This is a genomic window from Tenacibaculum sp. DPLXC6, from assembly GCF_056815515.1.
Genome location: NZ_CP141806.1, coordinates 230,687 through 288,357, shown reverse-complemented (window position 1 = coordinate 288,357; position 57,671 = coordinate 230,687). Strand labels below are relative to the sequence as shown.

At 32.2% G+C, this 57,671-nt stretch carries 30 protein-coding genes (2 of these 30 running past the window's edge); 8 read left to right on the top strand and 22 right to left on the bottom strand.

Going from position 1 to position 57,671, the window contains the following annotated elements; all coding sequences use genetic code 11:
* From VCM48_RS01230 to VCM48_RS01200, 7 genes are all read right to left on the bottom strand, one after another.
* On the bottom strand, nt 1–538 hold the 5' end (the start) of the coding sequence (locus VCM48_RS01230; RefSeq protein ID WP_482271316.1) for a cation:proton antiporter. 1,286 nt of this gene lie to the left of the window's left edge; the window shows 538 of its 1,824 coding nt (coding positions 1–538); it begins with the start codon at nt 536–538; its stop codon lies off the left edge, out of view.
* A 58-nt stretch (nt 539–596) separates the two neighbouring features.
* Entirely contained in the window at nt 597–2,936 is a 2,340-nt protein-coding gene (gene pbpC, locus VCM48_RS01225) for a penicillin-binding protein 1C (RefSeq protein ID WP_482271315.1), read from the bottom strand.
* 102 nt (nt 2,937–3,038) lie between these two features.
* Nucleotides 3,039–4,163, bottom strand: coding sequence for an efflux RND transporter periplasmic adaptor subunit (locus tag VCM48_RS01220; protein ID WP_482271314.1), 1,125 nt, complete (start codon nt 4,161–4,163; stop codon nt 3,039–3,041).
* A gap of 10 nt (nt 4,164–4,173) precedes the next feature.
* Nucleotides 4,174–8,496, bottom strand: coding sequence for a CusA/CzcA family heavy metal efflux RND transporter (locus VCM48_RS01215; RefSeq protein WP_482271313.1), 4,323 nt, complete (start codon nt 8,494–8,496; stop codon nt 4,174–4,176).
* An 83-nt stretch (nt 8,497–8,579) separates the two neighbouring features.
* Nucleotides 8,580–8,975, bottom strand: coding sequence for a hypothetical protein (locus tag VCM48_RS01210; RefSeq protein WP_274641390.1), 396 nt, complete (start codon nt 8,973–8,975; stop codon nt 8,580–8,582).
* A 134-nt stretch (nt 8,976–9,109) separates the two neighbouring features.
* Nucleotides 9,110–9,292: a hypothetical protein gene (locus VCM48_RS01205; protein WP_274641389.1), complete on the bottom strand. Its 183-nt coding sequence runs from the start codon at nt 9,290–9,292 to the stop codon at nt 9,110–9,112.
* Nucleotides 9,293–9,392: 100 nt separating this feature from the next.
* The gene (locus VCM48_RS01200; RefSeq protein WP_482271312.1) at nt 9,393–14,888 is read right to left on the bottom strand and encodes an alpha-2-macroglobulin family protein; all 5,496 of its coding nucleotides are present in this window, start codon (nt 14,886–14,888) and stop codon (nt 9,393–9,395) included.
* 253 nt (nt 14,889–15,141) lie between these two features.
* Between VCM48_RS01200 and VCM48_RS01195 the strand changes: the two genes are divergently transcribed.
* From VCM48_RS01195 to VCM48_RS01185, 3 genes are all read left to right on the top strand, one after another.
* On the top strand, nt 15,142–15,723 hold the full coding sequence (locus VCM48_RS01195) for a MiaE family protein (RefSeq protein WP_482271311.1): 582 nt from the start codon (nt 15,142–15,144) through the stop codon (nt 15,721–15,723).
* Complete coding sequence (locus VCM48_RS01190; RefSeq protein WP_482271310.1) at nt 15,723–16,160, top strand: DUF4268 domain-containing protein; 438 nt, start codon at nt 15,723–15,725, stop codon at nt 16,158–16,160. The genes VCM48_RS01195 and VCM48_RS01190 overlap by 1 nt, the downstream gene beginning before the upstream one ends.
* A 210-nt stretch (nt 16,161–16,370) precedes the next feature.
* Complete coding sequence (locus VCM48_RS01185) at nt 16,371–16,763, top strand: CAP domain-containing protein (protein WP_440121380.1); 393 nt, start codon at nt 16,371–16,373, stop codon at nt 16,761–16,763.
* Between the two features lie 86 nt (nt 16,764–16,849).
* Here the strand turns inward: VCM48_RS01185 and VCM48_RS01180 are convergent, their stop codons facing one another.
* From VCM48_RS01180 to VCM48_RS01170, 3 genes are read right to left on the bottom strand one after another with little or no spacing between them, the layout of a single operon-like run.
* Entirely contained in the window at nt 16,850–18,733 is a 1,884-nt protein-coding gene (locus tag VCM48_RS01180; RefSeq protein ID WP_482271309.1) for an OmpA family protein, read from the bottom strand.
* Between the two features lie 11 nt (nt 18,734–18,744).
* Nucleotides 18,745–19,686 (bottom strand): PorP/SprF family type IX secretion system membrane protein, encoded by a 942-nt coding sequence (locus tag VCM48_RS01175; protein WP_482271308.1) that lies wholly within the window; start codon nt 19,684–19,686, stop codon nt 18,745–18,747.
* A 10-nt stretch (nt 19,687–19,696) separates the two neighbouring features.
* The gene (locus VCM48_RS01170) at nt 19,697–28,750 is read right to left on the bottom strand and encodes an HYR-like domain-containing protein (protein ID WP_482271307.1); all 9,054 of its coding nucleotides are present in this window, start codon (nt 28,748–28,750) and stop codon (nt 19,697–19,699) included.
* A gap of 505 nt (nt 28,751–29,255) precedes the next feature.
* Here VCM48_RS01170 and mnmE point away from each other — a divergent pair.
* From mnmE to VCM48_RS01145, 5 genes are all read left to right on the top strand, one after another.
* Nucleotides 29,256–30,650, top strand: coding sequence for a tRNA uridine-5-carboxymethylaminomethyl(34) synthesis GTPase MnmE (gene mnmE, locus VCM48_RS01165; RefSeq protein ID WP_274640702.1), 1,395 nt, complete (start codon nt 29,256–29,258; stop codon nt 30,648–30,650).
* 102 nt (nt 30,651–30,752) lie between these two features.
* Nucleotides 30,753–31,385, top strand: coding sequence for a hypothetical protein (locus VCM48_RS01160; RefSeq protein WP_482271306.1), 633 nt, complete (start codon nt 30,753–30,755; stop codon nt 31,383–31,385).
* Between the two features lie 33 nt (nt 31,386–31,418).
* On the top strand, nt 31,419–32,216 hold the full coding sequence (locus VCM48_RS01155) for a hypothetical protein (RefSeq protein ID WP_482271305.1): 798 nt from the start codon (nt 31,419–31,421) through the stop codon (nt 32,214–32,216).
* Nucleotides 32,217–32,240: 24 nt separating this feature from the next.
* A complete protein-coding gene (locus tag VCM48_RS01150) occupies nt 32,241–33,236 on the top strand; it encodes a metal-dependent hydrolase (RefSeq protein ID WP_482271304.1) in 996 nt (331 codons plus the stop codon).
* Between the two features lie 186 nt (nt 33,237–33,422).
* Complete coding sequence (locus VCM48_RS01145) at nt 33,423–34,319, top strand: leucine-rich repeat domain-containing protein (protein ID WP_482271303.1); 897 nt, start codon at nt 33,423–33,425, stop codon at nt 34,317–34,319.
* 211 nt (nt 34,320–34,530) lie between these two features.
* Here the strand turns inward: VCM48_RS01145 and VCM48_RS01140 are convergent, their stop codons facing one another.
* The 12 genes from VCM48_RS01140 to VCM48_RS01085 form a co-directional block, all read right to left on the bottom strand.
* The gene (locus VCM48_RS01140; protein WP_482271302.1) at nt 34,531–36,909 is read right to left on the bottom strand and encodes a TonB-dependent receptor; all 2,379 of its coding nucleotides are present in this window, start codon (nt 36,907–36,909) and stop codon (nt 34,531–34,533) included.
* Nucleotides 36,910–36,928: 19 nt separating this feature from the next.
* Complete coding sequence (locus tag VCM48_RS01135; protein ID WP_482271301.1) at nt 36,929–38,317, bottom strand: hypothetical protein; 1,389 nt, start codon at nt 38,315–38,317, stop codon at nt 36,929–36,931.
* 55 nt (nt 38,318–38,372) lie between these two features.
* Nucleotides 38,373–39,041 carry a deoxyribonuclease V gene (gene nfi, locus VCM48_RS01130; protein WP_482271300.1) on the bottom strand — a complete coding sequence of 223 codons (669 nt, stop codon included), beginning with the start codon at nt 39,039–39,041 and terminating at the stop codon, nt 38,373–38,375.
* Between the two features lie 4 nt (nt 39,042–39,045).
* Nucleotides 39,046–40,173 carry an endonuclease V gene (locus VCM48_RS01125; protein WP_482271299.1) on the bottom strand — a complete coding sequence of 376 codons (1,128 nt, stop codon included), beginning with the start codon at nt 40,171–40,173 and terminating at the stop codon, nt 39,046–39,048.
* A gap of 7 nt (nt 40,174–40,180) precedes the next feature.
* Entirely contained in the window at nt 40,181–41,305 is a 1,125-nt protein-coding gene (locus tag VCM48_RS01120) for a hypothetical protein (protein ID WP_482271298.1), read from the bottom strand.
* The gene (locus tag VCM48_RS01115) at nt 41,302–41,859 is read right to left on the bottom strand and encodes a hypothetical protein (protein WP_482271297.1); all 558 of its coding nucleotides are present in this window, start codon (nt 41,857–41,859) and stop codon (nt 41,302–41,304) included. The genes VCM48_RS01120 and VCM48_RS01115 overlap by 4 nt, the downstream gene beginning before the upstream one ends.
* Entirely contained in the window at nt 41,859–47,471 is a 5,613-nt protein-coding gene (locus tag VCM48_RS01110; protein WP_482271296.1) for a fibronectin type III domain-containing protein, read from the bottom strand. Before VCM48_RS01110 ends, VCM48_RS01115 begins: the two co-directional genes overlap by 1 nt.
* Nucleotides 47,472–47,481: 10 nt before the next feature.
* Nucleotides 47,482–48,834: a PKD domain-containing protein gene (locus tag VCM48_RS01105; protein WP_482271295.1), complete on the bottom strand. Its 1,353-nt coding sequence runs from the start codon at nt 48,832–48,834 to the stop codon at nt 47,482–47,484.
* Complete coding sequence (locus VCM48_RS01100) at nt 48,834–53,759, bottom strand: hypothetical protein (RefSeq protein ID WP_482271294.1); 4,926 nt, start codon at nt 53,757–53,759, stop codon at nt 48,834–48,836. Before VCM48_RS01100 ends, VCM48_RS01105 begins: the two co-directional genes overlap by 1 nt.
* Nucleotides 53,760–53,765: 6 nt before the next feature.
* On the bottom strand, nt 53,766–55,064 hold the full coding sequence (locus VCM48_RS01095; RefSeq protein WP_482271293.1) for a hypothetical protein: 1,299 nt from the start codon (nt 55,062–55,064) through the stop codon (nt 53,766–53,768).
* Nucleotides 55,049–56,179 carry a hypothetical protein gene (locus VCM48_RS01090; RefSeq protein WP_482271292.1) on the bottom strand — a complete coding sequence of 377 codons (1,131 nt, stop codon included), beginning with the start codon at nt 56,177–56,179 and terminating at the stop codon, nt 55,049–55,051. Before VCM48_RS01090 ends, VCM48_RS01095 begins: the two co-directional genes overlap by 16 nt.
* A gap of 158 nt (nt 56,180–56,337) precedes the next feature.
* Nucleotides 56,338–57,671, bottom strand: the 3' portion of a protein-coding gene (locus VCM48_RS01085) for a hypothetical protein (protein WP_482271291.1). The gene runs 16 nt beyond the window's last position; 1,334 of the gene's 1,350 nt are visible here — the last part of the coding sequence; its start codon lies beyond the right edge, outside the window; its stop codon occupies nt 56,338–56,340.

Below are 57,671 nucleotides of genomic sequence, written 5' to 3'. Positions count from 1 at the left end.
AAACAAGTACAGCTACTAATGCTCCTATAGGGTCTATTAAAATTCCTTCCCATTTTAAAACTGCTGAGACGTCTTTTTTAAGTGGTATATTTCTAAGAATTGGTGTTATTACTGTAGGTCCTGTAACGATTATTAATCCAGAAAACAAAAATGACAATTCCCAACCTAATCCAAACACATAATGAGCAATTATAGCTCCTCCAAAAAAGGTTACTGCTGATCCTAAAGTTATTAATTTGGTAATAACAGGACCTATATTTTTTATTTCTCCGCGTCGTAAGGTTAATCCTCCTTCAAAAAGGATAATACTAATAGATAATGAGACAAAATAATACAAACCATCACCAGGAAATAGCCCTTTTTCACCGTCCCAAACGGGTTCTATCCATTTACTTCCATCATCATTAAAAAATTCTGCTGCAATAGGCCCTACAAGTAATCCAATTAAGATTAAAGGTAAAATTGCTGGTATTTTAAACCTCCAAGCTACCCATTGCGCCAAAATTCCAAGTATAATTATCCCTGCTAGTTCTAACATAGTTTATTTTTAAAAAGACTAAAAATACAGCTTTTAATTAAACCGTATTTATATTTATTTAATTTTTTACTTCAATAACTCTCTTCAGTTCATTACCATAATTATCTATTGCTGTTATTGTATGAATTCCACTTTTTGGCTTAATAGCTTGCTCATGATATTGCTCTGTTATCCCTATAAATTCTTTGTTTAAATACCAGTATACTTTTGCTTCTGCATTAGCATGTGTAAGCTTTAAAATTATAGGGTTTAACTTATTATTTTCTCCTCTTGTTAAAGATATTTTTGATGTGTATTTAGCAGGAAAAACAAAATCCATTGTATTACTTTCCAACTGGTTACAATCTGACCTATACTCAGGAAGCAACCTATAATCTGCATTATTCTGTTGATAATAGTATGCCATTAGTGGAGGTAACACAAACCATGATTTTGTTACCATATTTGAAATAGATTCACAGTTTGAATTCACTCTGAATTTTTCAGATACATCTACAGTTATTTCTTGATGGTATGAACATGATTTAGCCTTCATTGCACTTTTTTGAACTCTTTTTGTTACAGACGGACAAATTGACTTCGCTAAAAAACCACTTTTCTCACAAATAGCTGCTTCTATTAAATCTTCATAAGGTTCTAAAAACCAATTAGATTTTGGTAACACGTCAAAAACATTAAACATTAATGGAGCTGCACTACCAACTCCTGTAAGGTCTGGACGTCCTTCTCCATCTGAGTTTCCTATCCATACTCCTACTACATATTTTGGGGTTACGCCAACTGCCCAAGCATCTTTATTTCCAAAACTTGTTCCTGTTTTCCACGCTATTTTTTGAGAAGAATCGTAATATTTCCAAGCTTGATCTGTATAAGGTCTGTTTACCTCTATTAAAGTATTTAATGTTAAAAATGTAGATCCAGCATCTAAAGTTGTATAGTCTTTTTGAACTTTACCAAAATCTGGAGTTCCTTCAAACAAAAAACTTGGTTCTAAAAATTCATTTTGATAATAATTATGTTTTAATTCTTCATAGTGATTTACAATACCTGCATATCCTGCAAAGGTTTTACATAAATCCCATAAGCTAGCTTCCGCTCCTCCTAAAATTAATGAAAGCCCATAATAATCTGCTGATTTATTAATATCGTTGATATGGTATGCTTTTATATCTTCTCTAAATTTTTCCAATCCATATCGCTGTAACATACGTACTGAAGGTATGTTTAACGAACGTGTTAATGCTTCATTTGCTGGAACTGCCCCATCAAAAGTTAAGTTAAAGTTTTTAGGAGAATACCCTGCTATTTCTGTTGGTACATCTGCTACTAACTGACTGGGTAATAAGTCTCCCGACTGAAGCATTTGTGCATATAAAAATGGTTTTAAAGTACTTCCTGTACTTCTTGGAGCAATAATATTGTTTACATCTTTTTGATGTGCCTTATCTGTTGGAGAATTCCCTACATAAGATACTACCTTTCTTGTTTTAACATCTAACACCAACACAGCCATATTATATACTTCATTTTGTTTTTGACGGAAATAATGCTGCTTAACTAAATTATTTACTTGTTTTTGTAGATGAATATCTATAGAGCTTTTTACTCGTTGTCCTCTATACTGTTGAGTTACTTCTTGTACAAAATGAGGTGCTACTGTGGGTAACGGATATGGTTTTTGTGGTAATTCTTCTTCAATTGCTAAATCATACGTAATTTGATCAATAATTCCTTCCTCATGTAATTTTTGTAATAACCTGTTTCTTTTGATTTTTAATTTTTGTTGATTTTTTCCTGGATAAATCAATGATGGAGCATTTGGTAACACTGCTAAAGTAGCTGTTTCTGCCCATGATAATTGATATGGTTTTAAACCAAAATAACGCCACGATGCCATTTCCAATCCAACAACATTACCTCCATATGGTGCGTGCGAAGCATACAATTTTAAAATTTCTTTTTTGGAATGACGAAATTCTAATCGAGTAGCTAATACTAACTCTTGCAACTTTTCAAAATACGAACGCTCTTTATTTTTTCTTGATAATCGAATTACTTGCTGTGTTAGCGTACTTCCTCCTCTTACAACTCTTTTTGCTTTGATATTTTCTACCATTGCTTTTCCTATGGAAACAGGATTAAAACCAAAGTGCTTACAAAAATAAGCATCTTCAAATTGTAAAATACAATGTTCAAACTTTTTAGGAACGGAATCTAACTCAGGAAATCGCCACTGACCATCACTAGCAATAACAGCTCCTAACAATTCATTATTTTTTGCTGTTACGACTGTTGATGTTGGGTTATCGAATAGGTTTTTAGGTAGACAGAAATAGTAGAAAATGACTCCTATAAAAGTCAAGATTAATAATATTTTCTTTTTCTTAGTCTTAATCATCTTCCTTCTTTTAACAAAAAGCAAAGAAATATATATTTTGATACATTTCTTCGCTTTTTTATTATAAAAAAAATATAAAAATTATGATTTAGCTCATTTTTCCTATTCTATTAATAAATTAAAGACTCCTTTTTCTAAAAATTTTGTTTCTTTTTTAAGTTCTGAGTTTTTTAATTCTACATTCTTCTCAAACGTATTTCCAACCTCAACTTTTTTCTTTTTAAAATAATAGCCTTCATTTGATTTTTCATCTAAAATTAATCCAAACATTTCTCCTTCTATCTCAGCTACTGAAGTCTCTGGTAATGAATTAACTTTATTGCTATTCGTTTCTATTACAGCTTCTACAAACATACCTGACAAGAAATTTCTTTTTTGCTCTTCCTCAATATGTGCATGTACATCTACCGTTCTGTTTTCGTTAATACTTTTTCCTATTAAATGAACTTCTGCTTTGTATTTTTCTGATGATAGTTCTGGAACCCTAAAACTGATTTCTTGACCAACTTTTAATTTTAAAGCATCTTTTTCAAAAACAGAAAGCTCTAAATGCAAATGCTTATTATCTATAATTTCTAAAATTTCATCAGCAGGTGATATATACGAACCAGTAACTGTTTTGATTTTAGTAACATTTCCTGAAATAGGAGCATAAATACCCGTTACAGAAGTTATTGAACTACTATTTAATTTACTTGCAGATATATTAATCATTTGTAACTGTTTTTGTAAACTAACCAACGTAGTTTGTGCTACTTCAAAATCTCTCTTTGCCTTTAAATAATTTCTTTCTGATGTTATTTTTTCATCAAACAAAGTCTTTTGACGTTCGTATTCAGACTTTAAAAAAGTTATTTCTTGTTTTGTTTCTAAATACTGTTGTTGCATAGCTACAAATTCTTGATTTTCTATCGCTATCAAACGTTGTCCTTTTTTAACTTTATCACCAACTAATAAAGGAATGTTTTTTATAAATCCGCCCATTTTAGCAGTTACTACAACCTTATTTTTAGGCGGTACATCTATTTTTCCTACTACCTTAATTGTTGTTGGAAAATCTTGTTCTTCAACAGTAACTAATTTCATACTGTTTTTTTCCCATTGTTCATTCGTTATAAAAACTCTATCATCAGTAATTACTACTGAATCTTCAGTAGTACTTTCTGCTTCTTTTGATTTACATCCTATTAGAGTTACAAATAGAATACTATAAATTATATATTTCATCTTTATTTTTTTAATACGTTAAGTAGTTAATATCTATAACAATATTGTTGTACGATTCTATACTGTTTACATAAGCTAACTTTAGTTGATATGCATTTTCAACACTTTGTATGTATTGAAAAAAATCTATTTCACCATGTTTAAAACTCATGTTGGCTGTTTTCAGGATTTCATTCGCCAAAGGCATCCCTTCTTCTTGATAATAAGCTAATGATACTGTTTGTTCTTGTAACTTATTTTTAAGGTTTGTATAGTAGGTTTCTAACTGTTTTTGATAATTTAAAGTTTCATTTTCAGCAATTTCTTTTGCTATTTTTGATTGCTTTATTTTAGAAGATTCTCCACTAAATAATAATGGAATTTTAATTCCTACTTGATATCCATAAAAGTCTTTAGCTATATATTTATTACTTCCTCTAAAGACTTCTAAAGATAAGTCTGGTAACAATTGTTGTTTTTGTTGTGACAATTGTCTTTTTGCTAACTGCTCTCTTTCATAATAACCCTGAAGTTCAATAATTTTATTTAGATTAATGCTTTGTACTTGCATTGGTTGAATAATAGTTTCTTTTTCTACTACCAAACTATCTTTCACCTGAACTAGCGCTTTAATTTTTTGATAAGCTATGCGGGAAGCAACTACTGTGTTTCGATAATCGTTTTTTACTTGTTTCTGTTTTGCTTTTGCAGTTATTTTTTCTAAATAATTAGTTTCTCCTAATTCAAAACGTCGTTTTGCTGCGTATGAAAACTTATTATACAAACTATCTAAACTCTTATAAATGTTCTCTTGTGCTTTTGTGTATTGATACATATAATACGCATTTACAACCGATTTCATCAATTTCTTTTTGGCTGTTTCATATTGATTATGTTCTATATTATAAGCGGACTTTTGTACTCTTTTATTTGCTCCGTAAACAGTTGGAAATGCAAAGGTTTGTTGAACACCAAAAATGTCTAAAGGATGATCTGCTACTGTATTGTTTTCATCTCGACTATAATAAACTTCTGTTTTATCAAAAGTATAAGCTGAAGTAATAGCTGCTTTAGCTTTTTCTACCTTTAATTGTTGAGCTTGCAAGCCTTTATTATTTTCAACAGCTAAGTTTATTAAGTTTTGTAAATTTTGAGAAGGTTCTTGTCCTTGAACAGTACACACTCCCATAAAAAGTATGACTCCTAAACTCGCTACCTTTTTATTAATTTTTAATTTCTTCGGGTTATCAAAAATTGTATACAATACAGGCAACACTACCAATGTTAAAATTGTAGAAGTTACTAAACCTCCTATAACTACTGTTGCTAAAGGACGTTGTACCTCAGCCCCTGCATTCGTTGATATCGCCATAGGTAAAAAACCTAATGCTGCTGCCGATGCTGTTAGCAATACTGCTCTTAACCTATCTGCTGCTCCTTGTTTTACCAATTCTTCAATAGTAGAAAACCCTTTGCTTTTTAATTCTTTAAAGTGCTCTATTAATACAATTCCGTTGAGTACTGCAATTCCAAAAAGAGCAATAAAACCAACTCCTGCCGATATACTAAAAGGTAAATCACGCATCCATAATAATAATACTCCTCCAATAGCTGCAAACGGTATCGCTGAATAAATAATCAACGCTTCTTTTACTGACTTAAAAGCAAAATATAACATAATGAATATTAATATTAACGCTACAGGAACAGCTATCATTAAGCGTTTAGAAGCACTTTGTAAGTTCTCAAACTGTCCTCCGTATGTAATTGTATATCCTGTTGGTAGTTTTACATTTTTGTTTATCAATTGTTGAACATCATCTACTACAGATTGTAAATCTCTGTTACGAACGTTGATTCCTACTACTAATCTACGTTTAGTATCATCTCTAGAGATTTTTGCAGCCCCTTTTTGATAGGTAATGGTTGCTAATTCATCTAACGGTACTTTTCCACCATTAGGTAAATCTATATACAACTCTTTTAAATCACTAATATCTGTACGGTTAGTTTTATCTAACCTCACCACTAAATCGAAGCGTTTTTCACCTTCAAAAACATTTCCTGCAGCTTTTCCAGCAAATGCCATAGATACCATTTCATTAACTTCTTTTATGTTAAGACCGTATCTGGCAATTTTAGCTCTGTTGTAAGCAACATTCATTTGAGGTAAACCTTCAATTTTTTCAACAATAATATCTGAGGCTCCCTCCACATTTTCTACTAGCTTTTTTATTTCATTTCCTTTTTGAGCTAAAACTGATAGGTCTTCTCCAAAAATCTTGATTGCAATATCGGCTCTAACCCCAGTAATCAACTCATTGAAACGCATTTCAATTGGTTGTGTAAACTCTACTTCCATTCCTGGAATTACCGCTAGCGCTTCTTTAAACTTATCTGCCAATTCATCTTTACTTTCAGCAGAAGTCCATTCACCTTTAGGTCGTAATGTAATCATTACATCACTTTCTTCCATACTCATAGGATCTGTTGGTACTTCAGCAGCACCAATACGAGATACTACTTGTTTCACTTCAGGAAAGTTATCTTTTAAAATCTTTTCAATTTTTGTAGTTGTCTCAATTGTATTACTTAGCGTTGTTCCTGTTTTTAAAACGGGTTGAATTACAAAATCTCCTTCATCTAATGTAGGAACAAACTCTCCTCCCATTCTAGTATAAATAATAACAGTGAGTAATAACATAGATGATGCGATTCCTAATACCACCTTTTTACGATGCAATACCCAATTGATTAATGGTGCATACCATTCGTTCAGTTTTTTAATAAGCCTTACTGAAATATTTTTATCTGTAATGTTTGAAGGTTTTAAAAATATAGATGCCATCACAGGAACATAGGTTAAACACAGTAAAATAGCCCCTATTAGTGCAAAACTGAATACCAAAGCCATAGGCTTAAACATTTTCCCTTCAACACCACTTAAAGATAAAATTGGTATAAAAACAATGAGAATTATTAATTGTCCAAATACTGCTGAACTCATCATTTTTGAAGCTCCTTCATTACTTACGGAGTCTTTAACTTGTTGTTGATCTTTTTTGTTTAATGTAACGAAGGTGTCTTTTTGCTGGGTGATTTTAAAAGTAATATATTCAACAATAATTACAGCTCCATCTATTATAATTCCGAAATCTATAGCTCCTAAGCTCATCAAGTTTGCATCAATCCCAAAAATGTACATTAACGATAAGGCAAATAAGAGACATAAAGGAATTACAGATGCTACTACCAACCCCGAGCGAATGTTTCCTAATAAAAGAACTACTACAAAAATTACAATTAAACATCCTAGTACTAGGTTTTCGGTAATTGTAAATGTGGTTTTTCCTATAAGTTCACTTCGTTCTAAAAATGCATTAATGAATACTCCTTCAGGTAATGATTTTTCAATGCTTGCTACTCTTTCTTTTACCGATTCAATTACATCTTTTGAACTAGCGTCTTTCAACATCATTACTTGTCCTAGCACTTTTTCTCCTTCCCCATTTGCGGTTATGGCTCCGAATCGTGTAGCACTTCCATAGCCTACTGTTGCAACATCTTTAACATAAATAGGCATTCCTTCTTTATTTGTTACAACAATATCTTTTATGTCTTCAAGCGTTTTAGCTAATCCTTCTCCTCTTATAAAGTAAGATTGATTTACTTTTTCTATATATCCTCCTCCTGCAACACTATTGTTATTTTCTAATGCTGTAAATACTTCTTTTGCTGAAATATTCATCGCATTTAGTTTTTGAGTATTAATAGCTACTTCATATTGTTTTAAATAGCCTCCCCAAGTATTAACCTCAACAACTCCTGGAATACCTGATAATTGCCTCTTTACTACCCAATCTTGAATAGTTCGTAAATCTGTTGTACTGTAACGGCCTTTAAACTCTGGCTTTACATCTAATATATATTGATATACTTCTCCTAGTCCTGTAGTGATAGGCCCCATTTCTGGTGAACCAAATCCTTCTGGTATCTTTTCTGAAGCGGTTTTAATTTTTTCGGCTATTAACTGCCTTGGTAAATAAGTTCCCATAGATTCTTCAAAAACTATGGTTACTACAGATAAACCGAATTTTGAAACAGATCTTATTTCTTTTACCCCTGGTAGATTTGCCATTTCTAGCTCTACAGGATAAGTTATAAACTGTTCTATATCTTGTGTTGAAAGGTTTCGTGATGTGGTGATTACTTGTACCTGATTATTTGTTACATCTGGTACAGCCCCTATTGGGAGTTGTGATAACGAATAAATTCCAAAGCCTACAATAAAACTTGTAAATAATAGGACTATAAATTTATTTTTTATAGTGAATTGTATAATTTTTGATAACATAATTCATCATTTAAATAATTACATGTTTTATATCGATTTATCAAGAAGTAAATCGATAATTTTAATTACTAACTGTATGTGAATTATATATACCTAGGCGGTTGAAATACCCCTAATGCGTCTGGTGAGTTATAAAAATTTTGATGATAAAATATTTGCTTTCTTTCAATGAAAGCTAATGTAGAGGGTAAAGAAACCTCTGTATTTTCGAATGTAATTGTGTGAAAGTCTACTAAATGATAATCAAATTGAAAAGGAAGTTTCTCATGTTCTTCTTTTTCTTCTTGATGCTTTTCTGAGTGAGTTACTTTTAATTCTCCATAGTGTTTAGATAAGAAAGTAACAAAACTATCGCTGTATGCTTCTTTATGAAACTGCGCATGCTCTATTAATTTATCTAAGTTTAAAATATTATTACATGTAATATTTAAACTTTGAAAAAGCATTACTATAGATAATATTATGGATGATGTTCTCACTTGTTTACAAAGATACTTTTTTAGCTCACTTTTTTACATTTAAATATTCTTAATATTATGTTAACAACAAAAAATCACCACTGTTTCGTGGTGATTCTCTATCTTTTTTATATTTTTTTTAATATTTTTCTTTTTTAAGAAACACAATCAGCATGAACATCACTACAAGCCTGATATTCGGGTGGTAAAGCCCAAAATTCTTCACACTGTGTTTCATCAAAAACTAATCCACATTCATAATTTCCTCCTCCACCTAAAATAGATTTTTGTTCTTTGTTTGTTAAAGCTTTTCCTGTTTTTAAAAACTCTTTTTTCATGATAATAATAAGATTTAAAAATATAATTAAACCCTTGAACTTTTAAAGACACTCAAGGCTTGTGTCCATTCTTCGCGAAAGAATATTGTTATTAAACTATTTATTTTACTACTTTAATCCATTCACCTTTTGTACGAGCTATGTAGTCATTATCATACATAGCTTCTACTTGTACACCTGGCAAATAATATTCACCTAAATACGACGCATTTAACAATACTCGGAATGTTTTTGTTTCGTATTTTTTCAACATAAAGTAGTTACTAATACTTGCATCTCGTATATCTGTATAATCTACTTTTGAAGACGTTGTATTGTTACCAAAATCTGTGAAACGAGTATTTATAATTTCCCACCCTGAAGGAATATATTGCGTTAATGCTACATTTTCAATGGTTTCACTCGTTGGATTCTTTACTGTAACTTCAGCTACAAAATTGGTTCCTTGTGACAAGTTATCTGGAGTAACACGAACTCCATCTTTTGTTTTGTATGTAATAGAGGTTTCTAAATTCTTTTGGAATACTTTTTCTTCACCAACTGGCAAAATTCCTTTGTTTAGTATACGTACATATAAAACACCATTGTTTTTGTTTGTTATTTTTAATGAGTTCTCTTTTTGAATAACTATTAAATCTTTTGCTAACAACGATTTTGAAGTACTTGCTTCTCCTGAAGCCTTATTTAAAATATAGCTAGCACTAATTCCATTACTACCTCCATTTTTCAGAGCATATTGGCTCATTGCTAATAAACTGTAAGCTGTTGTTTGCGTACTCATCCAGCGTTCACTCGATAGGTTTTCGGCAATTTCTTTTGCTAATTTTATTGACTTCGTTTCATCATCCAGTAACATATAGGTTTCTAACGACATTGCTTTGTTTCTGGTTTCTGAACCATAGTTTGAATAATATCGTTTTGTATAGGTATAACCGGTTATTCCTTTTAAAATGGATTTTGCTATAGCCTTTTTACCTATTAAAGCATACGCACTAGCTAATCTCATTTTTGCTTCATCTGAAACTCCCATTGATTCACGTAAACGGTTCATTGAAGCTAAATCAGGACTATTCGCTAAACTTAACGTGTATAATCTATATGCTTGTGAAAGTGAATTATTGTAATAACGTGAGCTATTTCTCCAATTACGTGCTTGTTGTTTTTGATACCCTACCCATTTTGATTTGAAACCTATAGGCAACACATATCCTTTCTTTTCAGCTTCAATCATAAAATGACCTGCATAAGATGTTCCCCAGCTATCTGCGTTACTATTTCCTTGCCAATATGAAAGTCCTCCATTAGACAATTGAAAATCTGATAATCGTTGAATTGTTGCTTTAATATTTCTTTCCGTAGAAGCTATTTTTTCTTTCGGTAATTCAAATATTTCTGGTAAAAACAATTGTGGAAATGCACTTGATGTAGTTTGCTCTACACAACCATGTGGATAACGAATTAAATACCCCAAACGTTTGGTAAAGTTCATTGGAGGCAATGTCGATAATTCTATTGTAGCCGCGTTAGTTCCTTTTGTACCAAAACTTGTAAAATTGATTTCCCCTTCTTCATTCGATTTTAATACTATGTCTTTTACCTCAGTAGTTACTGGATTTGGATTCAACACATCTATTTCTACTTCGTAAGATGCTTTTTCACTTCCTGAACTTGCATCTATTTTTACTTTACCAATTCCTTTGAAATCGTTTACTTTTAACGTGAAATACGCCATTTTTTCATCTGGCTGATCAAACGAAACTGGCTGTGTTTTATCTCCTACAATTGTGTATGCCTCGTTTGGCTGCACTGTTACTTTTACATTTTTGATATTTGATTTCATTGCAAAAACAGTAACTGGTAAGGTAACAGTTTCTTGTGGTGTTATTTTACGAGGCAATGATGCTAAAATCATTACTGGCTTACGTACAAAAGCTGTTTTCTCGTCACTACCATATGCATCTTTTTTAGTATCAGTAGCTACTACCATTGCACGAACAGATCCTACATACTTTGGAATTTTAACCTTGTGTTCCTTAATATCTCCCATTTCTAAATCGAAAGGACCTAAATAGGTAACCATTGGTTTAAATCGGTTGGCTTTTCTGTTTTTACTTCCTGCTTCTGCTTCATCACCCCCAATACTTAATATTTGATTTACTTTTCCGCCATAAGCCCCTATAACATCGTCAAATATATCCCAAGTTTTTACACCTAAAGACTGGCGTGCATAGAATACTCCCCAAGGGTTTGGAGTCTTAAATCGTGTTAGGTCTAATAAACCTTCATCTACTAATGCAATCGTATAAGTCATTGGTCTACCTTTTTCTTCTTTCACTCGAATAGTTGCGGTAGATTCTGGTCGTAACTCGTCTGCTAACTGAATTTTTGGTTCCAATTTGGTTGCAGGATTATTCACTAACATAGGAATTGAACCATACATACGAATTGGTAAATCATTTACTGTTTGACTGTGTTTTTGTAGTAACGAAATATTTACAAACACATTTGGTGTATAACTCGCTTTTACTGGAAAACTAAACGTTGTTTGTTGTGCTTGTGTTGGCACCCAAAAATGATCTAATACTTCTGTTCCGTTTTCTATTGTTATAAACGCTTTTCCTCCTTCTGAAGAAGGAAACTTAACTGTTGCTTTTTCATCTACTTCATACGATTCTTTATCGGTTGTAAATATCAACATAGTAGCGTTGCTTTTATCTTGGTTTCCTTTTTTCTTAGCATACCAAGAAGGCCAATCAAAATACACTACATTTGAGGTAACATGCTTACTTTTTGAATCTTTTACTTTTATTAAATAACGCCCCCAATCGTTTTCATCAACCTTTAATTTAAAGGTTCCTTTACCGTTTGTGTTTGTTGTTACTTTTAGTTTTTTATAAGGTTCATGATAACGTGTACCGTCATAACTAGACAAACCGTTATCTGAAGTACTCCACCACCAACGCCATGATAGTTTATATACGTTTACTTCTAAACTATTTGTTACTCCTGCCCCTTCTTCATTTACTGAAGCTACATTAAATGTATATTCTTCATCTGTAAATAAATAGTTTTTAGATTGTGGCTCTTCAGCATCTTCCAATCCTACATATGAAGTATACGGTGACACTTTGTTAGAAAATACATCAGTACTAAAATCTCCTCCATTTTCATACACCTTTGTAATAAAACTAGCTCTTAACATTCCTGGAGCTTTGCTATTCAATTTAGGTTTTACTGAAAACTTTGTAGTTCCATCATTACTTAAATTTCCTTTTAGTACTTTAAACTCTTCTGTTCCAAATCGACGAGTTACATCATCAAAATTATAGTTTTTAAATTTTGGGAATTCAGTGTTAGTTTGTGAGAATTTTCCGTTGATATCTAACTTTAAACCTCTTGCTATTGCTCCATGTAACCATTTTACCTCTACATTTCCTGTAATAGTTGAGTTTGCTTTAATAAATTCAGAATCTGTAGCTAGTTTAATTTTTAATCGATTAGGTTTTATGGTTTCAACTTTTAATGTTTTGTTGAAAACAGCTCCTCCAACACTTACACGTACTTTCCAATTACCAGTAATAGCTTCTGGATTTGTTACTGGAGCGTATGCATATACATTATTTGATTTTTTTGGAAGTATTTTTCTATCGATTATCTTTCCTCTTGGATTAATTAATTCGAATTTTATTGGGTGTTCCTCTGGAATTGGATTCGCATTATCATTTAAAACAAAAGTTAAGAATATTTGATCTCCTGGTCGCCAAACTCCTCGTTCTCCATAGATATATCCTTTAATTCCTTCTTGCAATTTTACCCCAGAAACATCAAACTTACTCATTGAAAGTGCTTCACCATCTTTCAATTTTACATAAGTTGTATTGTTGTTTTTAGTAACTACTGCAAAAAAGGCATTTGTAACATCAGAAAAAGAAACAACTCCTTCTTTATTAGTTGTAGCTGAAGCTACTTCTTGTTTTTGTAAGTTGTGTAAACTTACTTTAGCTCCTTCAATAACATTTGTAGTAAGTATATCTGTAACTGCTACTACTATTTTATTATTATTTCCCTTTTTTACTATAACTCCAATATTGGTAGCTAAAATGTTTGTGCTAATATTTTTGTTATAATAATATGAAGTTGTACAAGGGTTTTCTCTATCTCTCCAACTATAATCATAATAGTAATCATCATAATAATTAGGACTATCATAACTTTTAGTGTCTATTTCTTTTTTTCCGAAAACTATAGTTTTGGTTGAAGCACCTTCAGCACATTTATAATTTGAATAGTCTTTGTTAAAAGAAAACTCAACTCTATACATTGCTCCATTCTCCACTTTTACTATTTCAGCTAAATCAATAGCAAAAGCATTTTCTTTACTTAAATCTAACCCTTGATTACCTAGGTTTACCGTGTATTTTGCTACTGGACGTCCTACATAACGTAAATTTCCTTGATTACTTAAATCATTATATTGTAAAAATTGTAGTACATTTTCTTTATAAACTTTATAAACAGTTGCATCAACTGCTTTTAGGTTTACTGCACTAAAGTTAATTTTTAAGTTATTAGAATTTGGAAGTATAGATCCGCTTTTTATAAACTTTACAGCAGGCTTTAATTCTTCAAAATACACTGTTTTAATCGTATTTTCTTTCAAAGTATAACCATCAGCACTCTTAATTCCTTTGAATATTTCTATATCAACTTTTTGCGTAAATGATGATTTAGGATATACAGTTACTTTATTACTATTTACTTTATAAGTGAAAGCTCTTTTTTGGGTATTTAAAAACTGAATTAATCCTTTTAAGTTTTGTGATTTTTGTAATGGGTCTGAAAAGTTTATTTCAATATATTGCTTATCTGTATCAACAACTTCTACACTTAATACTTTAAAGTTATTTTTTCCTGTTATAGTTACTTCTCTGCTTCCTTTAGATTCTGATTGAACCGGAGCTCCTGTCCATTCTACCTTTAACTGCTTATCATCGTCAAAACGTTGTATACTATCTATTTTAAAATAAACTTTTGAACTTACTTTTCCTACGGTACTGAACTTTATAGGCTTAGCTTTTCCATTATAAGTAGCTTTTACTAAAGATGATACTTTATCAGTTTCAATAATATCACTAGCTGTCAATTCTCCCTCAACTGCATATAAATTTTTATTGTATACACTTGGAGACTGTAGGGAAACATTAAATAATAATTCTTTCGTTTTTACATTAACGGTAAAACTCTCTAAGTTCTCATCAATATCTTCATATAACTTTGATAAATGAAGTGTTATTGAGTATTCTTGATTACTTTTTAATTTTTCAGCAGGTACAAAAACCAACTCATTATCGTTTAAAACTACTTCTCCTTTTATCGCTGGTTTGGTAGTAATAACTTCTGTAGCCTCGAAATTTGTGGTTACCTTCTTTTTTAATACAAATTTTAAGTTTGGAGTTACCGATATTAGTTTATCTGGGAAAACACTAATATACTCTCCAAACTCATTAACATTACTTTCTGCAGTAACTGTTTTTTTACACGAATTGACACTAATCATTAAAAAGATTAGTGCAAAAACGCCAATAATTTTTTTCATTTTTTTTAGTAGCTGTAATTTCATTTTCTTAGAAGTTTTATCTTTCTCTATTTTATCTAAAACTACTGAAAAATATTTTTAAAAGATTGTCCTATTTAGAATTTGTAGTAATTCATTTAGTATTCGTAATTCGAATTAATATTTTTAAGCAATTTTCTTAAGAGATTTTTTGGTGGCAAATTTACCATTTTTAAGCTATTTATTATGCAATTAGCGCTTATATTTTTTACTTTTACAACCTCAATTACATATTATGCTTGGATTACAATTTGACACAGAAACCTCATGGGTTGAAGTCGCTAAGAATGGATTAGAACAGTTATTAACCGATCATGCTTTTGCTGAACAAAAAGCTGCTTCAAATGCTGTGTCAATTATTATTAATTACTCTGAAGAAACTGAACTTGTTAAGGACATGAGTGATATCGCCATTGAAGAAATGGAGCATTTTAGAATGGTACATAACATAATGATAGAACGAGGTATGGTTTTAGGACAAGCTACTAAAAGTGACTATGCTTTAAAATTGCAAAAATTCTTCCCACATACCAAAAATAGAAACGAAGCTTTAATTCATCGACTTTTGGTTGCTGCCTTAATAGAAGCACGTAGCTGTGAGCGTTTTAAAGTTTTTGCTGATAATATGGAAGATGAACAATTATCTAAATTTTATTTAGATTTAATGGTTTCTGAAGCAAATCACTACACTTTATTTTTAGGGTATGCTCGTAAGTATATGGATCGTGAAATAGTTGATAAAAAATGGGAAGATTTATTAGCTTTCGAAGCCGAAATGATGCGAGAAAGAGGTAAAACTGCAAAAGTTCACGGATAGTGTTTAGTAAAGAAGAATCTGCTCGGTTACGTAAAGAGTTTTGGACCAGTTTTGGGAAGTCTTTTCCAAGAAAATGGTTGTTATACAACACCAAAATAAAAGGATTTGCCTTTAAATTTCAGGCGGACAGAAAAAAAGCTTCTGTTTGTTTAGATTTTGAACATCCTGAAGAAATAGCCAATGAATTACTTTATGATCAACTCATTTCTTTAAAAAAAATATTGGAAAGTGAGTATTTACCTGAAGTTATATTTGATGATAACTTTGAGCTAGATAATCGTAAGATTATTCGTAGAATTTATGTCCCTTTTGATAAGAAATTTAGTATTCACAATAAGAATACATGGCGAGATTGTTATGAGTTTTATGTTGAAACTATGACACAGTTTGAACTGTTTTTTTATGAGTATGAAGACTTTATAAAACAGGCTCTCTAATCACAGGAAAAAGCCCCTTTTTACCTCAAAAACATACAATTAACTTGTTTTGCATTAAGTTTTCGTTATATATTTACAACGTTTTTGATTAACCCCTTAACCCCTATAATCATGAATAACTACCCCCTCAGGTTATTGGTGCTATTTTTTGCACTAATAATAACATCTTGTTCTTCTAATGAAGCCGAGATAATTGACAGTACCCCAGAAATGTCAGCTAACGTCAGTGAAAAACCGATTGAAGCAGACATCTTAGACCTAATTAACACTTATAGAGTTAATAATGGCTTTTCTTCACTAAGCAAGTTACAAACTATTAAGTCTCAAACAAGCAATCATACTAATTACATGATTGAGAAAGACGAGGTTTCACACGACTTTTTTTACCAACGTAAAGAGTATTTAGCTGAAAATGCTGATGCTATTAAGGTAGGTGAAAATGTAGCTTATGGCTACTCTACTGCTGAAGCTGTAGTTAATGCTTGGATTAAAAGCGACGGGCATAAAGAAAATATTGAAGGTGATTATACTCACTTTGATGTTACTGCTGAAAAAAGCGCTAACGGCAAGTGGTATTACACCAATATTTTTGTTAAAAAATAATGATGTAAAATAAAACCCCAATCCAATATGCGCATTGAATCGGGGCTAAAGAAAACTACTCTACGGGAGACTAATTACTTATTTTACTATTTATAATCGTTGGTGATTATAAATTTTGATCGTCGGTTTTCTTGATGTTCCTCTTCTGTACAAGGAACTCCATTAGAACATTTATTTACTAATTGCTTTTCTCCATAACCAATAGCACTTTCTATTCTATTGGTAGCTATATCTCTTGAGAAAATATAATCTCTAGTAGATTTGGCTCTCTTATCTGATAAAATTTCATTATACCTATCACTTCCCCTACTATCAGTATGGGCTTCAATTTTAATAATCATTTTTGGATGATTTTTTAACACACGTACAATATGTTCTAACTCATAGGCTGCATCTGGTCGAATATTCCACTTATCAAAATCAAAAAATATTGGGTCTATTACTATTTCATTACCTATAATTAACGGTGTTAAATACAAATCGTGCTCTATTTCTCTTCCTCTTACATCTGTAGTTTCAATATTATTTACAAAATCATCTTTATGATCTAACTTGGTTCCCCTTAATGAAAATTTCTTCTCACATTCAACTTCAAAAACATAAGTTGCATCTTCTTGTGTTACAAATCTTTTTATAACTTTTCCTTCTGAATCTATAAGTTCTACTAAAGTATTAGGTAAAATTTCTTTTGTTCTTTTATCAAAAGTTCTTCCCTTAATGAATTGTTTACATTTTAGTGTTTTAAACTTATAAATATCATCTTCTCCTTTTCCTCCTGGTCTGTTTGAAGATAAATATCCTGATTTTCCATCTTCATTATAAAAGAAAGCAAAATCATCATACCCACTATTAAATGGAGCCCCTATGTTTATTACTTCAGATGAATTATTTTTTAATAAATCTGTTTTATAAATATCTAACAATCCCAAATTTGCATAACCATCTGAAGAGAAATAAAGGGTATAATCTTTAGCTACAAAAGGAAACATCTCTCTTCCACTTGTATTTACTTTATCTCCCAAATTTATTGGCTTTCCATACTTTCCGTTGGGTAGAATAGCTACTTTATAAATATCAGTTAAGCCATAACTATCTGGTCTATCAGATGTAAAATACAACGTCTTTTCATCTGGGCTTAATGCTGGGTGTCCGCTAGAATATATTTTATCATTAAATGGTAAATCTTCAATATTATCCCATTGACCATTAACTAAAGTCGCTTTAAATATTTTTAAATGTGAAGTACCTTTTTTATCATACTCTAACTCATCTTTATCGTTTAAATTATTTCTTGTAAAATATAGTGTTTTTCCATCTTTGGTTAAAGCAACACTAGACTCATGAAAACCTGTATTTATTTTAGAAGAAACTATAGGTATAATGCTTTCTATAACATCTTCTCCCTCTTTTTTAGTGATTTTGGCTTGATATAAATCTAAATACGGTTGATTATTCCATTCATAAATTTCACCTTTTTCATGTCTCGCTGAAGCAAAGTATAATTTTTGATCTCGAGCGTACATACCAAATTCTGAATTTTTAGTATTAATATCTAAGTTTGCCACTACAACAGAATCTTTATTTAGCGTTTTTAACTTATCATAATCTACATTTCCTATTTTTGATACTGCATCTGGAATTTTTTTCAACCATTCATCTGCTTTATCATATTTACCAATACTTCTAAGCGATTGTACATATTTGTATATAGCTTCATCGCTTAAACCTTCTTTTCTATTAGAAGCCACACCATACCAATAAGCTGCTTGTTCTGAATTCGAATTGTTATAATAACAATCTGCTAGCTTTGTTACCATATCTACTCCATCATCACCGTTATCTATTGCTTTTTTATAAAACTCGGCAGCTTTCATATATGAATATTCTTTATAGAATTTATCTGCTACTTTTCTTTGAGAAAATGCAAAACATGATAAAAAAAGTAATATAAGTGTTAGTTTTGTTTTCATAATTCTGCTTTTTAAAAATATCTAGGAGATTTCGTTCTATGTAATCTAGGAAATAATTCAAACATTAATAATATTTCATGGGTTCCATTTGAATACTGATTAATATCTGATAACGGATATTCATACGCGTAACCTACTCGGAACTGACGAGATACTTGAAAATCTACTAAAGCCCCTAAAGCTCCAGTATCTTCATTTATTCTATAAGATCCTCCTAACCAAAACTTTTCATTGAATAAAAAGTTTGCTGTGATATCATATGATACTGGAGCTCCATTCGTTGCTTTTATTAATGTAGCAGGCTTAAATTTTACATTTTCGCTTAAATCAAAAACATATCCTCCTGTTAAATAATAACTTACCCTATCTACAACTCCGTAATTAATTCCATTAACTTCTAAATCATTATGGTCAATATTTAATAGCCTTGGGGCAGAAAGCCCTACATACCATTTATTGGTATGTAGTAGCAATCCACTACCTATGTTTGGTTCCCATCTATTTTGAATTCCTGAAATTCCTGGATCAGCCCCTTCTGCGACTATTAAAGCATCATCAATATTATATTGAGTAAAACCTGCTTTTAGTCCAAAGGCTAATTTAACATCGTCATTAAGTTGAATAGTATATGAAAAATCTCCATATAAATAGGTGAAGTTTTCATATCCTAATTGATCATTTATAAATGATAATCCTAATCCTATTTTATCATTTCTAAGAGGCGTGTGAACAGATAGCGTTTGTGTTTCTGGTGCTCTATCTAGTCCCGCCCACTGGCTCCTGTGCAGTCCAACAATACTCAACACTTGTCTACTTCCTGCATAGGCAGGGTTAATAGAAATTGTATTGTACATATACTGAGTAAATTGTGGTAGCTGTTGTGATTGAACTGTTAAAACTGTTGTAAAAAACAGTACAATAACTGCCTGTAATAGTTTGTAATTATGGTTCATAGCTATAATATTATTTGGTTCCTAAGTAAATTGCTCCTGTAAATGGTTTTAAACCACTATTTTCTAATATTACAATGTAGTAATATGTACCTGCTGGTAGTCTTTCAGCTCCTCCAAACGTGGCTCCATCTGAAGTTCCGTTCCAATTATTTGCATAATTGTTAGATTCAAATACTTTTGCTCCCCAACGGTTAAATATTTTTACATTGGCTATGAATCCACAGGATTCTACTCCTGTAATTTCAAAAAATTCATTCCATGAATCTCCATTAGGGGTTACTGCTTTAGATATTACCACATCTTCTTGTCCACATGGTAATACTATACAATCGTCGTTTATATTAATTGTAACTTTTGTTGATGTTAAACATCCATTATTTGGTGATGTATATGTAAATATGTAATCTCCTAAGTTTAATCCTGACGGATCAAAACTTCCATCATCAGATAATGTTACACTTCCTTGAGTTACTTCCCAAGTTCCATCTTCACTTTGATTTGCTAAATAGTCATTCAAATCAATCGTTCCATCATCAATACATCTTGAATCTGCTATTTCTGTTACTGATGTTTTTACAGTTACTGTTATATATTGTGTAAAGTCTGCTACATTTCCACAGTCATCTGCAACTGTCCATGTTCTAGTTACTATATAATCACTATCACTTCCATCAAATGTGCTTGTTTCTTCAAAATTTGTTTGTGTTACATTTGAAGAACAATTATCTGTAAACTCTAGAGTTGGAACCTCAGGAACATTATCACACTCTACTGTTATATCTTCTAACGTTGATACCAAAGTTGGTGCTTCATTATCTTCTATTGTGATAACTTGAGTATGTGATGTGCTATTACCTGCACAGTCTTGTACTAGCCATGTTCTTGTAATTGTATACTCTGAAGCACATCCTTCTTCTTGTCCAGAAAGCTCTTCTGAATATACGACTATTACTTCAGAATCACAATTATCTGTTGCTGTTAATGTTACAGCTTCAGGAATAGCATCACAACTTACCGTTACATCTGTTGGTAATGCTTCTACAAATTCTGGCGCTGTAATATCTTCTACGGTCACTACTTGGGTATGTAATGTAGTATTACCCGCACAATCTTGTACTGTCCATGTTCTTGTGATTGTATATACTGATGCACATTCATCATCTTGTCCTGCAAATTCTTCTGAATAATTTACTGCTACTGAAGCATCACAATTGTCAGTTGCTGTTAAAATTACTACTGATGGAATTGCATCACAACTAACAGTTATATCTGCTGGTAGCTCTTCTACAAACTCTGGTGCAGTGGTATCTTCTACTGTTACTACTTGAGTATGTGAAGTTGTATTTCCTGCACAATCTTGTACTGTCCATGTTCTTGTGATTGCATATACTGATGCACATTCGTCATCTTGTCCTGCAAATTCTTCTGAGTAATTTACTGCTACTGAAGCATCACAATTATCAGTTGCTGTTAAAACTGCTGCTGCTGGAACTGCATCACAACTTACCGTCGCATCTATTGGTAATGCTTCTACAAACTCTGGTGCAGTGGTATCTTCTACTGTTACTACTTGAGTATGTGAAGTTGTATTTCCTGCACAATCTTGTACTGTCCATGTTCTTGTGATTGCATATACTGATGCACATTCGTCATCTTGTCCTGCAAATTCTTCTGAATAATTTACTGCTACTGAAGCATCACAGTTATCAGTTGCTGTTAAAACTGCTGCTGCTGGAACTGCATCACAACTTACCGTCGCATCTGCTGGTAACTCCTCTACAAATTCTGGTGCCGTAGTATCTTCTACTGTCACTACTTGAGTATGTGATGTAGTATTACCCGCACAATCTTGTACTGTCCATGTTCTTGTAATCGTATACTCTGATGCACATTCGTCATCTTGTCCTGCAAACTCTTCTGAGTAATTTACCGCTACTGAAGCATCACAGTTATCAGTTGCTGTTAAAACTGCTGCTGCTGGAACTGCATCACAACTTACCGTGGTATCTGCTGGTAATTCCTCTACAAATTCTGGTGCTACTGTATCTTCTACTGTAATTACCTGAATATGAGTAGTCGTGTTTCCTGAACAATCTGATACCGTCCATTTTCTAGTAATTAAGTATTCTGAGCCACAAGCATCATCATCGCCACTGGTTACTTCACTCGGGATTACTGTTACAGAGGCATCACAATTATCGGTTGCTGTTAAGGTTTCCATTACTGGAATGTTATCACAACTTACTGTGATTTCTGCTGCTGGTAAAGTCTCTACAAATTCTGGTGCTACTGTGTCTTCTACTGTAATTACCTGAATATGTGTTGTCGTGTTTCCTGAACAATCTGATACGGTCCATTTTCTAGTAATTAAGTATTCTGAGCCACAAGCATCATCATCGCCACTGGTTACTTCACTAGGAATTACTGTTACAGAGGCATCACAATTATCGGTTGCTGTTAAGGTTTCCATTACTGGAATGTTATCACAACTTACTGTGATTTCTGCTAGTGGTAAAGTCTCTACAAATTCTGGCACTACTGTGTCTTCTACTGTAATTACCTGAATATGTGTTGTCGTGTTTCCTGAACAATCTGATACAGTCCATTTTCTAGTAATTAAGTATTCTGAGCCACATGCATCATCATCCCCACTGGTTACTTCACTTGGGATTACTGTTACAGATGCATCACAATTATCGGTTGCTGTTAAGGTTTCCATTACTGGAATGTTATCACAACTTACTGTAATTTCTGCTGCTGGTAAAGTCTCCACAAATTCTGGTGCTACTGTGTCTTCTACTGTAATTACCTGAATATGTGTTGTCGTGTTTCCTGAACAATCTGATACAGTCCATTTTCTAGTAATTAAGTATTCTGAGCCACATGCATCATCATCCCCACTGGTTACTTCACTTGGGATTACTGTTACAGAGGCATCACAATTATCGGTTGCTGTTAAGGTTTCCATCACTGGAATGTTATCACAACTTACTGTGATTTCTGCTGCTGGTAAAGTCTCCACAAATTCTGGCGCTGTAGTGTCTTCTACTGTAATTACCTGAATATGTGTTGTCGTGTTTCCTGAACAATCTGATACGGTCCATTTTCTAGTAATTAAGTATTCTGAGCCACAAGCATCATCATCGCCACTGGTTACTTCACTCGGGATTACTGTTACAGATGCATCACAATTATCGGTTGCTGTTAAGGTTTCCATTACTGGAATGTTATCACAACTTACTGTAATTTCTGCTGCTGGTAAAGTCTCTACAAATTCTGGTGCTACTGTGTCTTCTACTGTAATTACCTGAATATGTGTTGTAGTATTTCCTGAACAATCTGATACGGTCCATTTTCTTGTAATTAAGTATTCTGAGCCACATGCGTCATCATCTCCACTAGTTACTTCACTCGGAATTACTGTTACTGAAGCATCACAATTATCAGTTGCTGTTAAGGTTTCCATTACTGGAATGTTATCACAACTTACTGTAATTTCTGCTGCTGGTAAAGTCTCTACAAATTCTGGTGCTACTGTATCTTCTATAGTAAATTTAGCAGCAGTAGTATTAATCGTATTTCCACAAGCATCTTTTGCTGTAAAAATTACCTCTACCTCTCCTGTAAAACTACATGTATATGTTAAATCTGTATAATTATTACTCCATGTTACAATACTACAATCATCTGTCGCTGTTGCTCCTCCATTACTAGCTAACCAATTATTTAATTCTGTTGTATTTCCTGAACCATCACATTCAACAATTTTATCAGATGGTTGCTGAGTTATTGTTGGTGGTGTTTCATCTTTAATTAAATATCCAGCTGTTGTAGTACTAAAGTTTCCACAATCATCTGTAGCTGTAAATGTTACTGTGATATAACTTCCGTCACATTTCACAGAAGTATCATCTCCATAATTATTAGTCCATGTTACACTACTACAGTTGTCTGTTGCTGTTGCTCCTGCATTACTATCTAACCAATCTTGTAAAGTAGTTTCTGTATCTCCTACTCCACATTCTATGTCTATATTATTTTTATTTGTTTCGTCTATAATTGGAGCTGTATTATCTTTAACTGTTATAGTTTGAACTTTTTCAGTTGTATTTCCACAGTTATCTGTTAAAGACCATGTTCTTGTTACAACAACCTCTCCTATACATGAACCTGCTGATTCAACATCACTATAACTAGCATTTAAACTTGTATCACAATTATCTGATTCGTCTGTTACATCTCCTGTGATTCCAATATTAGCATCATAGGCACATGTATCATTTTTATATATAGTAATATCAGCTGGTACAGTAAATTCTGGTTTAGTTATATCAATTACTGTAATGGTTTGGGTATGACTTACCGTGTTTCCACAGTTATCGGTTGATTCCCATTTACGTATAATCTCTCCACAACCGTCTACTACGGTATTGCTTACTTCAGTGAAAATTACATCTACTACGCTATCACAGTTATCGGTTGCAGTGATGGTTGGTACTACTGGAATTGCTTCACAGTCTACGCTTACATCGGCTGGTTCTGATGATAATACTGGTGCTGTAGTATCGGTTACAGTGATGGTTTGGGTATGACTTACTGTGTTTCCACAGTTATCGGTTGATTCCCATTGACGTACAATCTCTCCACAGCCGTCTACTACCGTATTACTTACTTCGGTAAACACTACGTCTACTACTGTATCACAATTATCGGTTGCAGTGATGGTTGGTACTGCTGGTATTGCTTCACAATCCACACTTACATCGGCTGGTTCCTCTGATAAGACTGGTGCAGTAGTATCGGTTACAGTGATGGTTTGGGTATGACTTACTGTGTTTCCACAATTATCTGTTGATTCCCATTGACGTACAATTTCTCCACAGCCGTCTACTACAGTATTACTTACTTCAGTAAACACTACGTCTACTACTGTATCACAATTATCGGTTGCAGTGATGGTTGGTACTGCTGGTATTGCTTCACAGTCTACGCTTACATCAGCTGGTTCTGATGATAAGACTGGTGCAGTAGTATCGGTTACTGTAATAGTTTGGGTATGACTTACTGTGTTTCCACAGTTATCGGTTGATTCCCATTGACGTACAATCTCTCCACAGCCGTCTACTACTGTATTACTTACTTCAGTAAACACTACGTCTACTACTGTATCACAATTATCGGTTGCAGTGATGGCTGGTACTGCTGGTATTGCTTCACAGTCTACACTTACATCGGCTGGTTCTGATGATAATACTGGTGCAGTAGTATCGGTTACTGTGATGGTTTGCGTGTGACTTACTGTGTTTCCACAATTATCTGTTGATTCCCATTGGCGTACAATCTCTCCACAGCCGTCTACTACCGTATTACTTACTTCGGTAAACACTACGTCTACTACACTATCACAATTATCGGTTGCTGTAATCGTTGGTACGGCTGGAATTGCTTCACAATCTACACTTACATCTGCTGGTTCTGCTGATAATACTGGTGCAGTAGTATCGGTTACCGTGATGGTTTGTAGATGACTTACCGTGTTACCACAGTTGTCGGTTGATTCCCATTTGCGTACAATCTCTCCACATCCGTCTACTACCGTATTGCTTACTTCAGTAAATACTACGTCTACTACACTATCACAATTATCGGTTGCTGTAATCGTTGGTACGGCGGGTATTGCTTCACAATCTACACTTACATCTGCCGGTTCTGATGATAATACTGGGGCAGTAGTATCGGTTACCGTGATGGTTTGTAGGTGACTTACCGTGTTACCACAGTTGTCGGTTGATTCCCATTTGCGTACAATCTCTCCACATCCGTCTACTACCGTATTACTTACTTCGGTAAACACTACGTCTACTACGCTATCACAATTATCGGTTGCTGTAATCGTTGGTACGGCTGGAATTGCTTCACAATCTACACTTACATCTGCTGGTTCTGCTGATAATACTGGGGCAGTAGTATCGGTTACCGTGATGGTTTGTAGATGACTTACCGTGTTGCCACAGTTGTCGGTTGATTCCCATTTGCGTACAATCTCTCCACATCCGTCTACTACCGTATTACTTACTTCGGTAAACACTACGTCTACTACGCTATCACAATTATCGGTTGCTGTAATCGTTGGTACGGCTGGAATTGCTTCACAATCTACACTTACATCTGCTGGTTCTGCTGATAATACTGGGGCAGTAGTATCGGTTACCGTGATGGTTTGTAGATGACTTACCGTGTTGCCACAGTTGTCGGTTGATTCCCATTTGCGTACAATCTCTCCACATCCGTCTACTACCGTATTACTTACTTCGGTAAACACTACGTCTACTACGCTATCACAATTATCGGTTGCTGTAATCGTTGGTACGGCTGGAATTGCTTCACAATCTACACTTACATCTGCTGGTTCTGCTGATAATACTGGGGCAGTAGTATCGGTTACCGTGATGGTTTGTAGATGACTTACCGTGTTGCCACAGTTGTCGGTTGATTCCCATTTGCGTACAATCTCTCCACAGCCATCTACTACGGTATTGCTTGCTTCTGTAAAAATTACATCTACTACGCTATCGCAGTTATCAGTTGCTGTGATAGTTGGTACTGCTGGAATTGCTTCACAATCTACACTTACATCAGCTGGTTCTTCTGATAATACTGGTGCTGTAGTATCGGTTACTGTAATAGTTTGGGTATGACTTATTGTGTTTCCACAGTTGTCGGTTGATTCCCATTGGCGTACAATCTCTCCACAACCGTCTACTACGGTATTGCTTACTTCAGTGAAAATTACATCAACTACAGTATCGCAGTTATCAGTTGCTGTGATGGTTGGTACTGCTGGAATTGCTTCACAGTCTACACTTACATCGGCTGGTTCTGATGATAATACTGGTGCTGTAGTATCGGTTACTGTAATAGTTTGGGTATGACTTACCGTGTTTCCACAGTTGTCGGTTGATTCCCATTGGCGTACAATCTCTCCACAGCCGTCTACTACGGTATTGCTTACTTCAGTGAAAATTACATCAACTACAGTATCGCAGTTATCGGTTGCAGTGATGGTTGGTACTGTTGGTATTGCTTCACAGTCTACACTTACATCGGCTGGTTCCTCTGATAAGACTGGTGCTGTAGTATCAGTTACTGTAATGGTTTGCGTGTAACTTACTGTGTTTCCACAATTATCGGTTGATTCCCATTTACGTACAATCTCTCCACAACCGTCTACTACGGTATTGCTTACTTCAGTGAAAATTACATCTACTACGCTATCACAGTTATCAGTTGCTGTGATGGTTGGTACTGCTGGAATTGCTTCACAGTCTACGCTTACATCGGCTGGTTCCTCTGATAATACTGGTGCTGTAGTATCGGTTACAGTAATGGTTTGGGTATGACTTACCGTGTTACCACACTGATCTGTAGCATCCCATTTACGTACAATCTCTCCACAGCCATCTACTACCGTATTACTTACTTCAGTGAATACTACTATAGCATTATTACAATTATCGGTTGCGGTAATTGTTGGTACTACTGGAATTGCTTCACAGTCTACACTTACATCAGTTGGTGTATCTGATAATACAGGATTTTCTGTGTCTTGAATAGTAATTATAATTGAGTCTGTTCCTGTTTTACCACAAGTATCTGTTACAGTAAATGTTCTTGTAACTGTAGTAATACATCCATCATCAGAACTAATTGCATCTATATAAGTTATACTTGCTATTGTTCCATCATCTGAAGCCGTATAACCAGTGGTAAAAAAGCTATCTTTTATATCTGAAGATTCTACTAAACTAAAAGAATATCTAGCATTAGTATTTGTAATATCGTTTTCATCACAACCTTCTAAGTCTAAAGTTTCAGGAACACTTATTACAGGATCTTCATCATCATTTGATACTAAGGTAATAGAATCTACTTCTTGACAACCATTGGCATCAGTAACGGTAACTGTATAAGTCCCCTCTGTTAACCCACTAAGGTCTTCTGTAGTTGCTCCTGTATTCCATAAGTAAGTATAATCTGCTGTTCCTCCTGATACTGTCAAATCAATAGCTCCATCACTTCCTCCACAACTTAAATCACTTCCTAAAAGAGAAAGAGATAATATTGGTGGTTCTGTTATAGTAACATCCGCTAGTGCTATACAACCATTGGCATCAGTTACGATAACATTATGTGTTCCTACTCCTAAGCCACTTACGTCTTCTGTAGTGGCTCCCGTACTCCATAAATAGGTATAAGGAGCTTTTCCTCCTGTTACTGTTAAATCAGCTATACCATCATTAACCCCATTACAAGTAATATTCGTTCCAACAATAGCAGCTGTAGGAGTACTATCAATCGTAATATTTTTTATTATTGAGTTTGTATCACCATCTTCGTCGGTTACAATTAATGTTACCATCTTTGATCCTGCACTTGTGTAATTAACAAGATGAGGGCCTTCTGATGTTGCTACCATCGGAGAAGCATCCGTTCCAAAACTCCATTCATAAGTTAAAACCCCATCTCCTCCTGTAGAAGTATTTGTAAATGTTGCTCCTTGAAATCCGCTATCGTTAGTTCCACAATTATATTCAAATGTAAAATCTGGTGCTATTGGTGTTTGTACATCAATTGGTGGTAAGTTCTCACCAGAACACTTGGAAGTTTGTGTAGCACATCCTGGTCCTACAACACTTCCTGGTGTTTGCCAAGAAAGATACACGTCTGTTAAAGTTAATTCTTCACCACAAGTGTAATTTATTAATTCAAACATTTGATAAGTACCTGGACTAATTGAACCTGAGATTCCAATACTAATCTTATCAGTACCTACATAAACATTTCCGTCTTTATCAATTTTATCTGTACCATTCATCAAGTAAAACTGCATGTATAGGTCAATTTTACTTGCTGCTTTTGAAATATCTACATATAAATAAACGTTAGAGAGCTGTTGCCCTACTGTACACGTGCTTATTGGATTTCCATTTATGTCTCCTATATAAACACTCCCTATTTCAACATCCTGAGCTCCACACCCAGAAAGGCTACAGGGACTCTGCATAGATACCGTTGTTTGTGAAAAAATATAGTTAGCACTAAACAACAAAAGTATCAGCATTAATTTTCTTAAATGAGTAGTTTTCATTCCCATACCTTAACTTTTAAAATTTAACTTTTAAATACTCTAAACTTCTTTAGGTATTACTCTTATCAAGTCTTAGTGTTAGCTAAAACCATTTTACGGGGATAGGGTAAAATGGGGGTGGTTGGGGTAATTAAGGGTTACGCATTTCTGAGTATTACAAGAATGTAATACATCAATAATACACAATGGGTATACAATAAAATTTTTTGAGGAAACTAAAATAATACTGAGTGGGAATAGTATTATTTTGAGGGATTAACGTTTTTTAAGTTCTAAAAACTGTTATACCAAAAGTAGCACTTATTTTTAGGTTTAAAAAATGAAATGTTAAAAAAGGGGGTTTTCCCCTATGGTCATACAGGTAAAAAATATCTTCTATATATTTTATAATACTTCTTTTTTAATTAGGTAATTTTGCAGTATGATACAAAACGATACAATTATTGCTTTAGCAACACCAGCAGGGGTTGGTGCTATTGCTGTTATTAGACTTTCTGGGGAAAAATCGATAAAAATTGTAGATTCATTTTTCTCTTCTATAAAGAAAAATAAATCATTATTAAATCAAAAATCTCATACCCTACACTTAGGTCATATTGTAAATAATGGAGTGGTTATTGATCAAGTTTTAGTGTCTATTTTTAAAAACCCGCACTCTTATACTGGTGAAGATGTAGTAGAAATTTCGTGTCATGGTTCTAGTTTTATTCAACAAGAAATCATTCAACTTTTCTTACAAAATGGTTGTAGAATGGCTGATAATGGCGAGTTTACTATGCGTGCTTTTTTAAATGGTAAAATGGATTTATCGCAAGCTGAGGCAGTGGCCGATGTTATTGCTTCTAATTCTGCTGCTTCTCATCAAATGGCAATTCAGCAAATGCGTGGAGGTATCACCAATGAATTAAAAGAGTTAAGAGCTCAACTATTAGATTTCGCTGCATTAATTGAGCTTGAACTAGATTTTTCTGGTGAGGATGTTGAGTTTGCTGATAGAACCAAATTTAAAGAATTGGTTGCTAAGATATCAGCTGTTTTAAAGCGTTTAATTGATTCTTTTGCTTTTGGAAATGCTATGAAAAATGGAATTCCTGTTGCTATTATTGGAGAACCTAACGTTGGTAAATCTACGTTGTTAAATGCCTTACTAAACGAAGAAAAAGCTATTGTATCTGATATTGCTGGTACTACTCGTGATGCTATTGAAGATGAACTAATTATTGATGGTGTTGTTTTCCGTTTTATAGATACTGCTGGTATTAGAGAAACTGAAGATGTTGTTGAGAGTATCGGAATTAAAAAAGCTTATGAAAAAGCAGAAAATGCACAACTAATTATCTTTTTAATTGATTCTAATAAATACATACACTCAAAAGAATTATTTTTAGAAGAAATAGCAACTATTAAACAGCGTTTTCCTAATAAACGTCTGTTAGTTATTGCTAATAAAATAGATACATTATCTTGCCATGACTCTTCTATTTTACAATCAGAAATTGAAAACTTAATTCTACTTTCTGCTAAACAAAATATTGGTGTTGATGAGTTAAAACAAGAACTTATTTCTTTAGTGAATACAGGTGCTTTAAGTAACAATGAAACAATTGTTACTAACTCACGCCACTTCGAAGCATTAAACCATGCTCTAGAAAGTATTAATTCGGTAAAAAATGGAATTGATTTAGATATTTCTTCTGATTTATTTGCTATTGATATTCGAGAATGTCTACGACACTTAGGAAATATCACTGGTGAATATGATGTTGACAAGGATATTTTAGGTCATATTTTTGGGAATTTCTGTATCGGAAAGTAAGTTTATTTTCTCAAATTTATAACGGTTTACTACGCTTATAAAACAAATTTCTATCTACTTACATGGGTTTATAATTTTACTATAAAATTTTAAACTTAAAAAATGGGATTATACATTACCAGCGGAGCACTAGCTAGCTTTAAAGAAATGGATGAAGAAGCTTTTCAGCATTACTCTTCAGTATTTAAAAATATCAACAAATTATTAGAATTAAATGGACTTGCACCTTACGAAGAACCAGCTGAATTAGAAGATGGTCCTTTAGAACTTGGTGGATTTTCTTACGATTTTATTCATCACTTAAGACGTTTTTACGCTTATTGTGCCGAATATGAAGATTGGACTCCTACTCCATTTAGCCCTAACAATGAGCCTAATGAAGATTCTATTATAGATGACCATGCATCATTATTAACTTGTCATCTTATATGTCATTCAGATTGTACAGGTTTTTATCTTCCTGTGGATTTTATCGATATTGTTTTTGATAATGATGAGATTCCTATTGATGGTGCAATGATTGGTTCGTCATACACACTTTTTAAGGAATTAAAATTTATAGCAAATAAGCTTAATATTCAACTAGATGAAGAAGATACTATTGTAAATATTGATGCTGTAAATAAATCAATAAACACAGAAGAAGACTTTTGGAGAGAGAAACTAGTTTGGTGTGAATTATTTAAAGCTGCTAAACATAGTATTCGCAACAAAGCAGCAATCATTTTTCATTAAAAACTTCAACAATTAATAAAACACATCTCATAAATGGAAAGAGAGATAATAATACAGTCACAAGAAAAAAAATATCAAACTATAGGAAAGCTTACTACAAGTAAAATTATAGACCATTTCGTTGAAAGTGAAAACGAAGCTTTACTCCATAAGTTTCAAGGTCAATTTTACCCGTATCGTCATTATGATATTAATGCAACACTAACAAAAGCTTTAAAAGGAATAGACAAGCAAAAAATTGTTGATGCTTATTTTCACGCCTCTAGATTAGGTATTATTACAAAAGTAAAAGAAAACAATTATCCCCTTTTCCTAAAAGGAATTGAAAAAACACTATCATCTCTTGGTGAGGGATATAATATTAATGTTTTAAGACCTAGTACGGTATATTTACTCTTTGGAGTGAAATCACTAAATGACATAAAAAACCTATACAATACAAAGTATAATGAGTTTTTAGAAAATTTAAAGTTTGTTACCAAGGTTAACTCTTATACAAGTTATCCTAGTCTAAGAAGAAAACTAAAAGCAACACTTTTCTTAGAGAATCCTATACTTTTAAAAAGGGGTCAAAAAATGACTCCTTTCTATAATCAATTTAATTTTGAAACAGCTGGAGCATTGGTTCTACTATTAGTTGACTCTTCAAAAACTTCAAAACAAGTTCTTTTAGAATATCATAAAACAGACTTACCTAGAGAAACAGTTTGGGTTCTTGGTAGTTTTTATAAAGATTTTAAAACTTCCGAAGCAAATAAGCTACTTCTTAACAACTTATATAATAAATATCCTACGGAATGGGTTGACGAATATTATAACTCTATTTACTAGTAGTTTTATAAGTATTTTTGCTTTATGGATTCACTTACACAAATTGTTCTTGGAGCAGCAGTTGGAGAAGCTGTATTAGGAAAAAAAGTTGGTAATAAAGCAATGCTCTACGGTGCTATCGCTGGTACTATACCTGATTTGGATGTGTATATTGGTAAGTTTTTCGACACTGTTACAGCACTTGAAATACACAGAGGTTTTACACACTCTGTTTTTTTTGCAATTGTTTTTGGGTGGATTTTCGGTTGGCTCATTTCCTTGTATGAGAAAAAAGCCTCCACAAAAGAATGGGCACAACTTATGTTTTGGGGATTTTTTACACACCCAATTCTCGATGCACATACTACCTGGGGAACTCAGCTTTTTTGGCCTTTAGACATACGGTTAGCTTTCAAAAATATTTTTGTTATCGATCCAATATATACACTACCTTTTTTGGTGTTTCTTTTGATGGCAATGTTTCAATCAAAAGGATCTAAAAAAAGAAGAAAATATAACAACTTAGGTCTTATAGTAAGTAGTTCTTATATGGCAATTACCATTATTATCAAGGGAATTACTTATACTAAATTTGCCAATGCTTTAAAAGAACAAGGAATAGCTTATAAAGAAATAGAAACCAAACCAACACCCTTTAATACTATTTTATGGTCAGCAAATGTTGAAACTGAAGATGCTTACCTTATTGGTTATTATTCATTTTTTGACACTAAACCTATTGAGTTCTACTCTTATCCTAAAAATCATCACTTATTGGGTAATTACAAAGATGATACTTCAGTAAAACGACTCATTAAAATTACCAAAGGTTGGTATACTGTTTCTGAAAAAAACAATATGTTATACTTAAACGATCTTCGTTTCGGGCTTTTAAGCGTAGCTCCTAATTTTCAACAGTTTGCTTTTAGCTTTGAAATAGCTGAAAAACAAGGTGAAATTATTATTAATGAAGTTCCTAGAAATCGTGAAAAAGCAAAACAATTATTAACAGATTTATGGGAAAGAATTAAAGGAAATTAATTGAGTAATTCCTAGTATATATCTTAAATTTACTGCTCCAGTATAAAGCAAAATCACTCAGATTTCAGACAAAATACTTTTGCTTTTTTCAACTGATTTTACTATTTAAAAATTAACTTAAATTAATTTTTTCTAAACAGTTTATTCGCGAATTTTGTTGTCTCAAAAAAAAATAAAATCTTACCTATGAAACGTTACCTAAAACAATTAAGCTTTCTTCTTATATCATGTTCCCTATTTATTTCATGTTCAAGTGATGACAATATTGAAGAGCAAAAATATTTAAACATTCCAGATGCACAATTTGAGACTAAACTAATCAATCTGGGTATAGATTCTGATGGCATTATCAACCAACAACTATTAAAAAGTGACGCTTTAGGAGTTATCAGCCTCGATTTAAACTCATCCAATGATGATATAATTACAGACCTAACAGGTATTGAAGGGTTTACTAATCTAAAAAAATTACGTGCAACAGGAAACAATTTAACCACAATAGATTTGAGGTTTAATAAACAGTTAGATACTTTGGTGCTTGCTGGTAATTACCTTAAAAATATTGATTTGAGTAACAATACAGAATTAATCAAGTTAGACCTTGATGTAAATGAATTAAGAACTATTACTGGGTTAAAAAATGCTACTAATCTAAGATCGTTAAGTCTATATTATAATTCATTAGAAACGTTAAGTATTGACAACCCTAATTTAGAAACCTTAAATATTAGAGATAATTTCCTGGTGTCTTTAGATGTTAAAAAGGCAGTAAACTTAAAAACCATTTTAGCACAAAATAATAAGATTTTGGAAGTAGATTTTTCCGCTAATAAAGCTTTAGAAGTTTTAGCTTTATCTGATAACAAGCTTAAAAATATCGACTTGAAATCTAACAGTAATATTGAAGTATTATATTGTTCCAGTAATTTACTTACATCACTCGATATAAGTGGGTTGGTTAATTTGGGTCGCTTAACTGTTAATGCAAATCCTGACTTATTCTGTATTAAGATACATAATGGACAAAATATTCCCATGTTTTCTAAATCTGACTACCAAGAATTTAACACAAGCTGTGAATAATAAAATTGTATGATAATAATGTCCTAACCTTTTCTCTCTTTTTTATTATTAAGGTATAATGATAGAAGTCCAATGGTTTGTAAAAACTAATGTTTCTCTTTAAAAAAAAATTAGAACACCTATTAGCCTTCTATTATTACCTTTTTTATTAGTAATTAAAAACACATTCTCAAATCAATACTTTTAATCTAAATTGCTTTCATTTTACACTTTATTCACTTAGTGTATGATACATTTTGGCAAAAGCTATTTCAAGAAAAATAGAAACCTCCATGTTCGTTTTACCCTCTTCTAGCATTGTTAAAATAGTATTTATGTGTCTATCCTTGAATTTATAAAAGTCTCCATCTTCTTTGTATAAATCTTCCTTCTTTAAGTTTTCTAACTGCTCTAACATATACTTATTTGCTTTGTATGCTGACTTTCTTTTGTTAAAAAACAATTGCATCTTTTTACTATCCTTCCTGCTTGATTTATTATACATTGATAAAGCTGTTTTATATTTTTGCTCTACCGACCATTCTACCCTTTTAGCATCACGGTACAACTTCTCAAGTCCTTTAAAAGCTAATTCATAATATGTATTTATATAGTCTTGATTATTATGCAAATGACTTAAATACTCAATTGCTTTTTTCCTATACTTATTTTTAGATTTTAGCTCAGCATCTTTTAACTCTTGTTCTAATACCAAAAGTTTATCTGCTATTTTATTTATTTTTTTTATCTCTTCAAATCTCTTTGCTTTCCCAACTATTAATACTTCTGGAGTTATTTCATGAGGCTCTCCTTTAAACATATGTTCTTTATAAGAAAAACTAAATACACCTCTAGTTCTTTCTTCTTTAGTCTTCTTTTTTGCAGATAAATCAAAAGCATAATTATAACCGAAAGTAACTGTTAAGTCTTGAGTATTCTTTAAAGAGGTATTTCTAAATAACTGAATAGCACTTAAGTTAAAATTATGCTTTTCTCTATACACATAATTTGTATTTAATCTAAAATTTGTGGCACTTGCTTTATTTGTTTTACTATTATTTTGGTTATAAGAAGTGCTAAATGTTGTGTTTAATTTCTCTTTTAGAAATTTTTTATTGACAGCAACTGTTGGTCCCCATGTATACGACTCATCTCTTCCTATGGTATTATAGGTAGTATTTAAAGCAGAGGTTATGTTTATTTTTCTTTGTGGTAATCCTAATGTATAAGAGGTATTAAAATTATGAAATGTTGAACCATTACCTATACGTACAATCCCATTTTCAGCATTTGCTACCGTTGCTAACGAATAATTTGTGTTTAAATTTTGTCTTCTATTTTTACTGTTTTCTAATATATAGCTCACATTAACATTGGCATTCTGAGAAAGCTGTTTATAATTGAATCGCTCAGCTTGATTATCTAATAAATTATCATCATTTATAATTTCAAACTGATCTAGTTTATTATTAGTGTAAGTAGAAAAGTTGGAGTAACTTCCTGTTATATTTACTTTTTTACTCATAGCAAATGTTGCGTTAACACTCCCAACTGTTCTACTAGTATTGGTCTCTTTTTGATTTGCTAAATCGTCTCGTTGGTACCCTATATTGAATCCTAAACTTATTTTATTATTAAATAAAGTAGTATTACCATTCAGTGTAATATTTTCAAAATCATTATTAAAATAATATGCTCCTAATGTTTGGTATCCTGGGTCTATACGCTCATACCCAACTCCAAATCTATATTTATCAAAGCTATATTCCATTTCTGTTTTAAATGCTTTGTAATGTTCTGTTGAAGCTCTATTGTTGAACAATAAACCTGCAACTCCGCTACTATGACTTACTTTTTCTGCTCTAAGATCTTGTGTAATAGCCGTTGAAGCGTATTCTCCTTTAAAACGAAGTCCATCTATTACAGTTACAGTTCCTGACATGCTTAGCACTAAATTTTCTTTAGGTAGCACCTTTTTTTCTTCTGGTACTGCACTTATTGAATTTATCTTGTCTTTTGCATAAAAACCAATTAACTCTAAACTATATTTTTCTTTTTTAAACCCTATTTTGGCCCCATACCCTATACGTTTAAAAGCAGGTTGTGTTCTGTTATCTTCAGAATCTTCTGTAGCTTTTAATAATCGCCCGTACATTGCTGAAAATGTAAAGCTTCCTTTTGGAGTTAAATCTACCCCTCCTCCAGTAAATTGATGACCTGCTAAGGTATATGGTGAAAAACTCATACTCACATCTCCAATATGAGCTTGTATCCATCTATATTTAGGGTGTAAACTCAAACGATTGAAACTAAACGGTAACTGATACTCTAAATCTCCTCCTTGATTCGAAAAACTATAGCTTACTGGAATTGAAAATTCATAAATATTAAAATTTAAGCTTCCTTGTAAAAAATAGGTAAATGGTGCTCTCGCGCTATTTTGGTTTGATGAATAAAACACTGAGTTAGCAGCAATATTTCCGCTAACTTTAAATGGTTTTCCTCTTCCTATATTTTCAAAATCTAATTGTTGCCCTACTATACTTTCAGCAAAAAATATGCTTAAAATAAACACTACTACTTTTAGTGTTTGCCCCCTCATTGTAATCATTAAAATATTCTTTTCTTTTTTATAACTGTTTTGCTAAACACTCTTCTGAGTCTTTAACTTTTACGTTGTATGCCCCTTTATTTAAATTACTTATTCTTGTTGTCTTTGCATTCGTAAACGGAAACCATGTTTCATTATCAGCATTATTTCCTGTATAATTAACCCAATTCGTGCCATTAAAAACTTGTATTACATCATCTTTTTTTAGTTGGTATAAAAATGTTCTACTACTTTCTCCTGTCGCACTAATATCTATATACCCATCATTTACCGTAAAACAATTTTGATCTGCTGAGCCTGTTACTTGGAAATCAACTTTTGCTGTTTCTTCAATAGTAAACTCTACAGGAACTAAATTTGACCAAGAAATGTCTTCGGGATTTATTCCAACTCCTTTTTTTCCTGTTTGATATTTAAGTTTGTAAGTTCCATGAGGTAAATTGTTTGCCCATTGATACCTATAGGTAGTTTCGTTTATTTTCTCTAGAGATTCTAAATCAAGTTTTTGATCTAAAATAATATCGTACTCTCCAGATTCTGTGTTCTGTTGATATATAATAACTGCCAACTTTTCTGTTGTGTATAAATCTCTTTTAAAGTCCAATGTTAGGCTTCCGTCTGCTTTATAATTACAACTTGGACTTTTAGACACTGGTGGGTTTTGTTTTAACTCTGGAGAAGAAGAAATAATGTTAAAATTAAAAATGTTAGTTGAAACCATTGGTTCTGATATTTCTAAAAGTCCTTTTTTTAACACTGAATTATCAAAAATAGCTTTTACTCTAAATGTTTTTCCTGCCTCTAAATTCTCATCAACCAATACTTCACCAACTGTAGCTTTCATAGGAAAGTTATGTTTAATACTTTCTGGAAAATCTTTAAATCCTTTGCCGTCATAATCATACTGCCATATAATTTCTGGTACTTTCACAACTTCATCTGTATTAAATGTGTTTTCTTTTGTTTTAAATAAAAAATCACTGAAAGCTCTGGAGTTATCAACTGGCTGCACATAGTGAGGCAACAACATTACAAAACAATTAACATAATCATTATTAATTTCTGAACGCGACTGTATTACTCTTTCCACAATACATCGTGTGTTTGAAGAAACTACTGCTAAATAATCATACTTACTTATATCTTCATTAGTCAAAAGGTAGCAATCAACCGGAAACGTAGTTTCACCTATCATTACTCCAACTGATGATCTTGAAGCTACATGTATTCCAACGGGAGTTGATGAGGTTTCTCCTCTGGGAGAAGTACTTAATCGAACACCATAGCCATGACGTGAATATAAATTTCGTATATCTATATAATCTACACTGGCAAGCCATACACTATATTCTTGCCCAAACCCCAAAAAACTATAAAATAATAGTAGTATAAATAATCTCTTTTTCATTTTTTTTAATTTTATCAAAACTACACAAAACACTATCTTAAGAAATGTAAGTTACTTACACCTCTTTAATAATACTATTAACCAATTGATCAGCCATTCTTGTTGTTTCTGGCAATCTATAATTAGGAGTTAATTTATTTAATAATTCCATAGCTGTATTTAAACTAACTTTATGACCAATTGAAATAAACATAGGCTTAATGTCTGTTTGAGTCCTTAAAACTGCACCTATGATATTATTATCCTCTTTTAAAAACTTATAACTACCTTTAATGCTACCTAACTCTTCTTTATTATAAACTCCTATCAATCTTTTTTTAGCACAACCAATTGTGGGTTTATCGAGCTCTATTCCCAGATGAGTAGCCATACCTATACCTTTTGGGTGTGCAATACCTTGAGCATCACAAACTATAATATCAGGCTTTATTTGCAACTTAAAGTAAGCTTCTTTTATTGCCGGTATTTCACGAAAAGAGAATAACCCAGGTACATATGGAAATTTAATTTTCATAATGTGAAATGCTTCATCAATGACTTCTAAGGTCTCAATATTTAAAACTACAACAGCCCCTACCATTAACTCTTTATCTTCATTATAAGCTACATCTACACCTGCAACGTATCTAATATTTTTTGGTAATTCATCAACCTTTATTACCTGCTCCTTCATTTTATCTTGCAACTCAATATACTCTGAATAATCACTATTATTTTCGACCATAATACTAAACTTCTGTTTCTATAAATACTATATGAGTTCTATTCTCTAAACTTTTACCCACTAAATTTTCTGCTAAAAGCAAAGGGTAAGGTAATAAGTCTTCATTATTTTCTATTTGTTGTAATTTATAAGACCATTTACATGCTGTTTCTAAACTAACTTTATGACCAATTGAAATGAAGATAGGTTTTTCATTAGTCTTTACCCTAAATGCATTACCTACTATTTTCCCTCTCCATACTATTTCTTTTGAACTCCCTGCTTCATTATCTAAATTTTCATAAATTCCCAAAACTCTATCACGAGCACAACCTATAGAAGGTAAGTCTAGTTCAACCCCCAAATGTGTTGCTAATCCAACATGCCTAGGATGTGCAATTCCATGACCTTTACATAAAATTAAATCAGGGCTAATAGTAATTTTTGCAAAGGCTTTTAATAGCATAGGAACTTCTCTGTAAGAGAATAAATCATTACAGTAGTTAAATAAAATATCTTGACTTACAATTTGTTCTTCAACAACCCTACATTTTTCTAAATCGTAAAGTACGACTGAACCTACCATTTTTAAATCAAGTTCATCATAACCTACATCTACTGCTGCTATATATCTTATTTCTGATTCTTTTAAACAATCTTTTTTTATAGTTCTTTTCTGAATCTCACTTTGAAGATTGTAATAAGGGATTATATTTCTATCGCCAGAATAACATGGTGCTGTATCGGGATCTTTAAAATCTTGCCATTCTTCGAACATCATCTTATCATTATAAATATTTATATCCACATTATGAATTAATGCTCCCATCTCATAGACTGAATAAGCTAATTCAGGTTTCTCTCTCCCATAACCAATTGAATATCCATTCTCTAACCAACCAGCATAAAAAGTTAAATAACTTATATATTTTTTATCTTCTCGTTTTGATATTATTAACTCTCTTTCTCCCTTGATATAATAACATTTTTTAAACCTGTAGAATCCATATTCTGTCTTAACTCTTTCAATTAAAACCCCAGAAAATAATTCTCCCTCTACTGTTAATTGTTCGTCTGTCTCGTTACCTTCTACAGGATATCTGTCCACTACATCTTTCCGCTTATACCAATAATATTGTATTTCTTCTTCCATCTTGTTCTTATTTACTTCCTATTACATTAACTCCTTGTGTTAAATAAAAACAACATGGACAACGTTGCATAATTTTTCCCTTTCTCGTTCTGACAATCATATCTATTTCTCCTAAACGACTTCTTGGAAATGTACCTCTTGCAAAACCCATTTCTTTTTCTAGTTTAAACAACAAAGCACTCAAACTTCTAATTTCTCCGTGTGCCCCAGCAAAATTAGCATTATGAATTTTTGCACTAAATTCAGATTTATTTGAAACAGAATTTACAATTCTTTTATCTATTAATTTTAAAAAACTCTCTTTATTATTCTTTAATCTATTGTTGTAATGTCTTCTCAAGAAATTAATATAATCAGCTTTCTGTTTAAAAATAGGGTGTATGCTATTATCAGTCTTACCTGAATAAAAATCGTCAAATAAAGTCCCCTTCTCCGGACTAATCTCTCCTTCTAAACTAACCTTATTATCAGCTCCTTCCCCTGGTTTATAGTTAGTCTTTACTTCAATTAAATGTTCATGATTTTTATGTTTTACAGCAACTTGAACCTTTTCTGTTTTACTCGGTTCATCTGCATTTCTAACTGCTTCGTAAAGTTTTTCTAAGTGAGCATTCCCCTGGACTGTACTTTCTATGCTATTTAAATCTTTATTAGAATAAATTTCATATCTTAAATTAGCTATTTCATCTCTATGGTTTAACCACCCCTTAAATACACTTTCATTTGCTAAATCAATTAAGGCTAACTCATCTAAGTCTTTAAAATCACTAACAAATTTTGTTTTCTGTGAACTAGTTAAGGTTTTAAACTTTCCTTTTAATTGAGTATTTAATTTATTAAAAAAATCTAATTGCTCTTTCCACTTAACATACCCCCCGACTCCTTTAATTTCATCTAAATTTTTAGATACTAAAGATAGTTCTTCTATATTATTTTTTAAATCGTTAGCTTCGGTATGTAAAATTTTATACGCTTCCTTTTTTTTAAGATTGTCCGTCTCAAAAAAATCTAAAAATCCATTTTCTCTTGCTTCTTTAGCATACAGATCGTTTTTTAAATCTTCAACCCAACACTGAGAAAAACTTGAATATGTAACTAATAAAAGTCCTACTATTAATAAAAGCTTTTTCATGATTTTTTAATTTTATCTATAATTTCATCTGTTAATAATGGTTTTTCCCATATTCCATGAATATAGGTAAGAAAAGGGTCTGTTTGATCTTTTGCTCTTTCTGGGTATGCTAATGGATATCTTATAAATGAAATAATTAAGTACTCATTATTATCATTGTCCTCTAGAAACTTAAAATTTATATATGGTTCATCATCTATATTTTTTTTTCCTATTTCATTATAATATTCTTTGGGTATTGAAAGTGATTTATTACCATCAGTTTCTTTACACATTAATCCATAATTATTAGCTAAAAACAACACTTCTTCTTCGTTAAATTTCAACTGTGAATAATAGTCATTTTGATATAAAACTCCACCATATACTTTTTCTTTAGATGGAATAGAATTATGGAATCTAAAATTAGATACTACAATTCTTTTCGAATCTGTGTTATTGAATTCTATACTAGGTCGTTCTAATTCTCTTCTTAAAACAGTTTCTCCTTTAAAAACTTTTTCTCTTGTATACGGATTCCAAGTGGAATAGAAAAATTTATCTATTAATTTCATTAATCACATTTTTTAAGATTCCCCATAATATCATCAACTTTTTTACTCACGTCTTCTGTAATCTTTTCCCATTTACCATTACGATAGATTGACTTTTGAACAATATCATATTTGTCTTTAAATCCATCACTATGAAACTTAATACCATCTATTTGTACTTGCATTGCCATTCCTTGAAGTTTATCTTCTGTTCTATTTTTCCATGGTATTGCTTCACCATACTTAAACGTTAATCCTTCAGGGTCTTTTACTCTAAACTTAATATACACTGTGCCTTCTTGAATATTATCTAAAAGAGCTCTAGAGTCATATGTATAAGGAATATCTATTTTATTATATTCCCCTTTAAATACAGGACTTGCAAATCCCCCTCCAAGAGTTTCTATACTTTGAACATCTCCATTTTCTAAAACCCTAGGAGTTTGGAATCTATCATATATCCCATCAAACTCTTTTCCTAAGGTGAAATCTATCTTTCCTTTAACGATATCTTCTCCATTTAATGTCTCTGGATTTTTTAAGAAACCATTAAAAGGCGGCCATGGTGTCTTATTATCTGCATCTAGGTTTACTTTATTTTGTTTCATATAGTTATACAACTCACTAACTCCACTATCACTATCTCCATCTATTTTTGTCCACAGTCTAAATACTTCTTCTTTTATTTTAGTATCAATTTCTGTAGGCCCCCACCATGTATTTTTTACGAATTCATCAAATTTAACCCCTTTATAGGATTTAGTGATATCAAAAACAGCATCTGCAGCATCAATCTTTTTTAATATTGAATTGATTTTTGCTTCATCAACAGTTTTACCAGCATCTTTTAATGCCTGAGATTCAATGATAATTGCTCTTTTTACCCCTTTTTTATTAACATCAGTTAATTTAGCTATCGTTTCTGGTTGTGCTTTTTCTATCTCTTCTAAAGCATTTTTAAAATCATTAAAGTTCTCTTCTAAAGAATTATTTAGTTTTTTAACAGAATTGGCTTTTGTTATGTTTGTCAAATCTGCTACTCCAAAAGCAATACTTAAGACATTCAATAGTTTAGATGCTTCTGGGTTTTCATTTTTAAGTACTTCGCTACTTATACTAGCCACTGAACTAGCTTTATCTAACAAGTAAAGTACCCTACCAACTTTATCTAGCTGGCCTCCAGGAATGGCCAACGTAGCTAAATCTACACTTAATTGTATTGCGTCACCCGTTGTTTGTAAAGCTTGAACATTATCATCATAATACAATACTATTGCTGGTAATGGTATTAATTTTTTAGTGTTATAGTCTCTTAAATTAGCTAGTGTAGATTGGTTACGATAATACATTAAATCGAACGGAGCCATGGTAAACTCATCCTTAGTATTATACATAAACCCTAAACTGTAGTTCTTCTCTACATTTATTTTTCCATTTGTTTTTTCATAATCTGCATCATATTTAGTATATGATTTTGCAGGACTAAAACTACTAAATAATACAGGGTTATTTATTTTTAACTGATTCCAAGATCTCTCATAAATACTCTGATAATCTCCTACAATTTCTCTTCTTTTTAATTCTCTTAATGCTATAGAATTTCCATTTTCTTTCCATTCATCCCAATTTTTAAATTTCTGAAGTTCATTTTTATACCTTTGAGATTTATAATAGTGATTTGTTAAAATTCTAATGAAATTTCTTCGGTTGTCTTTATTCCAGAAGAAAGTTGCATCATCTAATTTATGAAAAGCAAAGTGCCATAAATGGTCTTTATCCACCTTATTATTAACTCCTTCTTCAAGGTAATTAATTAAGTTATCTATTTCTTTATCAGAAACAAACTTAACTAATCTAAGAATTTCGTTTTCGTATCTATCAATGCTTGTAATATTTTTTACCAGTGAGCTAAAAATATATTTATTATCCTCTTGACCTAATAATATTTTAAAAGCTACTTTTCTATCATTCATCTCAATGTTACCAATCTGTTCAGATGATAATTTTGAGATTATCTTGTACAAATCATATACATAAGCTTTTACCACACTAATACCTTTATTGTGGTTTCTTACTATGTTATAAAACTCTTCAAGTGCCCCTTTAGACTCAGATTTCATTAGGTTAATTACAGGTATATAACCATCTAATAAACTCTGTAAGTCATTATCTTTAAAAACTACTGAATAATCTTTATTAAAATGTTTTTTTACAGCCTTTTTAAATATTTCTGGTTGAGCATTGTTTAATATTCCATATTTAATAACTATTGCATGTCTTTGAGTCCAACTCCCTTCTTTTATCACTTCATTCATCAAGTTTACATTTAGCTCATATTGATGAGGAAAAGCTTTAGAGGTATAAGCGTAATGTTTTGATTTTTCTATTTCTGCTCCATAAATTTTTTGAATTTTATCATAGTTTTTTATCAAATTAAATGAGTTACCTTCAACAAACTCAAGCTCAATTTTTCTTTTATTAAGTGAATACCCATAACTACCTCCTGTTACTATTCCTTTTGTATAGATATTTTTATAAAAAGGAGTTAACATAATTACACTCCCTGAATATTTATTATACTTTTCACCTTTATATTCAAATCCTTTGTATGTAAAAGTTAAATCGTCAATGACTATACTTTGGCTTTCTTCAGCTTTTCTACTAACATCTACTCTATATTTTTTTTCGCCTATTTTGAAACTTATTAAAGCGCCAGCTGGATAATCAATAAATGTTTCCATTTTGTCTAAACCTGTAGAAAACATAAAATCACTTGCCGTATTTGGTAGTGTTATATAACTACCATTAAGCGTCATAAAAGTATAAGTCCCATCAGGATTTTTAAATTCTTCTGGTATCGATTTAACTTTTGTGCTCTCCCCAGTTTCATCTCCTTGGAACCAATATAACTGTATACCCGGTGCATGTAGTTTTTGCCAATCCATATGGCTAAAAGCTATACCTGTTCCATAACTCATTAAGTAATGGTTTTCATTACGATCTTCTTCGGCATCGTACTGATCAAACGGATGCTTTAACCCAAAAATCCCATGCCCTAATTCGTGTGCTGCAACACGACCTGCATCTTGCTGTGTAAACACAAAACCAAACTGACGCTTTAACGGCATAAAGCCATCTAAATCTTTAGATAAGGTTGTTATCTCTTTATCTAAAAAGAACATATAGTATTGATCCTTGGCTATGGTTCTTCCATTTTTAAAAGTACTTATAATACTTTTTTCTCCTTCAGTATAATTAGATAACATATCGCTATCACCTACATCTAAACTACCTAAGTTAAGATTGATACTTTCTGTCTTAATATTAAAATGTATCCCTGCTTTATTGTATATTTCGTTAATTCTATCTCCTACATTACTAACTGAAGCTCCATCTACAGAAACTAAGGTTAAATTAATGGTTTGTTGTTGGGCATGCCATACATTCAGTTTTCCTGCAACCGTAAATTTCCCTGTAGAATCTTTAGGTTTTACCGTAGCTAAAATTTCTTCTTTTGCAAACTCAAATTTTCTTTGTAATGGTAAAGTAGCCTCGTTACCCGACCAAGTTGGATTTATTGCTGTTCCTTCTTTCGTTTTAAAAACAATATCATTTTTAGTTTTTCCATTACTAAAGTTTACAGTAGCTTTTATAATATCTGTTTTATGTTCTGGTAAGTCGCTCAACAACTTATATAAAACTGAATAGTCTTTGTTATCATGTGTCTTGATAAATTCATATTCACTTTTATACTTGTCTGATTGTATATGGTCTTGATAAGTGTCTGTTCCGTAATATCCTGATGGAGTAAATGTTACTCGAACATCTTTAGAAGAAATTTGTTTTACATTTCCAGCACTTGAAATTCCTTCTGTATTATCTGCTGTAGGTGTGCCTCCTTCAGCAGCTTTACCTTCGGTTACTTTACCATCTTCGTGTACTGTCCATTGATCTCCATTTTTATCTGTGATTGTAACAGGTTTTCCTGTTTCAATTGGTATTGGATCTCCTTCTTCAGGTATAATTACTACGTTTCCGTTTTCATCAACTTTTACATCCTTTATATCTGTATTGGTTGCATCAAAATTTTCTATATTTCCTCTATCTCCACCAATGTCATCTATAATTTCATCAGTATCTATAATCCCTCCCCATTCAGGATCATAATCAGTTTCTACAACCCCTTCTATAAGCTCATAACTACTGTTTACCTGAACGTTTTCAAATACTACTTTAATACGTGTGTATTTACCTATATTAACTTTTCCTCCTGTGGCTATGTTTGCTGCATCAATAATTTCTTTTAAATTTTCTAAGAAAGGAAGTGTAATATACCCCCAACCGCTAAACGTACCATTACTTCCTGTTACTTCACGTGTAGTTACAGGAAAGTCTCCTGCAGTGAAAGTTTCATTGATACCTAATTTTGGTAAAAGCTCTTTGTTTGTAATATTAATTTGTGGGGTTAATCCACAATTGTAATATGCAGCTTCATCGTTACTTGGTGTGGTAAACTCTTGAATATTTGAATAGGCAAATCCTGATAACTGAGTACACTCTCCTCCTACACGAAATTCGTACACGGTAGCAGGTTCTAAATTGCGTATTTTACCTTCATTGGTATAGCTATTTACCTCAAACCAATCATCATCTCCAAATCCTTTTTTACGATACTGAATTCTATAGCGTAAATGTTCTGAACTTTGCCAATTCACCTGCACTGACTCTGCTGTTAATGCTTGTGAAATAACAAAGCTTGGTGGTTGACAATCTTCTAAATATTTAAACCAAAAAATTTCACTATTTCCATCATTTTTAAATACAGAGGTTTCATTAATTCCGTCACTTACAAAAGCACGAACTTGCCATCCGTAAATTTTCCCCGATAATAGTTGTGGAGCTTCGGGTCCTACTAATAATGTTGTACTATACGTAGTTGTTTGATAAAACGGAACTGATGCTAAAAAGTTAGCTTGCGGATTTTGTACATCCCACAGTTCTTTTAACGTAAACTCATACTGTACATTGCTTACATTACTATGGCGAGGAGTCCAAGTAAATAATATATTTTGCGGATTGGTTGCGTTTACAATGTTATCTTTAAACGGTAAATTTAAGATAGGTGGATCGTTTTGTAATAAATATACTGTGGTACAACTTTTAGCCGATAATTTTCTATTAGTAAAATAATCGTATACTTCAAAACAAAAATCATATCCTCCATTCGGTAACGGTGCATTGTACTGCCCTGGCGTGATTCCTACTAAATTATTTAATTGAAAATAAGCCTGTAAATCTAAGTTAGAGAGTCTTAAATTTATTCCTCCATCAACATATATAGGTGTTTCTCCTGCAATTACATCTTGTGTAGTAATAGAAAGCCCTTGTCCTTCTATATACATTTTTAATCGTATCCTACGCCCTACTTCATTTACATCGGTTAATAAGATGTTTGTATATAATTTTTCACTCGTCGTTGTAGCATAGTCTGACATTTTTAAACTATACGGAGGTATTAACTGTGGAGTAACTTGTACGGGATAGGTTTGCGAATATAGTACCGTACTTATAAATACAGTAAAAAGTACCGCTATTTTCTTAAATATATTGCTATCGTTTGGCTTGATTTTCATCTGCTTTTTCTTATTTAGCTTCTTTTTGAACTTTTATATCAACTACTATGTGTGAGTTTGTACTGTCTTTTACAAACTGTTTTATCTTTATAGCTCCTTTTCGGTTATCTGAAGTTTTAAAAGGTATAATTCTTGGTGTTATGGTGTCGTTAAACTCTTTTAACCCTTCGTTGGTTTCATTTATTATTAACCCTACTAGTAACTCATCGTTTGTCATACTATTAAAATCTGTAACCGACAATGAAGTACTACAACTACACGATTCCTGTTTATTAATCAATTGGGTTGTTTGTGCATTAGGAATAGAAGAAAAAGCTACAGTTGAAGCTTGATCTGGGCTTACAAATTTATTGTATGAAAAGGATTCATTTAATCCGAAAAAAACAAGATCTATATCCTTTCCTGTCTCATTAGTAACTTCATTGTTCGTATATACTTTTCTTGTTTTGGTTGAAAAGAAAGCTCCAATAACATTCTCTTTATGAGCTGTATTAATTCCTAATTTTACGTTTTCAAAACTTCTTAAGTTGGTATTTCCATAAACCACTATTGTTTTTGAAAACACTTTCTCTTCTTTTCCATTACTTGCTCTTAACTGTAATGTATGCGTTCCTGGTGTTTGAATTTCTATTTCTGGATTTTCTTCTAAACTACTTGTTATAGTGGCTCCTTCAAAAGTCCAATTGTAATTTGTTGCACTTACACTTTTATTAGTCAGCGTAACTTTTACCGGAACTTGATAATCATCATCTTCAAAAGCTACCGCATAGTCAAAATTGGCTACTAAATAAGGGGCGACTTCTATCTTTTTTTCTTGCGTATAGATTTCTTCACCATTACTTACTTTTAATCTTATTGTATGCTCTCCTGAAGTAGAAAAAACTACATTTTGTGGATGCTCTTCTGTTGATGTTTCTGGTATACCGCCTTCAAAAAACCACTCAAAGGTTGTAGCTCCTACTGTTTTATTAGTAATTTTTACTTCAACTGGTGAGTAATTATTTTCTAACACTTCAACATCAAAATTTGTTAGAACAGTTGGTTTAACTGTTACTTTTTGAGTTTTCACATCTACACTCCCATCTCTATTAGAAGCTTCTAAAGTAATAAGGTATTCTCCTTCTGTATTATACGTTATAACACCTGGATTTCTACTTGACGAGCTATTGGGTTCTCCTCCTTCAAAAGTCCATTTATAAGTATCTGCTCCTTCTGTATCGTTAGTGATTTTCACCTTTACAGGAACTGTATAATCCTGGTTCACAATTTCGGTACTAAAATCAACAGTAACAGGTAATGCCACTTCATTAACACAAGCATATAAACCTAATAGCATTATTATAAAAAATAAAACCTTTCTCATTACTCAATAATTACTTTTTGTATTCTTTTTGCTTTTGGGGTTTCTAATAGTAATACATATACCCCTGCTGATACATTCATATCATACAATACTTCATATTCTTTTTGCCCTTTTAGTAGTTTATCTGCTACAACTGAATTTGCTCCTAAACTAAAAAGACGTAAAGAAATTTCTGATTCCTTTTCTAACTCTACGTCAACAGTAAATTTTCCTTTATTAGGGTTTGAATAGACTACAAACTCTTTTACAAATGGATTCTTCGTTTCTCCTATGTCTGTTAAGTCTCTTGCTTTTAAAACATTTACTGTTTTTGTTGCTACTTTTTTACAATTTCCTTCATTCGAAATTAGAGATATATCATAATTTCCTGGAGCTGGAAAACGTAAAACCAAACCTTCATCAGTTTTTTGAACTATGGTTACATTTGAAGGAATTTCCCACTCAACTGTTTCACTAATAGGGTTAGACACATTAATTAATATAATGTCTTCGCCTACAAAAGCTTGTGACGTTAATATCAATTGAGCATCTATAACAGTGTTTGACTTATATATAATTATTTCTTTAGATACTTTACATCCATCAACAGTTGTTACTGTTAATGTATAAACTCCTTCTTCAGATAATAACACAACACTCTCATTGCTTGTAAAACCATTTGTTGAAGTCCATGCATATTCTGATATTCCATCCATGGTTACATCATACTCTATAGTTTCTCCATAACAAAGAGTTACTTCACTTGGAACAACATCAAAAATTAACTCTTCTGCATTTTTAACTAAAATTTCTTTCGTTGTCTGACAACCTTTTTGGTCAGTAACCATAACAGTATACATTCCTGCACATAGTCCTGTTACATTATTTCCTGTTTGTCCTGTATTCCATGTTACATTATATGGAGCAATACCTCCTTCAATATTTAAGTCTATTTCTCCTGTACAACTATTATAACATACAACATCTTTTACAGTTTCTGTAATTGTTAATGAGCTTGCTTTTTCTACTGTAAAACTGCCTGTAGTTTGACAACCATTTGCATCGGTAACTAAAACGAAATAACTTCCTGCTGCAACAGTAATTTCTGCTGTTGTTTCACCTGAACTCCATGAATAAGAATAAGGTGGTGTTCCTCCTACTACATTTAAACTTATTACTCCATCATCATTACCAGAACAAGTTACGTTTGACACATCACCTGCAACTTCTAGTACTTCAGGCTGTACTACTGTGAAAATTTCACTAGTATCTTCAATACCCTTTAAATCTGTTACTTTTACAAAGTATCTTCCTGATGGTAAATTGTAAATAATTTGAGAGTTTCCTATGTTATTTCCTGTTGCCGCATCATACCAAGTATAACTATTTCCTCCAACACCACCAATTGCTACCGCTTTTAACACCCCCGATTCATCTCCATTACATTTAATCGTTTCAACCTGTTCAATTGTTACTACTAATGGATCCGGTTCATCTAAGTTATAAACTTCATTTAACTCACATCCTTTAGTATCTACCACTTTTAAATAATACTTTCCTTTAGGTACATTATTTATTGAGGCAGTATTGCTTATACTATTAGTTGCTTCATCTTTCCACTCATATGTAAACGGTGCTAATCCTCCTTCAATATCTATCGATATGTTTCCATCTGATAATCCTGCTCCACTAGGTTCTTCAAAAGTTGTTACTAATACTCTGTATATACTCGGTTGCGTTATTGTTATTGTTTCTTTTAACTCACATCCATTTTCATCTTTTACAGTTACAGTATACACTCCTTTTGGTAAAGCAGTAATGTCTTCTGTTTTTTCACCATTACTCCATTCGTAAGTATACACTCCTGTACCTCCTGTAACAGAAATATCAATGCTTCCATCATTACCATTGTAACAGGTTACTTCTGTTTTTGTAAAAGTGATTGCAAGGGGTGGATTTTCTGTTAACTCTTGTTCTTTGTAAGTTGTATTTCCGTTAGAGTCGGTAACTACCAATCTATACGTTCCTACTAAAGCTGTTAAAGAAACTTCAGTACCTATAACTTTCGTTAAATCACTACTATTATACCATTGATAGTTATAGTCTTCACCTGATAATACATATCCTCCAATTACTGTTGAACCAATCGTTCCTGTTTCTCCGTTACAAGCTATTGGTTTTGTAACTGCTAAGTTTAGTTCTAATTTGTCAGGTTGAATAAGTGTAAATTCTTTTTCTACTGAACAGTTATTAGCATCAAGAATGGTCATGACATAAGTAGCTGCGTCCAATCCTGTTGGATTGCTTAGATTACTGATAACTGTTGTATTTCCTTTTACTCTTAATTCATAGGTATAAGGAGCAGTTCCTCCTGATACTTCTTCAATATTAATTTCACCGTTTGTCGTTTCAAAACCAGTTAAGTTTTTTTGAGAATCTGTAACTATTGTTAAAGGTGCAGCTGGTTGGTTTACTGTTATTATTTTTTCTATAGGCGGATTTGGACAATTATTGGTATCTGTAATTACCACTTTATAATCTCCAACACTAAGGTTTAATATGTTTTTTTCTGTTCCTATTACAGTACTATTTCCAACTTTATACCATTTATAAATGTAAGTATCTGTACCTCCAATTACATCTACATCTATACTTCCTGTTGAATCTCCATAACAAGCAATATGACTTACAGTAACATTACTAATTTCAACTTTAGTTGGATTTACTACAATACCTTCACTATACGATTTTATATTATTACTATCTGTTATTTCTACACCATAATCTCCTGCTGATAAACCTCCTACTGTTGTATTAGTTGCTCCTGAAATAAATACTTTTCCTCCACTACTATCTATTTCGTACCAATGATATGTATATGGAGCAACTCCCCCTTTTACAGCTACCTCCAATTTACCATCGGTATCTCCATTACAATACAACTCTCCATCACTTGGGATAGTTATAGTTCCTATAAGTTTATCAGGTTGTGTAAGTATTTGATATAATTCATCTGTACATCCGTTTGCATCAGTTACTAATACCCTATATGTACCATCTCCAATATTTGAAATATTTTGTAAAGTTCCTACTTCATTATCTGCTTCGTTCAACCATTTGAAGGAATATGGCGGAGTTCCTCCTGATACAGAAATAGTAATACTTCCATCTTCACTTTCAAAGGCCAACGGGTCTTCGTGACTTACATAAGAAACACTCAAACTTTCCAAAGGTTCAGTTACATTATATGTTTTTTCTAAAGTACAGTCATTTGCATCCGTTATAGTTACCGTATATGAACCAATTGATAATCCCGATAAATCTTTTATAGTAACTCCGTTTGACCATGCATAGGTGTATGGTGAAGTTCCTCCATCAACAGTTAAAGTTATCGCTCCGTCATTACCTCCTTTACAAGCAACATTTTTTATATTTTCTCCTATTGACAAAGGTGCTGCTGGTTGTGAAATGATTATGCTTTTTGAATACTTATCTTCTACAACACTACCATTATAAATTACTGATACATATACTCTATATTCTCCTGCTGGTAAACTATCTATTACAGGAGCTGTTCCTGATATAGAAACCCATGAAGCTCCCTCTTTTTTTTCCCATGCATACGTATAAGTTGAACTAGCTCCTCCTGAAGCATTAGCATCAATGCTTCCTGTTGCTTCCCCAAAACATTTTACATGTGTTATTATAGGATCAATTTTTAATTCTGCAGGTTCCGTTAATGTCACCGAAAAAGGTGTTTTTTGATTATTACAACCGTTTGCATCGGTTACAATTACGTTATAAGTTCCAGCACCTAAATTAGACACATCTTTTTTATCAGAGAAACTAGTTTTGCTTCCATCTTTAAACCATTGATACTTATACGGTGCTGTACCTCCTGTTACAGAAATATTAATAAAACCATTAGTTCCGTTTTTCTTAGTTGGATTCCCATCACTTGCTTTATCTACAGTAAGAGTTTCTGAAGGTTCTGTAATAATTTTTGTTATCTCACTAGATTTACATCCATTTGCATCAACTACTTTTATAAAATAGCTGTTTGCTGTTAATCCCGTAACTGTTTTGGTGTTGCTAAAAGTTCCTGATTGAGTAATATTATCCACAGAAAGTGTGTAAGGAGGAGTTCCTCCACTCATTGACACAGTGAAACTTCCGTTATTTTCACCTCTACAAGATACATTAGTGAAAGATGTCACCATAGGGGTAGCCAATGCTTTGGGTTCTGATAATGTTACGGTTGTTGTTTTGGTGACATTATACTTATCTTTAACCTCTATCTTATAGTTTCCTGCTGAATAACCTTCAAAACTAATAGGCTCACCTTCAAGCTTAGAATATGTAACTTCTTTAGAACTAAGCACAGTACTGCTTCCTTCTTTATATAAATTAACTTCATAAGTACCGTTACTTCTGGGTAGTCCTCCTTTAACACTTGCGGTTATAGTACCTTTTTCTCCATAACATTTTATGTACTGTATATCTGATGCATCAATAACTAAAAGTTCTGGGTTTGATAACGTAATTGTTTTGATGACTCTATTACATTCATTACTTGTTGTAGTATACTTGCTATCTCTGAGTTCTACTTTATAGGTTCCAAAACCTAAACTTGAAACTGTCGTTGGTCCTGATATTGCAGTTCCTCCCGAATTAACAAGTACATCATTTTTATACAAAAAATAGTTGTAATCTGACCAACCTCCTGAGGGTTGTATTTGAATTTCCCCTGTTTCGGTTCCATTCTCTTTAATCTCCTGATTTACATCTAAAACCATATTTAAATAGTCATTAGGTCCCTCAATGGTTACCGTCTCTACTTTATCATCTGGTTCCTGTGCCCAAGAATTTATTCCTAACAATAAAAACACAGCTAGTACTAATAGCTTTTTTACCTCCATAATATTTAATAAACTATTTTTTTTCATACAACTTTATTTTGCTAAACAACCTTGGCTGTCTTTTACTTTTATTCTATATTTTCCTTTACTTAATCCATTTATAGTAGTACTAGTTCCAGAAAAACTTGTCCAATCTCTTTCTAAAATCTCTGTAGTTCCTTCTATTTTATATACTATGTAGAGATACGATCTTCCTGCTTCTCCACTAGTAACCTCTAGTTGAATTTCACCATCACCTATCTCAAAACAACTTTCATCATTTAAGGGTGCAGCTGTAAAATCAACATTTGTTGCTTTCTCGATAGTAAAACTAGGAGTCTTGACAAGCTTATCCCAAGAAGAACCATCATCTATTTCTGGAGCGGTTGGTATATCTAAATTTATATTTTGGGTTTGATATAGAAAATAATAGGTTCCTGCATCAATATTATTGGGCCACATATATCCATAGTTAGTGGAATTTAGTGGAATTAACGAATTAGTTGTATGTTCTTGCCCTATTAAAATTCTATCTGATTTATAGAGTGTAACAACTAACCTTTCTTTACTTGAGTCTATGTTTCTACCTAACTTTATCCCTATATTTCCATCCGTTTTATAGAAACAAGAAGTTTTGGTTTTATCATAATACTCAACAAATACTGGAGAACATCCAGTGATTGTATAAGTCCGCCTTGCTACAAATTTATTACTTGCCTTATGTCCCGTTTGAAAATGAATACTTCTCTCTGCTGAACCAGTGGGTAATTCATTTATATCAATACCATTATCTGCATATATATCACCTATATTAATATTAACAGACTGTGTAGCGCTAGCAAGTGTTTTCCAACCTCCATTTCCTATTTGATACTCCCAATCATACCCTCCTTTTAAATTTATTGTAGTAAGTGAACATACAGGATCTGTATTATCGGTTCCTACTATATGAAGAGGATAAACTCTTTGCTGAAAACTACATCCACCATAATTTAAATAACTCCTGTTATTAAAATCTTCTTTTAATATTGTTTCTTCTCTTGTATAATCACAGTCTGGGTAATTTGCTATTCGTATTGCATAATTATATATACTAATAGTCGATTGAGTAAAACCATCTTGTAATTGCATAAAATCAAAATATACATTCCCTACATTACTTGCTGTTGCAAAATAATTACCACTACCAATACCTCCAAGGTTAGTTTTTATGGAAAGACTTCCATTATTAGCATGTAAATAACCTGTTATTTCTGTTTTAACTAAATAAGCATATTCTGGATTTTGCCCGAAAACATTAATAGATAAAACAAAAACTATAAATTGTACTATTATTTTTATTTTGCCATACATTTTTTACTATCTCTTACTTTTACTTTATAAGTTCCTTTCCCTCGACCTCCTATTATTACTTCATTTGCTTTTATATTAGAAGGATCAAAAGAAATCCAATCAGTACTTTCATTCAATTCATATTCATACCCTTCTCCTGTTCCTCCACTAACATTGAAAACTCTTATCTTTCCATCTTCTGATTTTATACAGTTTTCATCACTAAATCTTTCAGCTTCAAAAGTGACATTTGTTGCTTTTTCAATAATAAAATTTGGTGTTTTGACTAACGTATACCAAAATGGGTCTGTTGCTTTTGGCTTAGATGGTGTAGTTACTTTATTCAATACTTGATATCTAAAATAATAACTCCCTGCATCAATATCTTTTGGCCAGTTAAAACCAAAAAAACCTCCTCCTAAATCTTTTAATACCAAAACTGTTGGGTCTGTAGTATCTAATTGCCTAGTACTGTATTGATTTATTAATATATCTCCGTTGCTATCTTCTTTAAATAAAGTTGCAGCTAATTGTTCTGAAGCATTGATATTATTACTTAATTTCACGCTTATTTTACCATCAGATTTATAAAAACATGATGTATTGCTTAAGTTATAATACGATTCAAAATCTGGAGAGCATTCTGTTAATGTTATTGTATATTTTTGAATAGAATAAACAACTTCATTGGTAAAAGGTGCTGTAAATTTAAATTGCAACTGTAAATTCCCTGTGAATTCATTTCTCCAATTAGTTCCAAAAATATCTAATAAACTTACATTTAATGGATATCTACTTTTATAGTTTGGTAACTCTTTCCATTCACCATTTTTATCTACATATTCCCATACTAATCCTTTTACATTATGATCTTGTCCATCAGAGTATTGATCAAATAAAGGATATCTTTCACACCTTCTATCTGCTGGAGCAGTTATTTTAGGTAATAAAACAGCGTGATAACTTATAGGTAAACAATCAATTGAGTTCGATTCTATTTCTATTTTATCAAATATTATTTTTTCTTGTGAAAACTCTGCCCCTTTACATTGATCTGCATATTGTCCACAAGGTCCTCCACAATCATTACTAGGATCATCATTAAAAAAATCGAAATAATTTAATTTAATTTTCACTATACTGGATAGAGCTTCATGTGACCCTTTATAATGGGATAAAACATACCATGAATCTCTATATGAATCGGAATATTCCTCAGTTGAAGAATGCAACACATACAATTCCGATTGACAAACCCCCAAACAATGAATTGATAAAAAAATTAATAATATTATTATTCTTTTGCTAAGCATTTATTACTATCTCTTACTTTTATTTTATAGGTTCCTTTGCCTCGACCTCCTATTATTACTTCATTTGCCTTTATATTAGAAGGATCAAAAGAAATCCAATCAGTACTTTCATTCAATTCATATTTATACCCTTCCCCTGTTCCTCCACTAACATTAAAAACTCTTATCTTTCCATCCTTGGAGTTTACACAGTTTTCATCACCTGACAATTTAGCTTCAAAAGTGACATTTGTTGCTTTTTTAATAGTAAAATTTGGTGTTTTTACTAACGTATACCAAAATGGGTCTGTTGCTTTTGGCTTAGATGGTGTAGTTACTTTATTCAATACTTGATATCTAAAATAATAACTCCCTGCATCAATATCTTTTGGCCAATTAAAACCAAAAAAGCCTCCTCCTAAATCTTTTAATACCAAAACTGTTGGGTCTGTAGTATCTAATTGACTAGTACTGTATTGATTTATTAATATATCTCCGTTGCTATCTTCTTTAAATAAAGTTGCAACTAATTGTTCTGAAACATTGATATTATTACTTAGCTTTACGCCTATCTTACCGTCTGATTTATAAGAACATGATGTATTGCTTAAGTTATAATACGATTTAAAATCTGGAGAACATTCTGTTAATGTTATTGTATAGTTTTGAATAGAATAAACAACTTCATTGGTAAAAGGTGCTGTAAATTTAAATTGCAACTGTAAATTCCCTGTGAATTCATTTCTCCAATTAGTTCCAAAAATATCTAATAAGCTTACGTTTAACGGGTACCTACTTTTATAGTTTGGTAACTCTTTCCAATCACCATTTTTATCTACATATTCCCATACCAATCCTGTTACATTATGATCTTGTCCGTCAGAGTATTGCTCAAATAAAGGATTTTTCTCACATCTTCTATCTGCTGGTGCAGTGATTTTGGGTAATAAAACAGCGTGATAACTTATAGGTAAGCAAGTGTCAGATATACACGTTATGGGATCTGGACCTGTATATGTTTTTGAAAATGAATCAAAATTAGAAAAAACTTTTTCTAACTCTACTCCATCACAATACTCAGAATAATGTCCACATGGACCACCACACCCATAGCTGGGGTCATCATTGTAACCTTGTTTATAATCTATTTTTACATTAATACTGTTTGAACTTACTTCATATTTCCCTTGATTATGAGATATAAAGTATGAAGATCTGTAATCACCTATTCTACAATCGTACTCTGATGGAGTATTATTTACAGGTTTTTTCAATAACACATATAATTCCGATTGAGAAAATCCCCAACAATGAATTAATGAAAAAACAAGTAATA

Bases quoted from the DNA above. Each gene is read 5' to 3' on its own strand.
- VCM48_RS01180 (WP_482271309.1), bottom strand. From the start codon at position 18,733: ATGAAAACAAAACTAACACTTATATTACTTTTTTTATCATGTTTTGCA.
- VCM48_RS01135 (WP_482271301.1), bottom strand. From the start codon at position 38,317: ATGAAAAAGAGATTATTTATACTACTATTATTTTATAGTTTTTTGGGG.
- pbpC (WP_482271315.1), bottom strand. From the start codon at position 2,936: ATGATTAAGACTAAGAAAAAGAAAATATTATTAATCTTGACTTTTATA.
- mnmE (WP_274640702.1), top strand. From the start codon at position 29,256: ATGATACAAAACGATACAATTATTGCTTTAGCAACACCAGCAGGGGTT.
- nfi (WP_482271300.1), bottom strand. From the start codon at position 39,041: ATGGTCGAAAATAATAGTGATTATTCAGAGTATATTGAGTTGCAAGAT.
- VCM48_RS01195 (WP_482271311.1), top strand. From the start codon at position 15,142: ATGCTTGGATTACAATTTGACACAGAAACCTCATGGGTTGAAGTCGCT.
- VCM48_RS01185 (WP_440121380.1), top strand. From the start codon at position 16,371: ATGTCAGCTAACGTCAGTGAAAAACCGATTGAAGCAGACATCTTAGAC.
- VCM48_RS01200 (WP_482271312.1), bottom strand. From the start codon at position 14,888: ATGAAAAAAATTATTGGCGTTTTTGCACTAATCTTTTTAATGATTAGT.
- VCM48_RS01110 (WP_482271296.1), bottom strand. From the start codon at position 47,471: ATGAAAATCAAGCCAAACGATAGCAATATATTTAAGAAAATAGCGGTA.
- VCM48_RS01215 (WP_482271313.1), bottom strand. From the start codon at position 8,496: ATGTTATCAAAAATTATACAATTCACTATAAAAAATAAATTTATAGTC.
- VCM48_RS01140 (WP_482271302.1), bottom strand. From the start codon at position 36,909: ATGATTACAATGAGGGGGCAAACACTAAAAGTAGTAGTGTTTATTTTA.
- VCM48_RS01115 (WP_482271297.1), bottom strand. From the start codon at position 41,859: ATGAAATTAATAGATAAATTTTTCTATTCCACTTGGAATCCGTATACA.
- VCM48_RS01100 (WP_482271294.1), bottom strand. From the start codon at position 53,759: ATGAAAAAAAATAGTTTATTAAATATTATGGAGGTAAAAAAGCTATTA.
- VCM48_RS01170 (WP_482271307.1), bottom strand. From the start codon at position 28,750: ATGCAGAGTCCCTGTAGCCTTTCTGGGTGTGGAGCTCAGGATGTTGAA.
- VCM48_RS01095 (WP_482271293.1), bottom strand. From the start codon at position 55,064: ATGTATGGCAAAATAAAAATAATAGTACAATTTATAGTTTTTGTTTTA.
- VCM48_RS01205 (WP_274641389.1), bottom strand. From the start codon at position 9,292: ATGAAAAAAGAGTTTTTAAAAACAGGAAAAGCTTTAACAAACAAAGAA.
- VCM48_RS01125 (WP_482271299.1), bottom strand. From the start codon at position 40,173: ATGGAAGAAGAAATACAATATTATTGGTATAAGCGGAAAGATGTAGTG.
- VCM48_RS01145 (WP_482271303.1), top strand. From the start codon at position 33,423: ATGAAACGTTACCTAAAACAATTAAGCTTTCTTCTTATATCATGTTCC.
- VCM48_RS01120 (WP_482271298.1), bottom strand. From the start codon at position 41,305: ATGAAAAAGCTTTTATTAATAGTAGGACTTTTATTAGTTACATATTCA.
- VCM48_RS01105 (WP_482271295.1), bottom strand. From the start codon at position 48,834: ATGAGAAAGGTTTTATTTTTTATAATAATGCTATTAGGTTTATATGCT.
- VCM48_RS01160 (WP_482271306.1), top strand. From the start codon at position 30,753: ATGGGATTATACATTACCAGCGGAGCACTAGCTAGCTTTAAAGAAATG.
- VCM48_RS01150 (WP_482271304.1), top strand. From the start codon at position 32,241: ATGGATTCACTTACACAAATTGTTCTTGGAGCAGCAGTTGGAGAAGCT.
- VCM48_RS01175 (WP_482271308.1), bottom strand. From the start codon at position 19,686: ATGAACCATAATTACAAACTATTACAGGCAGTTATTGTACTGTTTTTT.
- VCM48_RS01220 (WP_482271314.1), bottom strand. From the start codon at position 4,163: ATGAAATATATAATTTATAGTATTCTATTTGTAACTCTAATAGGATGT.
- VCM48_RS01155 (WP_482271305.1), top strand. From the start codon at position 31,419: ATGGAAAGAGAGATAATAATACAGTCACAAGAAAAAAAATATCAAACT.